Raw genomic sequence first — 57,029 nt, forward strand, 5'->3', positions numbered from 1 at the left:
GACTAGGGACCGGGGACCGCAAGATGGTGTCCGAGCGAAAATCGCTGTCAAGCGGCTTGATGAAAAAAGTGCCGATTTTTTTTGGAGAAAGCGGCCTTTTTCTGCAGTTACAGCCAATCCGCCTTTCTGTAGGAGGGGCTTCAGCCCCGACGCTTTACCGGTAAGGCGTCGGGGCTGAAGCCCCTCCTACAGAAAGCAGCAATGCAGGCACTCGCGACCATCCCCCGGGTCCCCGGTCCCCGGTCCCTAGTCCCGGCTACCGCTCAAACACCGCAATACTCTCCACATGCGCGGTATGCGGGAACATGTCCATCGCCCCGGCCGCCTTGAGTTCGAAGCCCTGCTCGTTGACCAGGTAACCGGCGTCGCGGGCCAGCGAGCCGGGGTGGCAGCTGACGTAGACGATGCGCTGGAACTGCTTCAGCGGCAGCTGCTGCAGCACCTCCAGCGCGCCGGAGCGCGGCGGGTCGAGCAGCAGCTTGTCGAAGCCCTGGCGCATCCACGGCGCCTGGCGCTGGTCCTGGGTCAGGTCGGCGGCGAAGAACTGCGCGTTGCCCAGTGCGTTGCGTTCGGCGTTTTCGCGCGCGCGCGCGACCAGCCCGGCGTCGCCTTCCACGCCCACCGCCTCGCGCACCGTGCGCGCCAGCGGCAGGGTGAAATTGCCCAGGCCGCAGAACAGGTCGAGCACGCGGTCCTGCGGCCCGGCGCCGAGCAGCGCCAGCGCGTGCGCGATCATCTTCTGGTTCAGCGACGCGTTGACCTGGATGAAGTCCAGCGGGCGGAACGCCAGTTCCACGTCCCACTGCGGCAGTCGGAACGACAGCGGCACCTGCTGCGGATACAGCGGATGCACGCTGTCCACGCCGCCGGGCTGCAGGAAGATGGCGAAATCGTGCGCCTGCGCGAAGGCGACCAGCGCGGCCTGGTCGGCCTGGCTCAGCGGCTGCATGTGGCGGATGGTCAGCGCCACCCCGCTGTGCCCGGGGGCCGGATCGCCGGCGATGAACTCGATCTGCGGGATGTCGCGCTTGCCGTCCAGACCTTCGACCAGTTCGGCCAGCGCGGCCACCTTGAAGCCGATCTGCGGGATCACCGTGTGGCACACGCCCAGGTCGGCGACGAACCGCGGGTCGAGCTCGCGGAAACCGACCAGGGTCTTGTCCTTCTTCTCCACCCGGCGCACCGAGAAGCGGCCCTTGCGGCGGTAGCCCCACGGCTCGCCCGACAGCGCCGGCAGCACCGCCTGCGGCGTCACGTGGCCGATCCGCTGCAGGTTGTCCAGCAGCACCCGCTGCTTGGCCACGATCTGCTGGTCCTCGGCCAGGTGCTGCAGCACGCAGCCGGCGCACACGCCGAAGTGCGGGCAGCGCGGCGCCACCCGCTGCGGCGAGGCCTGCAGCACCTCCAGGGTGCGCGCTTCGTCGAAGTGGCGGTTGCGCGCGGTGGGCTCGGCCAGCACCACCTCGCCGGGCAAAGCGCCGGCGACGAAGGTGACCTTGCCGCCCTCGCCCTCGCGGCGGGCGACGCCGCGGCCGTCATGGCTCAGGTCGACGATGGCGGTCTGGAACGGGGTGCGGTCTAGGCGGACTCTGGATCGGGCCACGTGGCGGCAGGCTGCGGGCAAAAAGGGCGCGTATTGTCGCAGATGCGCCCCCGCCGCCGGCATGCTTGCCGTGGGCGCGGCGCCCGGGCAAAGTGGTGCGACGCATCGTCGCAGCCGCTAAGATGCGCCAGGTTGGCAAGGAGGCATACGGATGGCATCGACCCAGGAACCCCTACCGCGACTGTTGCTGGTCGAAGACGACCCGATCAGCCGCTCGTTTTTCCAGGCCACGCTGGAAATCCTGCCCGCGCAGGTGGACTTGGCCGACAGCATGGCGATGGCGCTGGCGAACGCGCAGGCGCGCGAGCACGACCTGTGGCTGATCGACGCCAACCTGCCCGACGGCAGCGGCGCGGAACTGTTGCGGCGGCTGCAGGAGCGGCGTCCGGGCACCCTGGCACTGGCGCATACCGCCGACGGCAGCGCCGCCACCCAGGAACGGCTTCACGCCGCCGGCTTCGTCGAAGTGCTGCTCAAGCCGCTGTCGCCGGAGCGCCTGCTGCAGGCGGTGCGGCGGATCCTGGCGCGCGGCCGCGCCGGCGCGGCGGTGAGCGGCGCCGAGGCGGCGGTGGACTGGGACGAGACCTCGGCGCTGGCCGCGCTCAATGGCGAGCGTTCGCACCTGATCGCGCTGCGCGAGCTGTTCCTGGCCGAACTGCCCGGCACGCGCGACGCGGTCGCCTCGGCGCTGCAGCTGAGCGACGAACAGGCCGTGCGCAGCCACCTGCACCGGCTGCAGGCCAGCTGCGGCTTCGTCGGCGCCGCCCGGCTCGCGCGCGCGGTGCGCCAGCTGCAGGGCGACCCGGCCTCGTCGCAGGCGCGCAACCAGTTCACGGAGGCGGTGGCGGCGTTGTTGCATTGAAGTGTCGGGACCCGGGACCGGGGACCGGGGACCGGGGACCCGGAACAGCCTGGCGCCTCTTTGCCGTGCACCATCCAACTTCCACAACCGCGCGGCACCGTTGCGTTGAATCAGGAGGGCTGGAGACCGGGAACATCCGGGAGTGTCTTTGCCATGTGCCATCCAGCACCAGGAGCCCGCCCGTATCCGCGAGCCGCCATCCTGGATTCCATCCGCTCAGTCCCGCGTGTCGCCGTCCACGGACTCCGCCGTTCCCGGTCCCTGGTCCCCGGTCCCTGGTCCCGGCTGCCGACCCGCCCTGCCCAGGTCCTCCAGCATCTCCCACGACTTCAGCCCGCGGCTGCCCAGGTGGTGCGACAGCACTTCGCGCAGGCTGCGGCGCAGCCCGGGCAGGTCCTCGGCCACCGGCATCGTGTCCTCGGCCAGCGCCAGCAGTGCGCGGCCGGTGGCCATGCCGCGCCGCTCGTCGTGGCCGCGGTCGCTGAGCAGGCGGCGCGGGCCGTGCTCGGCGTCGAGCAGGTAGCGCGCCGCCGGGTCGATCGGCTCGCCGTCGCCGTCGTGGCGCAGGTCGAAGCCCACGCCCAGGGCGTCGAGCAGGTCGCGCTCGAAGCAGCGCAGCGACCACGCCAGCGGCGCGCCGGCGCTCATCCGCGCGCGCACCCGCGCGTAGGCGGTGAACAGGTCCGGCAACGGATCGTCGCGCGGCGCCAGGCGCAGGGTCAGCTCGTTGACGTAGAAGCCGGCCAGCATGGCGTCGCCGCTGAGCCGCGGCGCGGTGTCCATCGCCTCGGCCGCGCGCAGCTGCGCCAGTTCGCCGCGCCGCACCGCGCTGAAGCGGATCGACTGCAGCGGCTGCAGCGCCGCCCGCAGCAGCTGCTTCTTCGGCCCCTGTACGCCACGCGCCAGCAGCCCCAGCCTGCCGTACTGCGCGCTCAGCACCTCCACCAGCAGGCTGGTCTCGCGCCATGGGCGGGCATGCAGGACGAAGGCTGGTTCGTGTTCGATCAGCATGCGTGGAGGAGCCGGGACCGGGGACCGGGGACCGGGGACCGGGGAAAAGCCAGGGCACCGGCCGCGCGGGCCGATTGCTGAAGATTCATGCGACAGCGCTCCAGACATCCACGGGCAGCGATGCGGCACGAGGGTGGATCAAAAAAAGCGCCCGCATCGCAACCTCATGCTTCCTCAGCCGCCAGCGGAACGCTTTTACCGGGTCCCCGGTCCCTGGTCCCCGGTCCCGCCATCACTCTCCGTAACCAAACGCCTTCAACGCCGCCTCGTCGTCCGACCAGCCCTCGCGCACGCGGACCCAGGTCTCCAAGAACACCTTGGCGCCGAACAGGCGCTCCATCTGCTGCCGCGCCTTGGCGCCGATTTCCTTCAGCCGGGTGCCGCCCTTGCCGATCACGATCGCCTTCTGGCCCTCGCGCTCGACCCAGATCACCGCGCCGATGCGCAGCAAGGCGCCGTCCTCGGCGAAGCGCTCGATCTCCACCGTGGTCGCGTACGGCAGTTCCTCGCCGAGCTGGCGCATCAGCTGCTCGCGCACCAGCTCGCCGGCCAGGAAACGCTGGCTGCGGTCGGTGATCTCGTCCTCGCCGTACATCGCCGGCGCCTCCGGCACCAGCCCGAGCAGATCGCGCACCAGCGCTTCCAGGCCCTTGCGCTTGAGCGCGGAGATCGGGTGCACCGCGGCGAACGCGCGGCCGTCGCTGATCTGCTGCAGGAACGGCAGCAGCGCGGTCTTGTCCTTGAGCCGGTCGACCTTGTTGACCACCAGCACCACCGGGATGCCTGAATCGCTGAGCACGTTGAACGCCAGCGTGTCCTCGTCGTCCCAGCGCCCGGCCTCGATCACCAGCAGGCCGGCGTCCACGCCTTCCAGCGAGCCGCGCGCGGCGCGGTTCATCACCCGGTTCATCGCCCGCTTCTGCTCGCGGTGCAGCCCCGGCGTGTCGACCAGCACCAGCTGCCCTTCCGGGAAGCTGGCGATGCCCAGCAGCCGGTGCCGGGTGGTCTGCGGCCGGTTGGAGACGATGCTGACCTTGGCGCCCACCAGGGCGTTGGTCAGGGTGGACTTGCCCACGTTGGGGCGGCCGATCACGGCCACGCTGCCGCTGCGGTAGGGGGTCGCTTCGTCGTTCACTTGCTCGAATCCAGTTGCTCGATGGCGGCGGCGGCGGCCTGTTGTTCGGCCAGCCTCCGCGAGGTGCCCTCGCCCTCGGTGACGAGGGCAGGCTCGGCGAGTACGCAGCGTACCCGGAATAGCTTGGCGTGTTCGTCGCCGGTTTCGCTGATCAGCTCGTACGCCGGCAGGGTCCGCTGCCGGGCCTGCAGCCATTCCTGCAGGCGGGTCTTGGCGTCCTTCTCCGGCTTGCCGACCGGCAGTGCGGCCAACGCCGTCTCGAACCAGGGCAGGATCGCCACACGGCAGGCCTCGAAGCCGGCGTCCAGGTAGATCGCGGCGACCACCGCCTCCACCGCGTCGGCCAGGATCGAATCGCGGCGATGCCCGCCGGACTTCATCTCTCCGGGCCCCAGCGTCAGCCGTTCGCCCAGTTCCAGCTGGCGGCCGATCGCCGCCAGCGACGCCTCGCGCACCAGTTCGGCGCGCGCGCGGGTCAACGCGCCTTCGTCGGCCTTGGGCCAGCGCAGGTACAACGCCTCGGCGATCAGCAGATTGACGATGCCGTCGCCGAGGAATTCCAGCCGTTCGTTGTGCGGCGCACCGGCGCTGCGATGGGTCAGCGCCTGCGCGAGCAGCTGCGGCTCGGCGAAGCGGTGACCGATCCGGTCACCGCGAAGGAACACATTATTCGCCACCGCGCTTCGTCAGTTCCTGGGTGATGTCGAACTTGCCGACCACGTCCAGGTTTCCGACCAGGGGCTTGCGCACCTCGTAGGCCACGTGCATCTTCCAGCCGGTATCCATGCGGTCGAACTTGACGTCGTCGGCCTTCACATTGTCCGAGTTGTTGACGTCCAGACGCCGGAACAGCAAGGTCTTGGCCTGCGACGGGTCCATGTCGGCGCTGCCCGGCTCGGCCGCCAGCCCCTTCATCGCCGAACGCACGGCGTAATACTCCATGTACATCGGAAACAGCTTCATGCCGATGTAGGCGAAGAAGCCCACCACCGCCAACACGATCACGAACGACGTCAACGTCATACCGCTTTGCTTGTGCTTCATTGCGTTTCCCCTTACGCCCCAAGAATCACTGGATGCCGGTGCCGATCCGCGTCGGCTCGAAGCTGCCCTTGCAGAACCATCCCTCGCAGTTGAGCCAGATCAGGAAGGCCTTGCCGCGCAGGTTCTCCTCGGGCAGGAAATGGGTCTGGGTCCAGAACCGGCTGTCCTCGCTATTATCCCGATTGTCGCCCATCACGAAATACTTGCCGGGCGGCACCACCCAGTCGCCCTGCCCTTCCGAGCGGCTGTGCTCCAGCCACTCCAGGACCGTGTGCGGGCGCCCGGGCAGCTGCTCGACCAGCAGGGTCGGCGACGGGAAGCCGGGATCCTTGCCGATATAGTCGCCCTTGACCTGGTACTGCATCGGCGCGCCGTTGATGTACAGCGTGTCGCCATGGAAACCGATGCGGTCGCCGGGCAGGCCGATCACGCGCTTGATCCAGTTCTGGTCCGGCGCGTGCGGCGGCTTGAACACCACCACGTCGCCGCGCTTGGGCTCGCTGGTGGGGATGATCTTCTGGTTGGTGATCGGCAGGCGGAAGCCGTAGGCGAACTTGTTGACCAGGATGAAATCGCCGACCAGCAGGTTCGGCATCATCGAACTGGACGGGATCTTGTACGGCTCGGCGACGAAGCTGCGCAGGATCAGCACCACCGCCAGCACCGGAAAGAACGCGCGCGAGTAGTCGACGATCGCCGGCTCGCTGTCCAGCAGGCCGGCGCGCGCGGCGCGGCGCTTGGCGAAGAACAGCTTGTCCAGCAGCCAGATGATGCCGGTGGCGAAGGTCAGGACCACCAGCACGATTTCAAACCATTTCATTCTTGTTCCTTCGGAACGGGATTTGGGATTGGGGATGGGGAGATTCGGCGAAGCGGGAAATAGGACAGGCTTGCGCTCTTGCCAATTCCCAATCGCGAATCCCCAATCCCGGCTACTTATCCATCTGCAACACGGCCAGGAAGGCCTCCTGCGGAATCTCCACGCGGCCGACCTGCTTCATGCGCTTCTTGCCCTCTTTCTGCTTCTCGAGGAGCTTCTTCTTGCGACTGACGTCGCCACCATAGCACTTGGCCAGCACGTTCTTGCGCATCGCCTTGACCGTGCTGCGCGAGATGATCTGCGAGCCGACCGCGGCCTGGATCGCCACGTCGAACATCTGCCGCGGGATCAGGTCCTTCATCTTCTCGCACAGTTCGCGGCCGCGCCGGTCGGCATGGCTGCGGTGCACGATGATCGACAGCGCATCGACCTTGTCGCCGTTGATCAGCGTGTCCACCCGCACGAACGGGCCGGCCTCGAAGCGCAGGAAGTGGTAGTCCAGCGAGGCGTAGCCGCGCGACACCGACTTGAGCTTGTCGAAGAAGTCCAGCACCACCTCGGCCATCGGCAGCTCGTAGCTGATCTGCACCTGGCTGCCCAGGTAGTTGATGCCGATCTGGCTGCCGCGCTTTTCCTCGCACAGGGTGATGATGTTGCCGACGTAGTCCGGCGGGGTGAGGATGTTGGCGCGGATGATCGGCTCGCGGATCTCTTCGACGTTGTTGAGCGGCGGCAGCTTGGACGGATTGTCCATCGGGATCACGCTGCCGTCGGTCTTGAGCACCTCGTAGACCACGGTCGGCGCGGTCGAGATCAGGTTGAGGTTGTACTCGCGCTCCAGCCGCTCCTGCACGATCTCCATGTGCAGCATGCCCAAGAAGCCGCAGCGGAAGCCGAAGCCCATCGCCTCGGAACTTTCCGGCTCGAAGCGCAGCGCCGCGTCGTTGAGGCGCAGCTTGTCCAGCGCCTCGCGCAGGTCCGGGTAGTCCTCGGCATCGACCGGGAACAGGCCGGCGAACACGCGCGGCTGCATTTCCTGGAAGCCGGGCAGCGCGTGCGGCGCCGGGTCGGCGGCCAGGGTCAAGGTGTCGCCGACCGGCGCGCCGTGCACGTCCTTGATCGAGGCGTTGATCCAGCCCACTTCGCCGGCGCCCAACGCGGGCAGCTCCTTGCGCTTGGGCGTGAACACGCCGACCTTGTCGACCAGGTGGGTGCGGCCGGTGGACATCACCAGGATCTTGCTGCCCGGCTTGATCTCGCCCTGCATCACCCGCACCAGCGAGACCACGCCCAGGTAGTTGTCGAACCACGAGTCGATGATCAGCGCCTGCAGCTTGTCGGTGTCGCGCGGCTTGGGCGGCGGGATGCGGTGCACGATCGCCTCCAGCACCAGGTCCACGTTGAGCCCGGTCTTGGCGCTGACCGCGACCGCGTCCTCGGCGTCGATGCCGATCACCGCCTCGATCTCGGCCTTGGCGCGGGCGATGTCGGCGGTGGGCAGGTCGATCTTGTTGAGCACCGGCACCACTTCCAGGCCCTGCTCCACCGCGGTGTAGCAGTTGGCCACCGACTGCGCTTCCACGCCCTGCGCGGCATCCACCACCAGCAGCGCGCCCTCGCAGGCGGCCAGCGAGCGGCTGACCTCGTAGCTGAAGTCGACGTGGCCGGGGGTGTCGATGAAGTTCAGCTGGTAGACCTGCCCATCCTTGGCCGTGTACGGCAAGGACACCGACTGCGCCTTGATGGTGATGCCGCGCTCGCGCTCGATCGGGTTGGAGTCGAGCACCTGCGCTTCCATCTCGCGCGCCTGCAGGCCGCCACAGAGCTGGATGATGCGATCGGCCAGGGTCGACTTGCCGTGGTCGACGTGGGCGATGATGGAGAAATTGCGGATGTTCCGCATCGAATCAGAGGACATGAGGTGGGCGGCGGCCAGGACCGTCGTCAGGATAACGGGCCATTATCGCATGGCCGGGGCTACCCGTGACGGTCGGCGGACCCGCCCGCCCGCGGACCGCCGGAGCGGCCGGCCATCCCCTCGCCGGCCTGGGCGAGGAGCAGCCTGGCCGCCGACCGGCGGCCGCGGCGGCCGGGGCTCAGCCGCCCGCGCGGACCGCGACGAAGCTGGTGGCATCGCGGTAGCGGATCAGCAACATCACCACGTCGCCCTTCTTGTAGCCGCTCAACTGCTGATTCAGCGCGGCGACGCTGCCGACCGCGGTGCGGCCGACCTGCAGGATCACCATGCCCGGCGTCAGCTGCGCCTCGCGCGCCGAGCGGCCGGTGACGGCGGTGATGCGCACGCCCTTGCCCGGCTCGATGCCCAGCTGCTGGCGGCTGGCCGCGTCCAGGTCCGCCACCTGGATGCCGAGCAGCGCGTTGGCGCTGGCGGCCGGCGCCGCGTCCTCGCTGCCGCCCGCCGCGGGGCCGGCCGACGCCTGCGCGTCCTCGGTCAGCGCGGTCAGCTGCACGGTGATCTCGCGCGGCTTGCCATCGCGCATCACGCTCAGCCGCACCTTCGTGCCCGGCGGCATCGCGCCGATCATCGGCGGCAGGTCGCTGGAGGCGCCGATCTCGGTGCCGTTGACGGCGCGGATCACGTCGCCCACCTCCAGGCCGGCCTTGGCGGCCGGGCTTCCCGGCACCAGCTGGTTGACCAGCGCGCCGCGCGTATCCGGCAGCCCCAGGCCTTGCGCCTTCAGCGAATCGATGGTGCCGACCAGCACGCCCAGCTGGCCGCGGGTGACCTTGCCGGTCTTCTTGATCTGCTCCACCGCGCTCATCGCCAGGTCGATCGGGATCGCGAAGCTGATGCCCATGTAGCCGCCGGACGCGGAGAAGATCTGCGAGTTGATGCCGACCACCTCGCCGCGGGTGTTGAGCAGCGGCCCGCCGGAATTGCCCTGGTTGATCGCCACGTCGGTTTGGATGAACGGCACGTAGCGCTGGTCGGCGTAGGGGTTGCTGCGGCCGGTGGCGCTGACGATGCCGGCGGTGACCGAGTGGTCCAGCCCGAACGGCGAGCCGATCGCCACCACCCACTGGCCGGGCTTGAGGCCGTTGGAGTCGCCCACGCGCACGCTCGGCAGGTTCTTCGCGTCGACCTTGAGCAGCGCCACGTCGTACTGCGCGTCGCTGCCGACCACCTTGGCGGTGAACTCGCGGCGGTCGGTGAGCTTGATCTTGACCTCGCTGGCGCCGTCGACCACGTGGTGGTTGGTCAGCACGTAGCCGTCCGGGGAGATGATGAAACCCGAACCCATCGAGCGTCCGCCGGGCATGCCGTCGTCGTCGGGCGACGGCTGGCCGGGCATGCCGGGCATGCCGTCGGGGCCGAAGAAGCGGCGGAAGAACTCCGGGATCTGCGCATCGTCGGGCATGCCGCTGGCGCGCGTGGCGGCCTTACGGCTGAGGGTGGTCTCGACGTTGACTACGCCGGGCCCGACCTGCTCGACCAGGTTGGTGAAGTCGGGCAGGCCGGCGACCAGCTGCGGCGCCGGGGCGGCGCGCGCGGCCGGCGCCGGCGCGGCCGCGCCAGTGGCCGTTTCCGGCTGCTGGGCGCAGGCGGCCAGCGGCAGCGTCAGGGCCAGCAAGCCCAGCAGTGGGTGGCGAATACGGTGAGTCATCGGACGCAAGCCTCCGGTTCGGGAAGAAAGGTGGAAAAGGCCGGACGACGCGGCGAACGCCGCGTCGTGGCGGCGCGGTGCTGCCGCCGCGCCGCGCGCAGGATCAAGGCTGCGGCAGCGGCGGCAGATCCGACGCCGCCTCGGCCGGCAGCTGCGGCTCGAACGGATAGAACGGCGTCGGCGAACGCTGTGTCGGGAAGCTGGCGGTGAACTCGCCGCCGGATCCGGCGGCCGGCGCCAGCGTCGAGCGCGGCCAGGGCCGGGTCGGCAACGGCGCGGCCTGGTGCGCGAACGGATCGCCGCCCTGCTGCGCCACCGCCACCGGCGCGATCGGCGTCAACGGCGCCGCGCGCGGCGCCGAGGCCAGCGCACGCACCGGCTCCTGCGCGCGTGCGCCGCTGCGCGCGGCCTGCTGGGTGCGGGTGGCGCCACGGCGCACGGCCGCGTCCTGGCGCCGGTTGGCGGCGATCGCCACCGCCGGCGCGGCGGCCACGACGGTGGCCAGATCGCCCTGGGGATCGGCGGGCGCAGGGGCCGGCGCGGCGGGCGAGGCCGCTGGCGGCGTGGCCGCGGCCGGGCCCGGGCTGGAGGCGGCGACCAGCGGGGCCGGGTCGGCGCTCGGCGCAGGCCGCTCGGGCAGGCGCTCGCGCGCCATGAACAAGGCCACGGCGGCGACCGACGCGGCCAACGCCGCCCCGCCACCCCAGCGCCACGTGCGCCGTCCTGCGGCGTCGCGCGCGTCCGCGGTTCGTCCCAGCGGGGTCTCGGCGGCCAATGCGCGGCGCACGCGGTCGCTGAAATCGGCCGGCGCCGGCGCGCAAACGCGGCCGCGCAGGATGTCGCCGCACATCTGCCAGCGTTCGTGGCAGCCGGACAGCTCCTCGTCGTGCTGCAGCCGGCGCAGCACGAAACGCGCTTCGTCGGCCGGCAACTCGCCGTCGATCAGCGCCGACAGCTGCTGCCGGTAGTGCAGTTCGAACTTGTCGGGGGCCATGGCGTCGGATTCGGGATGGGGTTTGCTGTCGCTCATACGCGGTGTCGCTCACGGGTGGCGCTGTCGGTATCCAGCAGGGGACGGAGTTCTGCGTCGATGGCTTCGCGCGCCCGGTAGATGCGCGAACGCACCGTGCCGATCGGGCAGTCCATCTTATGCGCGATGTCCTCGTAGCTCAGACCGTCCACCTCGCGCAGGGTGATGGCGGTTCGTAGTTCCTCCGGCAGCGCGTTGACCGCCTTCATCACCGTCTGCTCCAGCTCCTGTCGCATCAGTTCGCGCTCGGGGGTGTCGGTGTCGCGCAGCCGCGTGCCGCTGTCGAACTGCTCGGCATCGAGCACGTCGATGTCGTCGCTGGGCGGCCTGCGGTTGTGCGCAACCAGATAGTTCTTGGCGGTGTTCACGGCGATACGGTGCAACCAGGTATAGAACTGGGCGTCGCCGCGGAAGTTCCCCATCGCGCGGTAGGCGCGGATGAAGGTGTCCTGGGCCACGTCCTGACATTCGCTCCAGTCGGCGATGTAGCGCCCGATCAACGCGACGATCCGGTGCTGGTACTTGCGCACCAGGACATCGAACGCCGCGCTTTCGCCGCGCTGCACGCGCCGGACCAGTTCCAGGTCCAGCTCCTGAGGTGTTTCGACATCGGCCATAACGGGCCGCACTCCTGTCAGCCCAACCTACGTCGGACCCTGTGACCGCCATTTCGAAAAAAAGTTCAGCGGCCTTGCGGACCACCGCCCCACGACGTTAACCGCGGTTCCGTTAGGCTGGCGGCATGCCAGCGGCGGCGGGACCGGGGTCACTTCCCCTGCATTGGGATTTGACGCAACGGAAACAACCTCTGGATGATAACGATCTTCTCCATACACACGCGGATGGTTCTCCCCATGCTTTCAGGCTTCGATGGGCTCCGATTCAGTCACTGGCAGGCGGACATCCGCGACGACGGCGTCGTCGTGCTCAGCCTCGACCGCCAGGGCGCGCCCGTCAATGCGCTGTCGCAGGACGTGCTGCTGGAACTGGGCGACCTGATCGAACGCATCGCCATCGATCCGCCCAAGGGCGTGGTGATCCGTTCGGCCAAGCCGGCCGGCTTCATCGCCGGCGCGGACCTGAAGGAATTCCAGGAGTTCGACCGCCGCGGCACGGTCAACGACGCCATCCGCCGCGGCCAGGCCACGTTCCAGAAACTGGCCGAACTGCCCTGCCCCACGGTGGCGGCGATCCACGGCCATTGCATGGGCGGCGGCACCGAGATCTCGCTGGCCTGCCGCTACCGCGTCGCGTCCAACGACGCCTCCACCCGCATCGGCCTGCCGGAAACCAAGCTCGGCATCTTCCCCGGCTGGGGCGGCAGCGCGCGCCTGCCGCGACTGATCGGCGCGCCGGCGGCGATGGACCTGATGCTGACCGGGCGCACCGTGTCGGCCTCCGCCGCGCGCGCGATGGGCCTGGTCGACAAGGTCGTGGCGCCGGCGGTGCTGGTCGACGCGGCGGTCGCGCTGGCGCTGGCCGGAACCACGCGCCCGTTCAAGCAGCGCCTGCTCGGCTGGGCGACCAACACCTGGCCGGCGCGGCAGATCCTGGCGCCGCAGATGAGCAAGCAGGTCGCGCGCAAGGCGCGCAAGGAGCACTACCCGGCCCCGTACGCGCTGATCGGCGCCTGGCAGCGCAGCGGCGGCGGCGGCATCCAGGCGCGGCTGGACGCCGAGCGCAAGGCGGTGGTCAAGCTCGCCGGCACGCCCACCGCGCGCAACCTGATCCGCATCTTCTTCCTCACCGAGCGGCTCAAGGCGCTGGGCGGCAAGGAGCATGGCATCGGCCATGTGCACGTGGTCGGCGCCGGGGTGATGGGCGGCGACATCGCCGCATGGTCGGCCTACAAGGGCTTCGAGGTGACGCTGCAGGACCGCGAGCAGCGCTTCGTCGACGCCGCGCTGGCCCGCGCCGGCGAACTGTTCGCCAAGCGGGTCAAGGACGACAGCAAGCGCCCGGCGGTGGCCGCGCGGCTGAAGGGCGACCTGGCCGGCGACGGCGTGGCGGCGGCCGACCTGGTGATCGAGGCGATCATCGAGAACCCGCAGGCCAAGCGCGAGCTGTACCAGGCGCTGGAGCCGCGGATGAAGCCCGACGCGCTGCTCGGTACCAACACTTCGTCGATCCCGCTGGGCGAGTTGCGCGAACACATCCAGCGCCCGGCGCAGTTCGCCGGCCTGCACTACTTCAATCCGGTGGCGCAGATGCCGCTGGTGGAGATCGTCTGCCACGACGGGCTGGCGCCGGAGAACCAGAAGCGGCTGGCCGCGTTCTGCAAGGCGATCGACAAGCTGCCGGTGCCGGTCGCCGGCACCCCGGGCTTCCTGGTCAACCGGGTGCTGTTCCCGTACCTGCTGGAAGCGGCGACCGCCTATGCCGAGGGCATTCCGGGCCCGGCGATCGACAAGGCCGCGGTGAAGTTCGGCATGCCGATGGGCCCGATCGAGCTAATCGACACCGTGGGCCTGGACGTGGCGGCGGGCGTGGGCGAAGAGTTGGCGCCGTTCCTGGGGCTGCCGATTCCCGCCGCGCTGACGACGGTCGAGCCGGGCAAGCGCGGCAAGAAGGACGGCCAGGGCCTGTACAAGTGGGAGAGCGGGCGCGCGGTGAAGGCGGAGGTGGCCAAGGACTACCAGGCCCCGGCCGACCTGGAAGACCGGCTGGTGCTGCCGCTGCTCAACGAGGCGGTGGCGTGCCTGCACGACGGCGTGGTCGCCGATGCGGACCTGCTCGATGCGGGCGTGATCTTCGGCACCGGCTTCGCCCCGTTCCGCGGCGGCCCGATCCAGTACATCCGCGCCACCGGCGCCGATGCGCTGCTGGAACGGCTGCGGTCGCTGCACGCGCGCTACGGCGAGCGCTTCGCGCCGCGGCCGGGCTGGGACGCGCCGGCGCTGCGCGAACCGGCGGCCTGACCCCGGTTCACGTCCGGACATTTCGCTCTCTGCGCCACCTGTAGGAGCGGCTTCAGCCGCGACAGGCGTTGTCGATAGAGCCCGTCGCGGCTGAAGCCGCTCCTACAGGAGGCGGGAGACGCCAGACACGGTGTCAGGAATGCGAATGCCCATGCGCGCCATGCGCATGGCCATGCCGATGTCCATGGGGCTCGTGCCCATCGTGATCGTGATCCGCAGGACCGTCGTGCGCATCCGGCGCGGCAGCTGCCGGCGTGCCGCACGGGGCCGCGCCGCAGTGCCCGGTTTCCATCTGCAAGGTGACGTGGTCGATGTCGAACCGCGCGTGCAGGCCCTCGCGCAGCGACACCCGCAGCGCGTCGCCGTCGGCCGCGTCGGCCAGCACCACATGCGCGGTCAATGCCGGGGTGCTCGAGGCCAGCGCCCACACGTGCAGGTCGTGCACCCCCTGCACGCCTGGCGCGGCCAGCAGGTAGGCGCGCACCGCGGCGAGGTCCACGCCCTTGGGCACGCCTTCCAGCAGCACGTTGACCGCCTCGCGCAGCAGCAGCCAGGTGCGCGGCAGCACCCACAGGCCGATCAGCACCGCTAGGATCGGGTCGATCACCTTCCAGCCGGTGAGGCGGATCGCCAGCGCGCCGAGGATCACCGCCACCGAGCCGAGCATGTCGCTCCACACTTCCAGGTACGCGCCCTTCATGTTGAGGCTCTCGCCGCTGCCGGCCTTGAGCAGGCGCATCGAGATCAGGTTGACGACCAGGCCGAACGCGGCGATCCCCAGCATGCCGGCCGTGGCCACGTCCTGCGGCTGGCGGAAGCGCTGCACCGCTTCCCACAGGATGTAGCCGGCGACGGCGAACAGCAGGCCGCCGTTGACCAGCGCGCCCAGCGCTTCCAGTCGCGCGTAGCCGTAGGTGCGCTTGGCATCGGGCGGGCGCCGGCTCAGGCGCACCGCCACCAGCGCGATCATCAGCGCCAGGGTGTCGGTGGCCATGTGCGCCGCGTCGGACAACAGCGCCAGGCTGTTGGTGACGAACGCGCCGACGATCTCCGCCAGCAGGAATGCGGCGGTCAGGCCCAGCGCCCACCACAGCGGCTTTTCGTGGCGGATCTCGGTGGGGGCGTGGCTGTGGTCGTGTCCCATGGCGTTCGGCTCGGTTGCGAGCGTCGAGCCTACGCCGGCGCCGGGGACGGAGACTATTACAGGCCGGCGGCGTCGGGCGCGGCGGCCCGCCGCCCTGCCGCGCCCAACGCAGCCCCCCGCCGCGCGCACCCGCACCGGCGCTGCGCTCAGCCGGCCATCCCGGGCACGAACGCGGCGCGCACGCAACCGTCGGTCTTGTGCTTGAACATGTCGTAGCCGCGCACGGCCTGCTCCAGCGGCATCTTGTGGGTCATCAGGAAGCTGGACTTCAACGCGCCGCTGCGCGCGAGCTGCAGCAGCTTGGGCAGGTAGCGCTGGCCATGCTGCTGCGCGGTGCGCACCGTCAGCCCCTTGTTCATGATCGGCCCCAGCGGGAACTTGTCCATCACCCCGTACACGCCGAGGATCGACAGCACGCCGCCCTTGCGGCACGCCAGGATCGCTTCGCGCAGCGCCTGGCCGCGGTCGGTGTGCAGATGCAGTGCCTGCTTGACCCGGTCGTAGGCATAGCCCAGGCCGGTGCCGTGCGCTTCCATCCCGACCGCGTCGATGCACGCGTCCGGGCCGCGGCCGCCGGTCATCTCGCGCAGCATCTCCACCACGCTGTCCGCTGCCGAATAATCGATCACCTCCGCGCCGACGATGTCGCGGGCCATCGCCAGGCGTTCGGGAATGCGGTCGATGCCGATCACCCGCGCCGCGCCCAGCAGCCTGGCGCTCTGCAACGCCATCAGGCCGACCCCGCCGCAGCCCCACACCGCGATCGTGTCGCCGGGCTGGATAGTGCAGAAATCCGCGCCCATGAACCCGGTGGGGCCGGCGTCGGACAGGAACAGGGCGTCCTCGTCGGCGACTTCCTCGGGAATGGCGAAGCACCCCACGTCGGCGTGCGGCACGCGGATGTAGTCCGCGTGCGAGCCGGCGTAGCCGCCGAAGGCGTGCGTATAGCCGTAGATGCCGGCGGTGGGATAGCCGAGCAGGGGTTCCTGCATCTCCCAGTGCGGATTGGTGTTGTCGCACAGCGAATACTCTTCGCGGCCGCAATGCCAGCAGTTGCCGCAGGAAATGAACGACGGCACCACCACCCGCTGGCCGACCCGCACATGCTTCACCTGCGGACCCGCTTCCACCACCTCGCCCATGAACTCGTGGCCGATCACGTCGCCTTCGCGCATGCTCGGCAGGTAGCCGTCGATGAAGTGCAGGTCCGAACCGCAGGTGGTACTCAGTCCGACCTTGAGGATCACGTCGCGCGGATTGACGATCGTCGGATCGGGCACGGTCTCCACGCGCAGGTCGTTGACGCCGTTCCAGCATAGTGCGCGCATGGCGCCTCCTTAAGCGTTCTGGTCGCGGGTCTGGCGACCCGACGGGTTGCGGTGCAGGGAGGGCACCTCGCCTGCTTCGAGCCACGCCTTCAGCCGCCGCAACGCCTTGCCGGCCAGCATGTCCGGCGCCGGGCCGGCGAGCTTGGCGATGGCCTGCGCCAGCACGCCGCCATCGATGCGATGATCGATCACCAGCGTCGCTTCGCAGCCGTAGGTACCCGGCGCCGGCGCCACCTGCAGCAGGCTCTCCACCTGCAGTCCATGTTCGCCGCGCCCGGCGTAGCGCACCGACTGGCCCAGCCGCGCCTCCACCCGCGAGTGGGTGAACTCGGCGCGCTGGTCCAGCGGCAGGTGCAGCCGCCATACCGCGTGGCAACCGTCGCCGGTCAATAGTTCCGCGGCGCCATCGAGGATCTGCCGCTGCACGTTGACATCGCACCACGCGTCCAGGATCTGTTCCGGCTCGGCAGCGATGGTCAGCGTGCGCACGATCCGGGTGCCGTTTTCCGACGGGGAACTCTCGTTCATAAGCGCCTCGACTGGGCTGGGAAACGCGCCGCCGCACAGACGGCGGCGCACCGACTACCGGCGCTCACCGCGCTGCGGCGCCGCTGTTGGCCGAGGTCGAGGTCTGCAGCTTCTTGGCTTGGGCGAGGTGGTCCGCCACGTGCTGCCGCGTCGTCTTCAGGTGCTGGACGACCTGCGGCGTCTTCGCTTCGGGGATCAGCTGCTTGTCCAGCGCTTCCAGGGCCTGGGTGTGGTCGTTGACCATCGCGGTCACGTACGCCGCTTCCAGTTCCTTGCCGCTGAGCGGCTGCAGCTTCTTCAGTTCGGCTTCGCCCTTCTTGGTCTGCAAGGTGGCCCGCGCCGCGGACCGGTCCGGGGCGAACGGCGCGATCTTGGCGTTGTTGTCGCTGTGCTCCTTGATCATGCGCTGCGCGTATTCGCGCACCGGCCCTTGCACGCCTTTCTGCAGCACCAGGTTGGCGGCATTGATCTCGGAGGTGTTGATCGCGCCGAGCAGGCCGAGCGCCTCCTTTTCCTGTTCAGTGGCGGCCGCGGCCGGCGCACCGGCCGCGGCGGCGTCGCCATGCGCATGGGTCTGCTGCGCCTGCGCCTGCATCGCGGTTGCGCCCAGCGCGAACGCGGTAGCCAGTGCCAGCATCGAAAAAGTACGCATTGCCCGTTCTCCTGTCTGTGGAACCGCGATGCTGTGCGGAAGCCCGTGAATCGGCAGTGGCGCCCACGTGTACGAGGCGCGAAGCGCGTGGCTCAATGCGGTGGGCGATACTCGCGCAGCTTGGTGGTGGCGGTACCGACCTCGGTCACCGCCGCGCGCAGGTTGTCCTCGGACATGCCCAGCTCGCGCGCCCACCAGCGCAGTTCCCATTCCTCGTTGATGTTCACGTTGGCCAGGTCGCTGGGGACGCGGTCGTCGGTGTTTTCGGGCTTGCTCATGGCGGTGGTTCTCCAGTTGCGGCGTGCGGTCGGTGGCACGCGTCCAGCATGACCAGGCCACGTGTGTTTGGAGCGAACGTTGCGTCAAGGCGACGTCAGCGCGATGGACAGCCGCTGCCCTCGGCTTGCGCAGCCGGCCGCACCTGCTCGATGACGAAGCCGCTGCGCGGCAGGCTGGGAAACCGGTCGAGCGGGTAGCGCAGGTCCTGCGCGGGCACCCGGTAGTCCCAGCGAACGGCCAGTTCGTCGATCGCCGCCAGCAACAACGCGATGCTCGGGTCCTCGCCGGGGCAGCGGTGGTCCCGGTCCACGTCGCCACCGCCCTGGGGCACGAAGTTGCAAGCGCCGCCATCCCAGTCGCGGAAGCGGTCCGGGTCGAAACGCTCGGGATGCCGCCAGACCCGCGGATCGTGGTTGGTGCCGTACAGATCCACCATCATCCACTCGCCGCGGCGGAACTGCCGCCCCCGCCATTGGAACGGCACGCGCACCCGCCCGCCGACCATCGGGAAGAACGGGTAGTAGCGGCGCACCTCCTGCACCAGGTTCAACGGCAGGCCGGGCTCGCCGGCGCGCAGGCGTCGCCGCAGTTCCGGGTGCTCGTGCAGGGCCAGCGCCGAGAACGTGATCCAGCGCGCCACGGCGACCGTCGGGCGCAGCAGGTTGATCAGCTCCACCGCCGCCACGCGCTCGCCGAGTGGCTTGCCGTCGGGACCGCGGTAATGGGCGATGGCCTGCGCCGGCGTCGCGGTCGACGGCGGCGCCCGACGCAGATCGCCGATCACCGAGCGGATCCAGCGCTCGTTGCGGCGGCGCAGCCGCCAGCCGCGCAACCAGCGCATCGCCGCGCTGCCGGCACCGTCGATCATGGCGGCGAACTCGCGCGCGCGCTGCGCACTGTGCGCGTCCGCCAGCGGCACGCCAGCCCATCGGCATACCGCCCGGCACAGCACCAGTTCGGCTTCGCGCTGCAGCACCAGCGGCGTTGCCGACCGCGTCCATCGCTGCGCCTGCACCTGCCACTCCTGGCGGAAGATCGCGACCAGCCTGGCCGTCGCCTCTGGCGTGAGCACGCCGCGGAACAGCTGCTTGCGGTGCAGATGCGCGTCGCCATCGAGCCGCTGCACGCTGCCGAAGCCCTGCAGCAGCGCCACCGTGGTCGGCGGCAACGCGCCGCGGCGGGTGAAGCGGCCCGGATGGTAGAACGCGGCGACCGCATCGGCGCCGCGCGCGAAGATGGCCTTGCGCAGCAGCACGCGCGCCTGGAACACGTCGCTACCGAGCCGTTCGCACTGCCGCGAGACGAAGGCGTAGCCATCGCGCAGCATCGCCGCGCTCACATCGAACTGCTCGGCGCGCGGCAAGGCGTCGCGCTGGGGAGACGAGGATAGAAGCATGTCGGGCCTCCTGGCTGTGTGGATGGGCCGCCGCGCGCAGCGACATCGCAGCGACACGCGCGGCATCGTCCCGTACCCACGGAGACTGCCGGCGGCGCCGCCATGCGCATGTGAACCGGCACGCTCATGCGCCCGTCGCCGCAGCTTCACCCGCTCTTTCGAGACCCGGTGCCAGCCTCGTCGTGACGCGGCAGGCGTTGCCGGACACGCGCGGCGAGATGCCGATGCAGGCGCGGTACGCACAGGCCGGCGGCGAAGGCCGCGTAGGCCAGCGGCAGATGGCGCAGGCGCATGCGGCTGTCGAATCCCGGCGACAACCGGCGCGGCACCACGTGGTAGTCCACCACGTACGCCACCACGGCGGTGGTCAATGCCAACGCTGCGCTGCGCGAGGGCCGGTGCAGCGCCGCGCGTTCGAAGAATCCGGCCCAGAACAGGGAGCTCGCATGGTGGATGAGGTACCCGACAGCGGTATGCCTGAGGTTCGGGAGCCGCTTGCGTCGCGCCGGCGCGCCCCACAGCCACTGGCTGGTGGCGTTGGTGCCGCTGCTGGCCGAGCCGGTGTGATGGTGGCTGAGCCAGGAGACGACGGCGCTGGACAGCAGACTGGCGCACGCCCCGGAGACGGCGGCGCGGCGCCATACGGCAGCTTGGCGCGCCGGCGGCACGTGCTGGTGGTCGGCGCGAACGGGCTGATCGGGGCGGCGCTGGTGGACAGGTTGCGCGATGCGGGCCATGAGGTCGTCCTCGGCGTGCGGCGGGCGGAAGCGGCGACGCGGCGCTGGCCGGGGTTGCCGGCGGTATCCATGGACCTGGCGCAACCGCGTCCCGACGACTGGCGCCGAAGCCTGCAGGGCGTCGACGCCGTGATCAATGCCGTCGGCATCTTTCAGGAGCAAGGTAAGCAGAATTTCGATGCGATCCACGTGAAAGGCGCGATCGCGCTGTTCGATGCCGCCGTGGACGCCGGCGTGGCCCAGATCGTGCAGATCTCCGCGCTGGGCGCCGATGCGCGCGCCGATACCGGCTACCAGGCGTCCAAGGGCCTGGCCGACGCGCGGCTGGCGGCGCTGCCGTTGCGCGCCACCTCGGTGCGGCCGTCGCTGGTGTTCGCCGCGCAGGGGCGCAGCACGCAGTGGTTCCTGCAGCTGGCGGCGGCGCCGCTGACGCCGTTGCCCGCTGGCGGCGTGCAGCCGGTGCAACCGGTGCATCTGCGCGACCTGTGCGATGCGGTGGCGGCGCTGCTGGACGACGCGGCGCCGCCGCCGGTACTGGAAGTGGTCGGTCCGGCGCCGATGCCGCTGGCCGACTACCTGCGCACGCTGGGCAGCAGCATGGGCAACCGGGTAAGGGTGGCGCCGGTGCCGGTGGGCGCGGCGATGCTGTTCGCGCGCATCGCCGCGCGCTGGCCGGGCAGCCTGGTGACGCCGGACGCGCTGCGCCTGCTGCAGCGTGGCAACGTCGGCGATGCCGGCGCGCTGGCGTCGCTGCTCGATCGTGCGCCGCGACCGGCCACTAGCTTCATCGATCCATCGCAGGCGCAGGCGCTGCGCCAGCAGGCGCAACTGCGATCGCTGCTGCCGCTGCTGCGCATCTCCCTGGCGGCGATGTGGCTGGTGACCGCTTGGGTATCGGCGTTCGTGTATCCGCTCCAGGCCAGCCTGGACCTGCTGCAGCGCGCGCACGTGCCCGCCGCATGGGCACCGCCGATGCTGTACGCGGCCGCATTGGCCAATGCGCTGCTCGGCCTGGCGATGCTGCCGGCGCGGTGGCGGCGCCAGGTCTATGCGCTGCAATTTGCGCTGATCGTGTTCTACACCGCGGTGATCAGCCTGTTCCTGCCCGAGTTCTGGGCCCACCCGTACGGCCCGGTGCTGAAGAACCTGCCCTTGCTGGCGCTGATCGGCGCGCTGTACCAACTGGATACGCCCCATGGACCTGATCGTCGTTAAGTACCTGCACATCCTGTCGTCCACGTTCCTGTTCGGCACCGGCGTGGGCACGGCGTTCTACCTGTTCTTCATCAGCCGCAGCCGCGACGCGCGCGTGGTCGCGGCCGTCGCCCGCTACGTGGTGATCGCCGACTGGATCTTCACCGCGACCACGATCGTGTTCCAGCCGGCATCGGGGCTTTATCTGGCGCATCGCATGGGCGTGCCGCTGGGAACGCCGTGGCTGTACTGGTCGATCGTGCTGTTCCTGATCGCGGCGCTGTGCTGGCTGCCGGTGGTGTGGCTGCAGATGCGCCTGCGCGACGTGGCCGCCGAGGCCGCGCGCCTGGGCCAGCCGTTGCCGCCGCGCTACGACGGCTACCTGGGCTGCTGGGCGGCGCTGGGCGTGCCGGCGCTGTTTTCGTTCCTGATCATCTTCTACCTGATGACCGCAAAGCCGGCGTTCGCAGGGTAACCGGCCGTTCACCGCACCTGGATACCGGCTTCACCGCGGTCACACGCGCGCGGCCCTAGCGTCGGGCGACCGAACCTCCGAGGAGTGCGCCATGGCTCAGCAACATCGCCCTCTCGATCAGCAGGTCATCGTCGTCACCGGCGCGTCCAGCGGCATCGGCCTGTGCACCGCGTTGCTCGCCGCCGAGCGCGGCGCCAAGCTGGTGCTGGTCGCGCGCAGCGAGCAGACGCTCGCCGAAGCGGTGCAGACGATCCGCGAGTCCGGCGGCGACGCCATCGCGGTGGCCGCCGACGTGGCCGACCGCGCGCAGCTGGAGGCCGCCGCGGCCGAGGCGACCGACCGCTACGGCCGCATCGACACCTGGATCAACAACGCCGGCGTGGCGATCTACGGCAAGCTGGCGCAGGTCGACGAAGGCGACAGCCGGCGCCTGTTCGACGTCAACTTCTGGGGCGTGGTGAACGGATCGCTGATCGCGCTGCCGCACTTGATCGCCTCCGAAGGCGTGCTGATCAACCTGGGCAGCGAGGCCTCCGACGCGGTGGTGCCGCTGCAGGGCATGTACTCGGCGTCCAAGCACGCAGTCAAGGGCTTCACCGACGCGCTGCGCGTGGAACTGGAACACGTGGACAAGCGCCCGGTCTCGGTGGTGCTGATCCAGCCCACCGCGGTGGATACCCCGTATCCGGAACATGCGCGCAACTACATGCCGCAGGAGCCCAAGCTACCCGGCCCGATGATCGCACCGATGCGCGTGGCCGAAGCGATCCTGGATGCCGCCGAACGCGGTGGGCGCGACATCAAGGTCGGGCTGATGGCCAAGGCCAACACGGCGGTGACGCACATGCTGCCGCGGCTGGCCGATCGCATGTCGGCCATGCGCGGCGGCCAGCAACAGAGGCCGGAACCGGCACGGCACCCGGAGGGCACGCTGTACCGCGCCGGCGAAAGCGGACGCATCCACGGCCGCTAGGCGCCGGGGCCGAGCCCGCGGGTGCGGGACCGCGGCGCCATCGCCAACGCCGCAGGCGCCATGGGTTCACCGGCCCGGTCGCAGCCGCTGCGCGAGCAGGTCACGGCAGACACACGATCGCCACCCCGGCAAGGCCGCCCAGCGCCAGCAACGACAGCGCGCCGGCGGCCAGCACCCTGCCCCCGGCCGCCAGCACCGTGCGCAGGTTGACCGACAGCCCCAGCGCCGCCATCGAGACCAGGGTCAGTCCCGTAGCGGTGGATCCGGCTGCCGCCAGCGCCGCCTGCGGCAGCAGGCCGGCCGAACGCAGCGCGACCATGGCGGCGAAGCCGACGATGAACCACGGCAGCAGCCGGCGCAGCGGCACCCGGCCGACGCCGGACCGCCCGCTCCGCAGCCCGAGCAGCAGGATCACCGGCCCGAGCATCAGCACCCGCATCAGCTTCACCAGTGCGCCGATCTGCGCGCTGGCCGCGCCCACCGGCAGGGTCGCGGCCAGCACCTGCGGCACCGCGTAGACGGTCATGCCGGCGAGGATGCCGTAGCGGCGCGGGGTCAGTCCGAACAACGGCACCGCCAGCGGCAGCGCAAGCACCACCACGATGCCCACCGCGGCGGTGAACGCGATCGAGGCGGCGACTTCGTCCGACCCGGCCTCGATCACCGGCGCGGCGGCGACGATCGCCGAGTTGCCGCAGATCGCGTTGCCGCAGGCCACCAGCGTGGCCAGCCGCTCGCTCAGGCCGAGCATGCGGCCGATGCCGTAGCCGGCCACGAGGGCCGCCGCCACCACGGCGGCGACGGCGAGCGCGAGCAGCAGCCCGGCCTGGCCGATCGCAGCGAAGCTGATCGATGCCCCGAGCAGCACGATGGCCGCTTCCAGCAGCGTGCGCGCGGCGAAATCGATGCCGGCATGCAGGCGCGCATGCACGCCGCAGAACGTGCGCGCCAGCGTACCCAGCACGATCGCCAGCACCAGCGCCTCGACCCAGGGCCGGCCGAACAGCGACAGCGCGGCGCGCTCCGCCAGCCACGCCAGTGCGGCGACCACGGCCGACAATGCCAGGCCCGGCACCACCTCCCACCAACGCTTCGCCCCGCCCATGCCCGCCACCGTCCACCGAAGTGCGCACAGCATGCGCCGGCGCATCCTTCCATTCCATCGCATAGTTATGGATAGTTCGTTCGCCAAAACCGAACGATCGCGCCATGACCCTGGAACAGCTCGCACTCTTCGTCGCCGTCGCCGAACGCCAGCACCTGACCCTGGGCGCGCAGGCGGCGCACCGCACGCCCTCGGCAGCCAGCGCCGCGATTCGGGCCTTGGAGACCCGGTACGGCGTGGCCCTGTTCCACCGCGTGGGCCGCGGCATCGAGCTGACCGCCGCCGGCGCCGCGTTCGCCGACGAGGCGCGGGCGATCCTGGCGCGCACGCACGCCGCCGAACTGGCATTGAGCGAATGGCGCGGGGTGCTGCGCGGCACGCTGGAACTGCATGCCAGCCAGACCGTGGCCAGCTACTGGCTGCCGGCGCGGCTGATGGCCTTCCATGCGCGCTATGCGCAGATCGAGATCCGCCTCAGCGTCGGCAACACCGAAAGCGTGGCGCGCGCGGTCGCCGAGGGCCGTGCGGAACTGGGCTTCGTCGAAGGCGGCGTGCGCGACCCGGCGCTGGCGTTGACCGCGCTCGCCCAGGACCAGCTGGTCGTGGTCGCCGCGCCGGCGCACCGCCTGGCCGGACGCCGCCGGATCGCGCTGCCGGCGCTGGCGTCGGCGTGCTCGTGGATCATGCGCGAGCCCGGCTCAGGCACCCGCTCGGCGTTCGAAGCGGCGTTGCGCGCGGCGCGTGTCGAGCCGGACCGGCTGAGCGTCGCGCTGACCCTGCCGTCGAACGAAGCGGTGCTGTCGGCGGTGCTGTCCGGACACAGCGTGGCCGCGGTCTCGCAGCTGGCGGCCGCGCCCTGGCTGGAGAGCGGACGCCTGCAACGCGTGGGCGCGGCGCTGGGCACGCGCACCTTCCATGCCGTGCGCCATCGCGAACGCGCGCCCAGCGCCGCCGCCGCGGCATTGCTGGCCATCGACGGCGACGGGATCGCGGCGATCGTCTGACGCAAGGCACGATACGACGTTCAGTGCATGCAGAATGCCCAGCGCGGCTTCATGGCAAGCTAGGCACATGCTGGTGCCGTCGATGGAGCGTTGGTACGCAATGACAAAGAGACAAGGGTGGACCCTAGCCGCAATGCTGCTTTTGACATCCTGCACTTCCTTGCCAGGAGACGACAGGTCGGCCGCCGTGCGCTCGATCGAAGGCCTACATCACGAATCGGCGGATGCCTGCTTTGCGCGCTGCAACGACGCGTTCGCAAGTTGCCAGGCTGTTCCCCATGACCTTGGGACTTGCACGAGCGAGGCGACGCGCGGCAAGCAGGCTAGCTGCGAGCAGATTTCCGATCCAGCTGGGCGAAGCAGGTGCATGGCAGAGGCATTCGATTGCCAGGTACGTGGACGCGGGGACGACTGCAGTGTTCAGCGCAGCCAATGCGTCGCCAGATGCGGCAATTGATTGCTTGAGGTCGGTTCGCCCGGAGACCCGTCCTCTTCCGATTGGTCGGTGCTCTTGGTCAGATTGCGGACGTTCCCGGAGGTACCGCGCAGGTGCCTGCCAGCTACGGATGCGCTGCGGCCGACGGCGTAGCCGTGGCTCGACCCGACCGAAACGACGTGGCCCGACGCCGTTTCCGGATTCCCCCGGCCCAGTGCAGGGCTGACTGAAGTGCACGCATGCATACTTCCAGGCAGGTGATTGCGGCATAGACCCTGCTGCCTCCTCTTGGTCGACGGGCGCGCAGGCACCCGCCTCAGGCCTCCTGCAACCCCGGCCTGCCGTGCTCGATGGCATAGCGCTTCCAGCTCTGCAGCGTGCCGTTGGGCTGCATCACCCGGTCCAGCGTCTTCATGTCGCCGATCCAGGCGTCACGGGTCACGTCGCACAGCACATAGCCGCGCTTGTCGGTGGTGGCCTTCAGGTGCGGGCTGTGCCGCAAGGTGCTTTCGGCCATCGCATCCACGCCCAGGCCATCGGCGCCGGAGGTGATCGACGTGGCGAGGAACTCGCTGGAGATGATCCCGGAATCGGCGTTGTCCTGGACCAGGTCGCCGGCGTAGTGGCGGTGTGCGTCGCCGCAGGCGGTGACCACGTTGCCGAAGCCGACCCGCTGGATGTGGTCGAGCAGGCGGCGGCGGCTGTCCAGGTAGCCCGACCACTGGTCGTCGGACCGTACCACCTCGCCGTCCTTGTCCCGCGCGTAGTTGCCCAGCGACACCTGGTGGGCGATGGTGTGCCAGCGCGGCGCGGCGTCGGCCAGGCCGTCGAACAGCCACCGTTCCTGCCTGGCCCCCACGATGCTGCGTGCCGGCGATTCCACCTGCTCGCGCAGCGCCATGTCGACCTGCTTGCTGCGGTACTGGCGGGTGTCGAGCAGGTGCAGGTCCATCAGGTTGCCGTAGCGCGCGCGCCGGTACAGCTGCATGTGGCCATCGCGCGGGAACGACGCCCGCCGCAGCGGCATGTTCTCGTAGTAGGCCTGGAACGCCTGCGCCCGGCGCAGCACGAACACTTCGCTGGGGGTGTCGTCCTGGTCCTGCGCGCCGGCCCAGTCGTTGTCCACTTCGTGGTCGTCGAAGGTCACGAACCACGGCGCCGCCGCGTGCGCGGCCTGCAGGTCCGGGTCGGACTTGTATTGCGCGTAGCGGCGCCGGTAGTCGTCCAGCGTGTAGATCTCCGGACCGACGTGGTTGCGCAGGTTGGTGAACGGCCGGCCGTTCATCGTGCGCACGCCTGGCCGGGTTTCGCCTTCGTAGATGTAGTCGCCGTAGTGGAAGACGAAATCCAGCGGCTCCTCGGCGATGCGCCGCCATGCGGTGTAGTGGCCTTCCTCGTACTGCTGGCAGCCGGCCACCGCGAAGCGCACGCGGTCCACTCTGGCGCTCGCCGCCGGCAGGGTGCAGGTGCGGCCGATCGCGCTGGCGTAGCCGCCGACGCTGAAGCGGTACCAGTACGGCCGCCCGGGATCCAGCCCGTCCAGTTCCACATGCACCGCGTGGCCCAGTTCCGGATGGGCCAGCGACGAGCCCCGCCGCACCAGCCTGCCGAACCCCTCGTCGGCGGCCACCTGCCACTCGATCACCATCGGCCGCGCCGGCATCCCGCCGCCGTACACCAGCGGCTCGGTCGCCAGCCGCGTCCACAGCACGACGCCGTCCGGCGACGAGTCGCCGGACGCCACGCCGAGGGCGAACGGCGTGCTCGCGAACCGCGGCGAGGCGAGCAGGTTGCGCGGGCTCAAGGCCTTGGCATCGGTCTGCGCCGCCAGCGCCGATGCGGTGCCCATCCACGCGCCGAACGCGGAAAGGCCGGACAGGGCGAGGAATCGCCTGCGATTGAACGTGCTCATGGCGATCGCCTCAGTTGTAGATGATGTGGAAGTAGAAGAACCGGCCGTAGTCGTCGATCTCGGTGCGGAAGCGGCCGTCGGGGCCGGTGCTGTAGGTCGGCTGCGTGTTGAACAGGTTCTTGGCCTCGTACTTCAGCGTCACGTGCTCGCTGATCTTGTGGCTGAGGGCCAGGTTGAAGGTCGTGTACGGGTCGTAGTACGAATCCAGCCATTGCGTATCGCCGAAGTCGACCAGCATGCGGCTGCGGTAGGTGCCGGACACGCGCAGCTGTGCGTCGTGCCACGGCATGCGCCAGATCAGCGAGCCGTTCAACGACCAGTCCGGCTGGTACAGCAGGCGGTCGAGACGGCGTTGGCTGCCGTCGCTGATCCGGTAGTCGGTGCGCCCTTCCAGCCGGGTGGCATTGAAGTACATGTCCAGGCGCTGCGCGCCCCAGCGCAGGTTGCGGTTGGCGACGGCGAACTCGACCCCGCGCAGCGTGGACTCGTCGGTGTTCATCGGCTGGGTCACCCGGTAGCGGACGTCGCCGATGTCCTCGAAGGTGGTCAGGGTGTAGATGTCGTCCTTGATGACCTTGTCGAACAGCGCCACCGAGACCAGGCCGTTGTTGCCGTTGAAGTACAGGTCCCAGGCCAGGTCGAGGTTGGTGGCGCGGCGCGGTTCCAGGCCGGCGTTGCCCTGCTGGATCGTGCAGAAGCCGCCGCCCTGCCCGTCGTCGCCGCAGCTGGTGCTGGTGGCCTGGGCGATGTGGCTGGGCGTGGGCCGGCCAAGCGTCTGGCTGGCCGAGAAGCGCAGGCGCTGGTCCTCGGTGAGCTTGAAGGTGGCGTTCAACGACGGCAGCAGGTTGTCGTAGCCGCCGCCGGCCTTGCGCAGGTCGGCGGTGTAGGTCGTGCCGCCGTCGGCGCTGAAGGGGCTGAACGCGTCGAAGCGGGTGTGGTCGTAGCGCAGCCCGCCGATCAGCAGCAGCCGGTCCCAGGCGTAGTGCGCCGAGACATAGGCGTTGGCGATGTCCTCGACGTACTTGTAGTCGCTGCTGAAGTCGGCGTTCGGGTAGGCGGCGTCGTTGTCGCCCAGCGTCGGATACAGCTGCTGGCTCCACTTGCGGTTGTCGATCAGCGGAAAGCCCGGCACGGTGCCCAGCAGGGTCGAGCCCGGGTACAGGTAGTCGTTGAGCGTGGCGCTGGTCTTGTAGTAGTCGAAATCGATGTCCTGCCAGATCTTCAGGTGGCGGTATTCGGCGCCGGCGGCGACGCCGAAGCCGCGCGCATCGGCGCCGATGTTGTGGGCGAAGTCCACGCGCAGGTTATCGATGGTTTCCTGCGCATCGCGCGGGGAGATGTAGGCCTGCGCCGGATTGAGCTTGAACGCCGAGGTGGTCAGCAGGCTCGGATCGGACACGCCGACCGCATTCGGGAAGCCGTGGCTGTCGTTGGCGTAGTCGACGAACAGGTTGCTCGGGTAGGCGCGCACGCCCCAGTAGACCTGGGTGTTGTCGAACGTTTCCTCGGTGTGGCCGGCACGCAGGGTGAGCCTGGACGCCTCGCCCACGTCCCAGTCGAAGCGGGCGATGGCGCCGCGGTTGTTGCGGTCCCAGCGGTCGTGCCGGTTCTTGATGTAGATGCTGTTGATCTGCGTGGTGCCGCTGTCCTCGGTCTGGTTGCGGATCGGGAACTTGGCGTTGGAGTACAGGTCGGTCTTGTTCATGGTCGAGTTCTCGTAGAACCGGTACGAGTACAGCAGCAGCGAGGCGTAGAACGGCTCGTCCGACGGCTTCCACTCCAGCTTGGCCGAGCCGCCGAAGTTGGTGATGTAGTTGGTGTAGGTGCCGGTGCTGAAGTTGCCCGGCGCGCGCAGGCCGTTCCAGCCGGCCGCCTCGCTGGGCTCGGTGCTGCCGTCGGTCAGGTACTTGCCGGCATCGTCGAAGTAGTAGTTCGATTCCACCCAGCGCTTGACGCTGTTGCGCGAGCGCTGCTCGTAGCGCGCCACCGCCACGATGCCGAACTGCTGGTCGGCGCCGAACTGGTTGGAGAACACCGCCTTGGCGCTCTTGCCGAAGTGGCCCAGCGTCTTGTGGTCGCCGCCGGCGCTGCGGCCGACGTCGGTTTCGGCGGTGGAGTAGATGCCGGCGACGTCGGCGAACACGTACCTGCCCGAACGGTCGAAGGCGCTGCGGCTGATGATGTCGATCACCCCGCCGATGGCATCGGGCGCCTGCTCGGCGCTGAAGCTCTTGTAGATGTCGGTGCGGGTGCCGATGTCGCTGGGAATCAGCTGCAGGTTGTTCATGCGCTCGCCGGAGCCGCTGCCGCCCACGCTGGCGATCGCGATGCCGTCGATGGTCGTGTAGTTGAGGTTGGCCTGCACGCCGCGCACGGTCACGTAGCGCGGCTCGCCGGCATCCTCCACCGCGCTGAGCCCGGGCGCGGCCATCAGGCTCTCGGCCAGCGTCTCGTCGCCGTAGCTGTCCATCTCGTCGTAGATCACCGAGTCCTTGATGACCGGCGAGGTCCTCTTCTGGTCGATCACCTCGTGCGCGGCGATCACCTTCACCGTGCCCAGCGTGGGCGCGACCTTCGCCTCCTCCTCGCGCGGCTTCGGCGCGGCCGGCTTGGGCGCGCTGCCTGCCGGGGCGGGATCGATGGCGATGACGTTGCCGTCCACCACCGAATAGTTCAGGCCGGTGCCGGCCAGCAGCGCGTCCAGCGCCTGCTCGACGGTGATGCCGCCCGGCACCGCGGCGCTCATGCGCGGATTGCCGGTCGGCGAGTACAGGAACTGTACGCCGGAGCTTCGCGAGAGCTGCTCCAGCGCGCGGCTCAACGGTTGCGCGGCGATCGGCGCGGTGACACGGGCTTGCAGGCTGGCGGGCGTCGCCGCGTGCGCGTGGGCGAGCAGACAGGGGGACAGTGCAAGGACGATCGACAGGTAGAGCGGCTTGCGCATCACGGTTCCTTGGAGGAGAGAGGACGGCTGGCGCCGCGTAGCAGTCGACGGCGGCTTCTCCTAAGAAAGAGCGGGAAAACGCGGAAGTGGAGAACGCAGATTCGATGAAATTTTTCTGACAGCGTCCGAAGCGTCGCGCTCAACGGCTGGAGACCCTCACCGTGTCGCCGTCGCGGCGGACGGAAAAACGCGGGTCGCGCTGCAGAAAAGCCTGCAGCGCCACGATCCGGTCCGCGTCCAGGCTGCCGGACAGGCGCGCCGAGGCGGCCGCCTCGTCCTCGACCACCACCTGCACCTTGTTGTGGCGATTGAACGCCACCGCGACTTCGTCCAGGCGTTCGTCGAGAAAGGACACCTTGCGCCGCTGCCAGTCCAGCAGCATCGACGCCGGCATGTCGAGCGGCCGCACCGCGCCGCTGCCGTGATCGACCAGCACCACCCGGCCGGCGTCCAGCCGCGCCAGGCGCTGCTCGTGCGCGCCGCTGCTCCAGACTTCCACCTCGCCGGACATCACGCCGATCCGGGTGCCCTGCAACCGCCGCGATACGTCGAACGGTGCCGATGTCGCGGATGCGCAGGCCATCGACCTGCACCTGGAACGGGCGCCGATCGGCGGCGATGTCGAAGCTGGCCTCGCCCTGCAGCAGCTCCACGCGCCGCGCCAGCCAGCCCATGCGCACGCGCACCACGCTGTCGGCGTTGAGGCGCAGTTGGGTGCCGTCGGCCAGCGTGAGCACGCGCAGCTGCCCGTGCCCGGCGGCCAGCAACAGCGGCTGCGGCTGCAGTTGCGGCAGCAAGGCGGCCAAGCCCAGCGCCACGCACGCCGCGGCGGCGGCCGCCTTCCAGCCACGGCGCGAGCGGCGCACGGCCGGTGCGGCCGGTCGCGGCGCGGCGGAGAACAACGGCACCACCTTGGTGGCCGGTTCGCGTGGGCCATGCGCTGCCTGGCCAGCAGCGTCTCCGTCCTGCTGCGCCTTGCCCATGGCCTGGCCCACCTGGCGATGCAGGTGCAACGCGCGCAGGTACTCGCGCACATGCTCGGGCGAACGCTGCATCCAGCCCAGGAACGCCAGGCGCTGCGACTCGCTCAGCGTCGTCTCGCGATTGAGCAGGAACCAGCGCGCCGCCTGCTCGGCCAATGTGCCTTCCATGGAGGTCGGCTCCTGCCGGTTCACCTGTCCTCCCGGGCGCCCAGCGCCTTCCTGCAGGCTTCCAGGCCCTTGCCGATGTGCTTGCGCACCATGTGCACGGACACATCCAGCTGCGCACTGATCTGCGGACACTCCAGTCCATCGCGATAATGCAGTTCCATCATCCTGCGGGTGGCCGGCGGCAGTTGCGCGATGGCGCTGCGGATCTCGCCCCAGCGCTGCCGGCTTTCGAACGCGCCTTCGACGTCCTCTTCGCTCTTCAGCACTTCGGCCAGCAGTTCGACATCCTCCAGCGGCGGCAGCGAAGAGCGCGAGCGCGCGTGCTCGCGGGCCAGGTTGGCCGCCACGGTGTACAGATAGGCCTCGGGATTGGCGACGGCCTCGGCGTTGTCGCCGGTGCTGCGCAGCAGGCGCAGGTAGACCTCCTGCGCCAGGTCCTCGGCATCCTCGGTGTGCGAGCCACGTCGAAGAAAGAAGCCACGCAGCAGGCGGTGCCGCAGTTCGTAGCTCTTCTCCCAGATCCTCACGCTGCTCACGACAGATCGACCGCACCACCCATGGAAACGGCCGATGTTCCCGCTGCAAGATGACAACGCGGTTGCATCGCGGCGTTGTCGCAATGCGATGGCAATGCGAACCCGCATCGTGCGGCGTCCTCTGCCCAGCGCCGGACCCGCTGGGCGCGCGCTGACTTGCAGCGAACATCGGGCGAAACAACTACGCCAAGACACTGAAGCAAGCCGCGTGATCCGCCGCTTCTTGGCGTCCGTTCTTAGGGGGCAGGTTCAGCCTGTCCTTGCGGTCGGGACAGCGAAGCTAAGGTCCCTTTAAGAGGCCCAGCGCTGGTGGAGGCGCAAACCGTTGAACACCCGTCCGTCCCAGATCACCCCCTGGGGACAGCGGCCATGGAAAACGCCGTTGACCAGCTGTAATCGTGAAGATTCGTCTTTGCAATCACGTGGTAGCCCGCTTTTTCGAGTTCCGCTGCCCAGGCGTCTGCGGGTTGCTCATAATTTGACGGAACAATGGACCGGAGTTGCCCCAGCAGCATTGGCGCAAGAAAGCCCCCGGCTACAAGCGCAGCGTTCTGGCCATACTCCGCTGCAGCGCGTTCATAGCGCTGAGCGAGCGACTTGTAATAGACCACGCTTCCAGATGTAAGGACCGGAACATCGAACTCAACGATGACAAGCCTCGCCACATGCCCGGCCAAGGTTGCTAATGCCTGCTCACGCGCCTTCGTCTCGATTGATTGGAGCGCGAATGTGGATTGAGCCAAATCCCAGCGATCTTCCGCACCGATATCTCCGGCAAACTCCTCCAATGTCATACGATGCCCGCGGGCAAAAGGCAGAGATGCAGTGAGATTGCCCAAAAGCACGTCATTGGGCTCAACAACGTCAAGCCGTCCAGGCACGTGCGCGCTGGAAGTAATCGCAGGGATCAGCGCCATGCCATCACCCGCGCCGATATCTAGCAACGTGCTTGGCCGAACAGCGTCGTAAAGCCTGGCCAGATCGGCGCTGACCGCGGCGTATAGCGCAAGGTTGCCCCCACCGCGAATAAACACCTCAAAGGCGCGCGGTTCGTCGTAGGCGTTGCGAGAGCAGCCCTGATTGAGGACACCGCTTAACGCACGCCCCATGATGGATCCTTGCTGCGCAGCCCGTTCGAGCAGGCGCCTACTCTCTGCGACGTCTTCAGAACCCAGGGCAGTCAACGCATCGGCAAGAACGTCACCAGAGGCAACTTTACTCATACTTCTCCACCTCATTTTGGTCTGGAGGAAGACGCCGCTTGGGGTAAAAAAAGTAAGCTGGGGCATGGATTGGATCGGTGTATGCACCGTGCTCCCAGGAGCGATAGCGCCAGGGCATCACGTCTTCTAAAACGTGATGCGTGAGCTGGGCAAGTTGCCGAATCCTACCATGCTGGCGCGTAGCCGCTCGACCCGCGGATGCGCGTGGAGACGTGGCAAACCTTCCATTCGCTGGGCGAGCAACGCCTGCAGTTTGAGACCGCAATGCTGGCGCTCGCGAGAGCACCATGGTGAAGTGATGGTGCATCACATTGAGGCAATCCATACATGAGCACAGTTTGCCGAGCCATCGGCTTCTATCTCCACAACACGCGAGCATGACCACCGCCATGGAACGTATCCATCCCGTCCGAACTCTGGTGCTTGCCTCGCTTGTGGCCATCTCGCTTGCAGGATGCGCGGCAGGTGATCCCGTCGCGAGCCGGCCTATCGAAGGTCCTGTGCGTCTGGGAGAAATAGCGGCGGTCGATGGGCCCAAGGTGCGTCCTGACCGCGTCATCGAAGACAGCCGTTGCCCGGCCGACGTTCAATGCATTCATGCTGGGCGGCTGATCGTCAGGGCGACCGTGCTCGGTGGCGCCTGGTCCAAGCAGATCGATCTCACGCTGGGCGTTCCTGTCCCTGTTGCCGATGGCATGTTGACGCTGATGGATGCCACCCCCGTGCCCATCAATGGGAACGCCGCGGCATCCGCCGCTCGCTTCACCTTCAAGTTTCAGGGCGGCCGCTAGTCGAAGTAATCGACTGTTCTGAACACGACTTTTAGTCAACGCTGGTGAACCGCTATCGCAATCAGTCCTCGTTCACAGCGCGCCTGTCTGAGGCAAACTTAGCGGTATGGACGCAATTCGGACCTACAGCCCTCACCATTTCGATGCCTGTCTGGCGTTGTTCGACGGCAACGTTCCGGCGTTCTTCAACGCTGAGGAACGCCCCGACTTCATGCAGTTTCTAACGCACCATGCAGCGGTCTGGCATTACCAAGTCATTGAGCGTGCGCGTGAAGTGGTTGCGTGCGCGGGCTACTCAATCAGCACGGATGGCACGATGGCAAGCCTCTGCTGGGGCATGGTCCATCCGAAGCTGCATCGGCAAGGCTTGGGGACAATGCTGCTCTTGGCTCGGCTGGAAGCCCTGCGCCTGAGGCCGGACGTCGAGCAAGTCGTGCTGGACACCAGCCAACGCACACAGGCCTTCTACGCTCGCTTTGGCTTTGTGGTGAAGCAAGTAGTGCCAGATGGCTATGGTGCGGGCTTGGACCGGTGGGATATGGCGCTCGACCTGAAGGCGCCGGCATAGCGCTGCTCAGAGGGCTGATGACAGCTAGATGTGAAACGCCGGACCTGCCGAGAGCGTCGGCGAGCTCACCCTGACTCGGAACGCAATGAGCAGGCTAGCGAGGAGCATCACGGCGGCGGCGACCACAATCACGGCAAGGATGCCGCCCGCTCCAAACACTAGTCCGCCCAAGGCGGCCCCCGCCGCGATAGAGGACTGCACAGCGGCGACCACCATCCCGCCGGCACTCTCGGCCTGGTCGGGCACCGCACGCGCGACCCAGCTCGACCAGGCAACGGGCACGCCACCGAAGGCCAGGCCCCAGAGCGCGACCAGGATCGATAGCCCGCCAACGCCCACCGGCAACAGGACCATGCCGAGCGCGGCTACGCCGACCAAGGCAGGCATGATCACCAAAGTGACTTTCAAACTGCGCTCCATGAGCCAGCCGGCCAGTAGTGTGCCGACAAAGTTCGCCACGCCGAATCCGAGCAGAATCAGCGCCAGGCCATCAGCGCTCATCTGCCCCAGGCTCTCCAACGTTGGGCGGATATAGGTAAAGAGCGAGTATTGGCCGGTGTGCGCCAGGACGCAGCCCAGCATTCCCACCGCAACGCCTGGCCGGCGCAAGAGCCCCACCACCGACTCTGGGAGTGCCGCCTTGCGCGGGGCCATTCGGGGCAGCGTGAACCACTGGAACGCAAAAGTGAGTCCACCTACCGCCGTAGCAGCCCAAAAGGCGCTGCGCCAGCCCAGCAGCCCTCCCAGGTAGCTCCCCAAAGGAACGGATACCACCGTGCCGACCGCAATCCCGCTGAAGATGATTGAAAGCGCGCGAGGCACGCGCTGCGGGGGCACCAGCCGCATGGCCACGGCCGCTGCCATGCTCCAGAAACCGCCCAGCGCGACGCCCAGAAGGACTCGCATCACCAGGAGGACTCCCATGCTGGAAGACAGCGCCACCAAGGCGTTGGAGAGGATCATCAGACCCGTGAAACTCAACAGCACCCGGCGCCTGTCTATCGAACGGGTCAGCCGAGGCACAAGCAGGCCAGCGAACAGGGCCACCACAGCAGTGACCGTCACTGCTTGACCGGCCAGCGCCTCCGACACACCCAGATCCGCCGCCATCGGCGTCAACAGGCTGGCAGGCAGATATTCGGCCGTGAGCAGCCCAAAGACACCCATGGCCAGCGAAAACACGGCCACCCATGCCGATGAAGACGGCTCCCCGCTACCCCATGCCACAGAATCAGGCGCGTCTGCGGCATCAACTACGTCATTACTCATCAAAGATCCCAGTGCAATCGTGCAGCCGAGAGTCTATGGAGCCAAGTCAGGATGATCTATGATTGTCTGACCTGCATTTTTGATCGAAACCCCGGGCCGCCCCAATGAGCCACGCTCCACCCCAGCCCACCGATCTGATCAGCCAGTTGCTGACCGGCATGCGGTTGCATGGCGTCCAATACCGACGCATTCAGACCGGGCCGACCTTTGGGCTTGGATTTCCCCTGAAGCCAGGGCATGCCTACTTCCACTACTTGGCGGTGGGCAATGCGATTCTTCGTGGCGCGGACGGCAGCCAACACCTTCTATCCGCCGGGGATGTCGTGCTTCTTCCCCGCGGAGAAGGACACGCGTTGTTGTCTGGCGAGGACCATCCAGTCCGGTGCTTGGAAACGATAGACGCAGCCCCACTGGGTGACGCGGTGAGCGGGATAGACACGTGCCCGAGCACACATCCCGTGCCAAGCGCTGTGCTCTTCCACGGATGCATGGTGTTCGATCTAGGTGGCATGCATGGGTTGAGCAAGTTGATGCCGGCTGTGATGCTGGCCGATGGCAACGCGGCTCAGTTTCCTGGGCTGTTGCCGATGGTCGACGCGATGAAGCGCGAGGTGTGCTCCGGACGTATTGGATTTGCAGGAATACTCGCCCGGCTGGCGGATGCAGTCGCCGCCATGATCGTCCGTGACTGGGTCGAGCGCGGTTGCGAAGGGGCATCAGGCCTGGTCATGGCCATGCGCGACCCTCGTCTATCGCTGTCGTTGCTTGCCCTACACAGAGACCCCGGGCGCGATTGGACCGTCGAAGCGCTGGCTGCAGAATCAAACGTCTCAAGATCCGTGTTTGCCGATCGGTTCCAGAGCGTCATTGGAACCGCGCCCCTGCGGTACGTAACTGAATTGCGAATGCAATTGGCAAGTCAGTGGTTGACACATCAAAGCCTATCGATAGAGGTAGTGGCAGAGCGTCTCGGCTACGCGTCGCAGGCAGCTTTCAGTCGCGCCTACAAGCGCGTCATGGGGCACTCTCCTGGCGCGACTCGGCGGGAGCGCCGCTTGGCCTCGCCATAGGAGGCCCGCCAGGGATCCAATTGGACCGCACCATGGACGACCGACGCAGATTCTCGAACGCCTGGTGGATCTGTCGATCCGTCAGCCGGAGGATTGCTTTGTCTGCGAGCCCAACCTCAGCGCGTGCAAACCGCGCCAAGCTGTCCTGGACTGCGCGGACGCTGGCCGGCTTGGCCTTCTTGTTGCGGACCCGCTTTTCGAATCTTCAATTTAGGCAACAAAGCAGTCAGCCAGCGTGACTCCCTTCAGCTCGACCAAGTGTTCGCTTCGTGCCTCCTGCCGAGACGGGAACTCCCCCGTCTCCCGAACGATGGCCAACTTCTGCCGTGCCGCCTCGTAAGCCTGCTCAGGGCCCATGTCGGTCACGCTTCAGCGCGCCGAACGCCGGCCGGGCCCCAGCACACCACTTCATAGGTCGTGCGGGTAGTGCCCACGTAGAAGCCGAAGCCAGTCGGGCCTTGGTTGCCGTCCAACACCCGATAGGACTTTCCAGCCTCTGCGGCCGGGCGCGGAGCGATGACGCCCCTACCCTGCTTCCCCTCGGCCGGACCCTTGGCCACGCTCAGTTCGCAGATTTGCTGGTAGGTCAGCTTAAACTTGGTGCCTCGGCGACGTGGGGCATCAGCCTCCGTCGCAACAACCGTATCCATGGTCGATCCGCACTTTGTCCGTCGCAACATCGATTTGATCCCGTTTGAGTGACCGCCGCAACAGCGGCGCGACAGAAAACACCGTTACTCGCCGTCAGTGACCCGGATTGACCGCTACAGACCGTAGGAAGGCTTCTTGCAAACCCCTGATTCCAAAGCGAAACCCTCGTCATCCAATCCCACTGCTGAGCACACCCCGCTCATGAAGCAGTTCTTCGCCGCCAAGTCCGAGTACCCGGACCTGCTGCTGTTCTTCCGCATGGGCGATTTCTACGAGCTGTTCTACGACGACGCGCGCAAGGCGGCGCGGCTGCTCGACATCACCCTGACCCAGCGCGGCAGTTCCGGCGGCGCGCCGATCCCGATGGCCGGGGTGCCGGTGCATGCGTACGAAGGCTATCTGGCACGGCTGGTGGCGCTGGGCGAATCGGTGGCGATCTGCGAGCAGATCGGCGATCCGGCGCTGGCCAAGGGCCTGGTCGAACGCAAGGTGGTGCGCGTCGTCACCCCGGGCACGGTCACCGACGAGGCGCTGCTCGACGAGCGCCGCGACACCCTGCTGATGGCGATCGCGCGCAACAGGCAGGGCTACGGCCTGGCCTGGGCGGACCTGGCCGGCGGCCGCTTCCTGGTCAACGAGGTCGACAGCGAGGACGCGCTGGAAGCGGAGCTGGCGCGACTGGAACCGGCCGAACTGCTGGTGCCCGACGAGGACCAGTGGCCGGAGTTCCTGCGCGGACGCAGCGGCGTGCGCCGGCGCGCGCCGTGGCTGTTCGACGCCGACAGCGGCCGCCGCCAGCTGCTGAACTTCTTCCAGGTGCACGACCTGTCCGGTTTCGGCCTGGACGACGACGGCTCGGGCAAGGGCCGGCGCGCGGTCGCCGCGGCCGGCGCGCTGCTCGGCTATGTCGAGGAAACCCAGAAGCAGCGCCTGCCGCACCTGAGCTCGATCGCGATGGAGACCGCCGGCGAGGCGATCTCGATGAACGCGGCCACGCGCCGGCACCTGGAACTGGACACGCGGGTGGACGGCGACACCCGCAACACCCTGCTCGGCGTGCTCGACAGCACGGTCACGCCGATGGGCGGGCGCCTGCTGCGGCGCTGGCTGCACCGGCCGCTGCGGCTGCGCGAGGTGCTGGTGCAGCGCCACCACGCGGTCGGCATGCTGATCGACCGCGGCGCCGATGCCGAGCTGCGCGACGCGTTCCGCGCGCTGGGCGACCTCGAACGCATCCTCACCCGGGTGGCGCTGCGCTCGGCACGCCCGCGCGACTTCTCCACGCTGCGCGACGGCCTGGGCCTGCTGCCGACGGTGCGCGCGATCCTGGCGCCGCTGGATTCGCCGCGGCTGGCCGCGCTGGCGGCCGAGCTGGGCCAGCACGACGAAGTCGCGCACCTGCTGGCCTCGGCGATCGCCGAGCAGCCGCCGCTCAAGCTCAGCGACGGCGGCGTCATCGCCGCCGACTACGACGCCGAACTGGACGAGCTGCGCCGGCTCAGCACCCACGCCGACCAATTCCTGATCGACCTGGAAGCGCGCGAACGCGCCAGCAGCGGCATCGCCACGCTGAAGGTCGGCTACAACCGCGTGCACGGCTACTACATCGAGATCAGCAAGGGCCAGGCCGACAAGGCGCCGGTGCACTACACGCGGCGGCAGACGCTGACCAACGCCGAGCGCTACATCACCGAGGAACTGAAGAACTTCGAGGACAAGGTGCTGTCGGCGCGCGAGCGCGCGCTGTCGCGCGAGAAGCTGCTGTACGAAGCGCTGCTCGATACCTTGGGCGAACGCCTGGAACCGCTCAAGCGCGCCGCCGCCGCGCTCAGCGAACTGGACGTGCTGGCCGGCTTCGCCGAACGCGCGCAGGCGCTGGACTGGGCCAGGCCGGAGCTGGAAACCGCGCCGTGCCTGCGCATCGAGCGCGGCCGCCACCCGGTGGTGGAGGCGGTGCGCGAACAGGCGTTCGAGCCCAACGACCTGGACCTGCACCCGGACCGGCGCATGCTGGTGATCACCGGCCCGAACATGGGCGGCAAGTCGACCTACATGCGCCAGAACGCGCTGATCGTGCTGCTGGCCCACATCGGCAGCTACGTGCCGGCCGCGCGCGCGGTGATCGGCCCGATCGACCGCATCCTCACCCGCATCGGCGCCGGCGACGACCTGGCGCGCGGCCAGTCCACCTTCATGGTGGAGATGTCCGAGACCAGCTACATCCTGCACCACGCCAGCGCGCAGTCGCTGGTGCTGATGGACGAGATCGGCCGCGGCACCTCCACCTACGACGGCCTGGCCCTGGCCGACGCGGTGGCGCGCCACCTGGCGCACCACAACCGCTGCTACACGCTGTTCGCCACCCACTACTTCGAGCTGACCGCGCTGGCCGACGAATCGGTCGAAGGCGGCGCCAGCGGCATCGCCAACGTGCACCTGGACGCGGTCGAGCACGGCGACAAGCTGGTGTTCATGCACGCGGTCAAGGACGGCCCGGCCAACCGCAGTTTCGGCCTGCAGGTGGCGGCGCTGGCCGGCCTGCCCAAGGCCACCGTCGCCCAGGCGCGGCGGCGGCTGGCCGAGCTGGAGCAGCGCGGCGGCGAGAGCCACGCCTCGCAGATGGCGCCGCAGGCGCTGGACGCGCCGCAGCAGTTCGGGCTGTTCGCGCCCACGGCGTCGGCCGCCCAGGAAGCGCTGGCGGCGCTGGACCCGGACGAGCTGACCCCCAAGCAGGCGCTGGAGGCGCTGTACCGGCTGAAGGCGCTGCTGTAGCGCGGCGTGCCGGCTGCCGCCGCGACCGGGCGATATCCCCGGCTTTAGCCCCTCTCCCACCGGGAGAGGGGTTGGGGTGAGGGTCCGCCCGCACAGCACGCACCGCCGCGGGCAGTCCGCATCCCGCTAGGCCGCCGCCGGCGCCACGCTCGCCGGCATGTCCGGATTGGGATGCGCCGCGGCCAGCGCATCGTCGAGCGCCTTGGCCCGCAATGCCGCCGGCCGCGCGATATGGCGCTGCGCGAAGGCGGCGAATGCCGGACGCGGTTCGAGCACGCCGATGCGCAGGTAGAACCCGAGCACCGACGCCGCATACAGGTCGGCCGCGCTGAAGCGGTCGCCGGCCAGATGCTCGCGTCCCTCGAGCGCCTGCTCCAGCGTGCGCAGCAGGTCGGCCTCGCTGCCGTAGCCGGCGCTGCGTGCCGGCGCCAGCGCCCCGGCTTCCTTGGCGGTGAGCAAGGCCTCGACCGGGCCGGCCAGGAACGCCAGCCAGCGATAGTAGTCGGCCCGCGCCGGCGAGCCCGGCGGCGGCGCCAGTTGCCGCTCCGGCACCAGGTCGGCCAGGTAGGCGCAGATCGCCACGTTCTCGGTGACCACGGCGCTGCCGTGGGTCAGCGCCGGGACCTTGCCCATCGGGTTGATCGCCAGGTACGCCGGGGCCTTCATGCTGGTGCCGTAATCGAGGATGACGTCGCGGTACGCCAGGCCGGTTTCCTCCAGCATCCAGCGCGCCAGGCGGCCGCGCGACAGCGGGTGGGTATAGAGCACGATCTCGGGGGACATGGGCAGACTTCCGTGGTGGACAGCCTGCAGTCTGGGCGTGCCCTGCTGACATCCGCTGTCAGTAGTCGGCGCGGTAACCGGTGGCCGCGCGCCAGCGCTTGATCAACAGATGCCGGCGCGAGGGATAGCGCTCGCCGTCGTCGGCCAACCCCTGCACCCGGTCGGCGCGGAAATGGCGGAAGTCCCCGCGCAGCTCGCACCACGCCGCGATCATGCCGTAGCCGCCGAGGAAGGCCATCGCGAACGGCCAGATCCGTCGCTGCGATGCCGTTCCATCGGCGTCGGCGTAGTCCATCCGCAGCACGTGTTCGAGGCGGACGCCGCGGCGCAGCACCGGCAGCCACGGCGCAGGCGGTTGCGCGGAGCCGGCGGCGGGCACCAGCAGCCCGCTGGTCTCGATCGACGCGCGCAGGTTGCCCGGCAGCGTGGCCGCGATCCGCGCCATCGCACGCTGCGCCGCCTGCGCCAGTTCCGGGTCGGCCTGTTGCGCCACCCAGCGCGCGCCCAGGGTCAGCGCCTCCAGTTCGTCCTCGCTGAAGTTCAGCGCCGGCAGCAGGAAGCCGGGACGCAGCACATAGCCCACGCCGGGATCGCCGAGGATGTCCGCGCCCTGCGCGCGCAGGGTCGCGATGTCGCGGTACAACGTGCGCAGGCTGACGCCCAGCGCGGTGGCGAGCTGGGCGCCGGCCACCGGGCGGCGGCGTCCACGCAGGGCATCGAGCAGGTGCAGCAGGCGAGTCGCGCGGATGGCCATCGCGACAGGATAGTGGGTTTGCTTCCCTGGCCCACCGTCATCGCGCTCGCGCAGCGCGCGGTCGACGCGGGGCGCACACGTCGGGCAGCATCCAGGCCAGGCCAGGCGCAGTCGAAGGGCGAGGCAGGCACGGGGCTGAAAACACGACCCTCGCCGCCTCACGATGCGCCTCCTCGCTGGCGCCTTCCCCACGCATCTAGCGCGGCTTGGTCGATTGCGCATCCACGTCATATCCGCAGCGGCGGGCCGGGTCTACGATGGCGCGCGAATGAGTCTGGCGATCGGGTGAGCCTATCCCCTCGGTAGCTTTATTCAATTTCTATCGATAATCCGAAATCGATAGTCTTCACATACCGAATGCACGAGAGCCCGCCATGCGCCCGCCATCGAACATCGCCCGCGACCGGCGGAAAGCCCGCTGCTTCCGATACCGCCCGCAACCCCACTGCGCCACCGAGGCGCGGCGCAATGCCGCCGCGCCCGCCGGTGATCGCTGAAACCTCCTCGCCCCATCACGCCCCCGCTTACCCGCCATCGGCACCGCCGACCGGCGCCCAGATGCGCATCCTCAAAGGCAGACACCCATGAACACCGAAGCCAAGTGCCCGTTCCCCCATGCCACCGCCGGCGGCGGCACCAGCAATCGCCAGTGGTGGCCGACGCAGTTGCGGCTGGACCTGCTCAACCAGCATTCCGAACGCTCCAACCCGCTCGGCAAACGGTTCGACTACGCCGAGGCATTCAACACGCTGGACTACCACGCGCTCAAGGCCGACCTGCGCAGGCTGATGACCGATTCGCAGCCGTGGTGGCCGGCGGACTTCGGCCACTACGGCGGCCTGTTCATCCGCATGGCCTGGCACAGCGCCGGCACCTACCGCATCGGCGACGGCCGCGGCGGCGGCGGCCGCGGGCAGCAGCGCTTCGCCCCGCTCAACAGCTGGCCGGACAACGTCAGCCTGGACAAGGCGCGCCGCCTGCTGTGGCCGATCAAGCAGAAGTACGGGCAGAAGATCTCCTGGGCCGACCTGCTGCAGCTGACCGGCAACGTCGCGCTGGAGACGATGGGCTTTCGCACCTTCGGCTTCGGCGCCGGCCGCGAAGACACCTGGGAACCGGACCAGGACGTGTACTGGGGCCGCGAGACCACCTGGCTCGGCGGCGACCTGCGTTACGCACGCGGCTCGGAAGGCGTGGACAAGCCGGCCGACGAGGGCGTGCTGGTGTCCGACGACGATGCCGATGGCCAGGTGCATACGCGCAACCTGGAAAACCCGCTGGCCGCCGTGCAGATGGGCCTGATCTACGTGAACCCCGAAGGCCCGGACGGCAACCCGGACCCGTTGCTGGCCGCCAAGGACATCCGCGACACCTTCGGCCGCATGGCCATGAACGACGAGGAGACCGTCGCGCTGATCGCCGGCGGCCACACCTTCGGCAAGACCCATGGCGCTGGCCCGTCGGACAACGTCGGCGCCGAACCGGAAGCGGCCGACCTGGAACTGCAGGGCCTGGGCTGGCAGAACAGCTATGGCACCGGCAAGGGCGCCGACACCATCACCTCGGGCCTGGAAGTCACCTGGACGCAGACCCCGGTGCAATGGAGCAACCACTTCTTCGAGAACCTGTTCAACTTCGAATGGGAGCTAGAGAAGTCGCCGGCCGGCGCGCAACAGTGGGTGGCCAGGAACGCCGGCGCGGAGATCCCCGACGCCCACGATCCGTCGAAGAAGCACCGCCCGCGCATGCTCACCACCGACCTGGCGCTGCGCTTCGACCCGATCTACGGGCCGATCTCCAAGCGCTTCCTGGAGAACCCGCAGGCCTTCGCCGACGCCTTCGCCCGCGCCTGGTTCAAGCTCACCCACCGCGACATGGGACCGCGCGCGCGCTACCTCGGCCCCGAAGTGCCCAAGGAAGAGCTGATCTGGCAGGACCCGGTGCCCGCCGTCAATCACCCGCTGGTGGAGGCGGCCGACGTGGACGCGCTGAAGCAGAAGATCGCCGATGCCGGCCTGTCGGTGGGCGAACTGGTCGCCACCGCGTGGGCATCGGCCTCGACCTTCCGCGGCGGCGACAAGCGCGGCGGCGCCAACGGCGCGCGCATCCGCCTGGCCCCGCAGAAGGACTGGGAGGCCAACCAGCCCGAGCAGCTGGGCAAGGTGCTCAAGGCGCTGGAGCGCATCCAGATGGAGTTCAACCTCGCGGCCGCCGGCGGCAGGAAGATCTCGCTGGCCGACCTGATCGTGCTGGCCGGCGGCGTCGGCGTGGAACAGGCGGCCAAGGCCGCCGGCTTCGAGGTCAACGTGCCGTTCAACCCGGGCCGCACCGACGCGCGCCAGGAACAGACCGACGTGGAGTCGTTCGCTGCGCTGGAACCGTTCGCCGACGGTTTCCGCAACTACCTGAAGGCGCCGTCCGCGGTCCCGGCCGAACACCTGCTGGTGGATCGCGCGCAGCTGCTGACCCTGACCGCGCCGGAGTTGACCGTGCTGGTCGGCGGGCTGCGCGTGCTCGGCGCCAACCATGGCGGGTCGTCCGATGGCGCGTTCACCGACCGTCCCGGCGCGTTGAGCAACGACTTCTTCCGCAACCTGCTGGACATGGGGATCGAATGGAAGGCGACATCGAAAGCCGCCGACCGCTTCGAAGGCCGCCTGCGCGGCGATGGCTCGAAGAAGTGGACCGCGACCCGGGTCGACCTAGTGTTCGGTTCCAACGCGGTGTTGCGCGCCCTGGCCGAGGTCTACGCCAGCGACGACGGCCAGGCCAAGCTGCTCGAGGACTTCGTGGCGGCCTGGGCCAAGGTGATGGAACTGGACCGCTACGACCTGCGCTGACCGGCGCTGGCTGCGAAACCAAGACCGGGCCACGAGGCCCGGTTTTTTTATGCCACAGCGGCCGTCACAACGCGTCGAGATCGCCCAGTGCGCGGATCAGGCGCCGCGCGCGCTTGTCCGGCTTGCCGTCGGGCGCTTGGTAGCCGTTGCGTTCGGCGCTGCGCTGCGCGCGCTGTTGCGCGCGCCGCTCGCGCGAGGCCTCGCTCTCCTGGTACAGCGTCTGCGCCACGCTGGCCGGGCCGCGGTTGTCGCTGAGCGCCAGCACCTGGATCTCGAACACCTCTTCGCCGCGCTCCACCCGCAACTGCTCGCCCACGCGCACCGCGCGCGAGGATTTCGGCCGCTGCCCGGCCACGTCCACCTTGCCGGTCTCCACCGCCTGCTTGGCCAGGCTGCGCGTCTTGAAGAAGCGCGCGGCCCACAGCCATACGTCCAGGCGGATCGCCGCCGCGCCCTGCCCTTGCTCGATCGTGTGCGTATTCAACCTGCGCCTCGTCTCCTGCTCGATGCCATTACCCGCTACATCGTGGCCGCCGGCCCGCAACGCAAGCCCGGTGCGGCGGAACATAGCAACGGCGACGTCGACCTGCCGTCGACGCCGACGCCGGCCGTCGCAGGGCCCCGGCCGGCGGCATGCGCGGCGTCGCGCGCCACGCGGTCACCCGCGCCGCGGGATCGCGCCACGCCGCCGGGCAAAATGCTAGCGTCGCCGTTTCCGCCCCCCGACCGACCGCATGCCCGCCCGACCCGCCACGCTCACCGAAGGCCCGATCGGCCGCCAGTTGCTGCTGTTCTCGCTGCCGATCCTGGCCGGCAACATCGCCCAGTCGCTCAACGGCTCGGTCAACGCGATCTGGATCGGGCGCTACCTGGGCGAAGCGGCGCTGACCGCGGCGGCCAACGCCAACAGCATCATGTTCTTCCTGATCGGCTCGGTGTTCGGCATCGGCATGGCCGCCACGATCCTGATCGGCCAGGCGATGGGCCGCGCCGACGTCGCCCAGGCGCGGCGGGTGATGGGCACCAGCGCCACCTTCTTCATCGGCCTGTCGGTGCTGATCGCGGCCGGCGGCTGGTGGCTGGCGCGGCACCTGCTGGCGGCGATGGGCACGCCGGCCGCGTCGCTGCCGCTGGCCGAGGCCTACCTGCGGGTGATCTTCCTGGCGATGCCGCTGCTGTACGCGTTCGCGTTCCTGTCGGCGGCGCTGCGCGGCGCCGGCGACTCGCGCACGCCGTTCCGCTTCCTGCTGCTGTCGGTGGCGCTGGACATCGTGTTCAACCCGCTGCTGCTGTTCGGCCTGGGACCGTTCCCGGCACTGGGCATCGCCGGCGCCGCGTGGGCCACGCTGATCGCCCAGGCCATCGCGCTGGGCGGGCTGCTGCTGTATCTGCGCCACAAGCGCCATGTGCTGTGGCTGGGGCGGCAGGACGCGCGCCTGTTTCGCATCGACCTGCAGATCCTGCGCGCGCTGGTGGTCAAGGGCGTGCCGATGGGATTGCAGATGGTGCTGATCTCGCTGGCGATGATCGCGATGATGAGCATGGTCAACGGCTTCGGCACCGACACCTCGGCCGCCTACGGCGCCGCGCTGCAGCTGTGGACCTATCTGCAGATGCCGGCGATGGCCATCGGCGCGGCCTGCTCGTCGATGGCCGCGCAGAACGTCGGCGCGCAGCGCTGGGACCGGGTCTCGGCCGTCGCCCGCAGCGGCGTGCTGTTCAACTTCCTGCTGACCGGCGCGCTGATCGCGCCGCTGATCCTGCTCGACCGCTGGACCCTGGCGCTGTTCCTGCCGCCGGCCAGCGCCGCGCTGGAGGTGGCCCGGCACCTCAACCACATCGCGGTGTGGTCGTTCCTGTTCTTCGGCGTGACCTTCGTGATCTCCGGCGTGGTCCGCGCCACCGGCGCGGTGATCCCGCCGCTGCTGATCCTGGGGCTGTCGCTGTGGGGCATCCGCGTGCCGTTCGCGCAGCTGCTGCAGCCGCACCTGGGCGCCGACGCGGTGTGGTGGAGCTTCCCGACCAGCGCGCTGTGCGCGATGGCGATGTCGCTGGCGTACTACCGCTGGGGCAACTGGCGCAAGGCGCGCATGCTGGCCCAGCCGCGGCCGGAGGAGATGGCGCACCCGGCGGAAGTGCCGGCGCAACCGCCGGCCGCGGTCGCCGACGTGCCGATCGCGCAGGGGCCGGCGCGCTGACGCCAGCCCCTGCTGCGGAGGGTGGAGGGAACCGACCGCCTGGCATGGCGTGCCGGCGCCTGCTGCCAGCCGGCGAGATCGATGCCCAAAAGCCGATCGTGCGGCGGATTCGGGGCGAGGGATCGCTAGAGCATCCACGCCGGCGCCAGCGGAAAGATCCCGATGCGGAGCGCGCCTGGGTCAGAGACGGGGCACGTCATCGATGCAGCGGTCCAAGCGCTGTGCGACACGGACCGCGCGCCGGTCGGGTCTGCAACGTCACGGATCGGCGGGCACGAAGTCCGGTCCACCCAGCTTGTCCCTGACAACCAGCGCGGTGCGCAGCAACGGACCCCACAGGCCGTCTTGGCTGTTGTGGCCGTTGCCCGCCCAACGGGTATCGGCGGCCAGCGCGGCCTTGCGGGTCTCCAGCTGCCTGCGCAGCGCCAGTGCGACCGCGCCGAGGTCGATCTCGAACAGCTCGGCGTAGGGGCCTTCGGGCTGTGCGCGCTTCTTGCTCAGGCAGAAACGGTAATACCAGACCCATGCCGCCGCGCAATAGACCGCCCTGTTTCGGTCGGGGTAGCCCGCCAGGATGCCGAGCAACGCCGCCACGAAGCGCGCGGGGAAGCGGCCGTCGCGCGTCTGCCGCCAGTAGCGCAACACCTGCAAGTCGAACGCCGCGACGACGTTCTGCGGTTCCTCGTTGTCGCTCCTGGCTTCGTGGAAATAGCGGGGCTCGCCCACGAGGAACTTGTCCAGTTCGTCATTGGCCAGCGCGACCAGCAATACGTTGTCCGGATCGGCACTCATTGGATTTCACTCCATCAGGGCCTGCGAACCGCGTCGAGGCGGCGTGCTGAAGCCCGCACAGGTGTCTGCATGAGGCGCGTTTGGCAACACACAGCCGGAGCCGATACCGGCACGAGGGGTCGAGCGGCGGCCCGAGACCCTAAAGCCCTTCGCGACGGCCACCTACGCAGCAATGCAAGCGCGATCCCGCGCATACAGCCCGCCCCCCGCAAACGCAAACGGCCGCCCGAAGGCGGCCGTCGCGGCAGCGACGCAAGGTCGCTGGGGTCTTACTCGGCCTTGGCGGCCGCGGCGGCAGCCTGGCGCGCGACCTTGGCCTGCGCAGCGGCGGCCAGATCTTCCTTGATGCGGGCAGCCTTGCCTTCCAGACCACGCAGGTAGTACAGCTTGCCGGCGCGGACCTTGCCGCGGCGCTTCACTTCGACCGAGTCGATGGTGGCGCTGTGGGTCTGGAACACGCGCTCGACGCCGTAGCCGTGCGAGATCTTGCGCACGGTGAACGAGGAGTTCAGGCCGGCGTTCTTGGTGCCGATCACCACGCCTTCGTAGGCCTGCACGCGCTCGCGGTTGCCTTCCTTCACCTTGACGTTGACGACGATGGTGTCGCCCTGGTTGAACTCCGGCAGCTTGCGCTGGATCTGGGCGGCTTCGAAGTCGGCCAGGATGGTCTTGTTGAGCTTGCTCATGGTGGGCACCGCTTGTGTCTGGTGAGGTGGTCCGGCAGTCGCCGCACGGCGATTGCGCGATATACGGATGGGCCAAGCACGGGAGGCTGGCCGGAAAGCCGGGCATTTTAACCCAACTTGCGCCGGCGTGGCTAGGGCCTGGAAGGATTTTCCTCTGCGGGCGCCGGATCGGCGTCCAGGGCGCGGCGGAATTCGTCCAGCAGGCCGCGGTCGGCGGCGCTCAGCGCGGCCTCGTCCAGCAGTTCCGGGCGCCGCAGCCAGGTCCGGCCAAGCGCCTGCATGCGCCGCCAGCGCGCGATCGCGGCGTGATTGCCGGAGCGCAGGATGGCCGGCACCTCGCCCAGCGCATGCTCGCGCGGGTGGGTGTAATGCGGGCAGTCGAGCAGCCCGTCCGGGCCTTCGAAGCTGTCCTGGGCGGCGGACTCGGCATCGTTCAGCGCGCCGTCCTGCAGCCGGGTCACCGCGTCGACCAGCACCGCCGCGGCCAGTTCGCCGCCGGACAGCACGTAGTCGCCGATCGAGATCTCCTCGTCCACCTGCGCGGCGACGAAGCGCTCGTCCACCCCTTCGTAGCGGCCGCACAGCAGCACCAGCCGCGGCAGCGCCGCCAGCGCGCGCGCCTTGGCCTGGGTCAGCGGCGCGCCCTGCGGGCTCAGGTAGATCACCGGCGCCGGCTGCGGGTCGGCCTCGCGCACCGCCTGCAGGCAGGCCTGCAGCGGCTCGATCATCATCACCATGCCCGGCCCGCCGCCGAACGGGCGGTCGTCCACCTTGCGATAGCCGCCCGTGGCGTAATCGCGCGGATTCCAGCCGTGCAACGCCAGCAGCGCCCGTTCCTGCGCGCGGCCGACCACCCCGAACGCGGCGCACTGGGCGACGAACTCGGGGAACAGGCTGATGACGTCGATGCGCATGGGGGGGCGGGACTCGGGACTCGGGACTCGGGACTCGGGACTCGTAGAGCCTAGGCGGCTGCCGGGTCGGCGCAAGCCCCCGGCATCCTCAGAATTCCGGATCCCAGTCGACCACGACCAGGTTGGCGTCGAAATCCACCGACTTGACGTAGTCCGGCTGCACGAACGGCAGCAGCCGCTCGCGGTCGCCGCGCACCACCATCACGTCGTTGGCGCCGGTGGAGAACAGGTGCGACACCTGCCCCAGCGCCACGCCGTCGACGGTGCGCACGTCCAGGCCTTCCAGGTCCACCCAGTAGTACTCGTCGGGCCTGGGCGGCGGCAGCGTGTCGCGCGCCACGTAGATCTCGGTGCCGCGCAGCGCCTCGACCGCGTCGCGGTCGCTGACGTCGGGCAGGGTGACCACCAGGTGCTTGCTGGATTCGCGCCCGCGCACGCCGCTGAGGCTGCTCTCGCTGCCGTCGGGCTTGCGCACGATCCAGGGCTGGTAGCGAAAAATGGCGAGGCGCGGCTCGGTCCACGACTCGAGCTTGGCCTCGCCACGTACGCCGAACGCGCCCAGTATCCTGCCCAGCAGGATGCGGCGCTGGCTGTCCTTCATGACTGCGGAACCGAAGGGCCGCGCGCTCGGCGCGGCCCGCAGGATCAGGCCGCGGTGGCCTGGGCCTTGCTCGCTTCCTTGTACAGGTTGCGAACCTTGTCGGTCAGCTGCGCGCCGTTGGACACCCAATGGTCCACGCGCGGCAGGTCGAGCACGATGCGCGGCTCGGCGCCCTGCGCGACCGGGTTGTAGTAGCCCAGGCGCTCGATGTTGCGGCCGTCGCGCGCGCTGCGCACGTCGGTGACGATGATGTGGTAGAAGGGGCGCTTCTTGGCGCCGCCACGGGTAAGGCGGATCTTGACCATGGTGAGTTTCCGGTGTTGCCCAGTCGCCAGGATGGCGCGGTAAGCCGGCGATTATAGCGGGCCGCCGAATCGCTGCCAAGTCGGGGCGGAAACGCTCAGATCCGTTGCCAGGGCTGGGTCTGCAGGGCGCGGTCCAGCAGCTGCAGCAGCGCGCCGTCGGCGTCCAGGCCCTGCCCGTCCAGCGCCGCGATGGCCTGCTGGCCGCGCGAGTTGCAGGCGAAGGCGGCGCGCAGGCCGTCCAGCGCGTCCAGCCGCAGCGGGCGCACCTGCTGGGCCACGCCCAGGGCCTCCAGCCCGGCCTGCAGCAGCCGCTCCTGGGTGCCGCGCAGCGCCGGCGCCTGCGGCCACACCACGCCCTGCCCGTCCCAGAACCCGATGTTCCAGACCGAGCCCTCGCTGATCAGGCCCTGCGCGTCGACGAACAGCGCGTCGTCGAAGCCGGCCTGCAGCGCCAGCCGCCGCTGGTGGAACAGGGCGAAGGTGCCGGCATGCTTGATCTGCGGCAGTTCGCGCTGGAACACCACGCTGCGCACCCGCAGCGGCGCGGGGTCCGGCTGCGCCGGCGCGGCCAGCGACACCAGCAGCTGCGGCGCGCAGGCCGCATCCGCATGGCGGAAGTCGAAGTCGGGCGCGAACACGCTCGCGCGCAGCGACGCATCGCCGCTGCCGAACGCCTCCAGCGCCGCGCGCAGCTCGGCGCGGATGCGCGCGGCCGACAGTTCGCTGCCGAACAGGGTGCGGGTGGCCTGGTCGAGCCGCTGCAGGTGCAGGTCGAATCCGCGCACCGCGCCGCCGCGCACCTGCATCGTGCTGAAGTGGCCGTAGTTGACCAGCGCCGGCGCGGCCAGCAGGTCCGCGGACGCCGGGCGTCCGGCGCAGAACAGCTGCGCGCTCACAGCAACGCCTGCGCCTGATCCCACCAGCGCTCGACCAGCGCGGCGGCCGGCTGCGCCGGCGCCATCCACGCCGACTGCCCGGCCCAGGCCTGCATCGCCGCCAGCCGGTTGTCGCGCGCGGCGGCCTGGCGCATCGGCGCGGTCAGTCCGCGCTGCACCGGATACGGCCGCGGCGGCGGCGCGGTCGGCGCGGACGCGGCGCGCACGTAGTCGGTCGCCAGGGCGCGGCCCAGGCGGCCGGAGAACGCGCGAGTGGCGCAGGTGTGTTCGGGTTCGGCCTGCGCCAGCGCATCGGCCCACGCGCCGGCCAGCGCCGCTTCGGGCGTGCGCAGGAACGCGGTGCCGATCTGCACCGCGCTGGCGCCCAGGGTCAGCGCCGCGGCGATGCCGCGGCCATCGGCGATGCCGCCGGCAGCGATCACCGGCACCTGCAGGCGATCGGCCAGCCGCGGCAGCAGCGCGAACAATCCGGTCATCTGCTGCTCGGCGCGGGAGGCGTCGAACGCGCCGCGATGGCCGCCGGCCTCGGCGCCTTGCGCGACCACCGCATCGGCGCCGGCCGCCTGCGCCGCCAGCGCCTCGTCCAGCGTGGTCGCGCAGGCGAACCAGGCGATGCCGGCCTGCTTCAGGCGCGCGACGAACTGCGGCGGGAACAGCCCCATGATCGACGAGACCACCGCCGGACGCGCGTCCAGCACCGCGGCGCATTGCGCAGCGAAATCGGCCGGCGTGGCGTCGCCGGCGGACGCATCCACCGGCGGTCCCCACTGCGCGAGGAACTGGCGCGTGGCCGTTTCGGCGGTGGCATCGCGCAGCGGCGGCGGATCGGGCACCCACAGGTTGACCTGCGCCGGGCCGGATGCGCCGTGCCGGAATGCGTCCATCCAGGTGCCGATCTCCTGCGCCGGCGACAGCACCGCGCCCATCGCGCCCATGCCGCCGGCCTGCGCGACCGCCACCGACAGCGGCACCGGGCAGGCGCCGGCCATCGGCGCCAGCAGGATCGGCGTGCGCAGGCCGAAGCGCTGGCAAAAGTCCGATGCCCGCGCGCGTGTCGCCGAGGACGCCGCCGAGCGCCTCACCTCAGGCCGCCTGTTGCAGCAGCTGCACGATCCGCGGCCACTGCATCTGCTGCGCCAGCTCCAGCGCGGTGCGCCCCAGCGGATTGCGCAGCGCCGGGTCCGCGCCGTGCTGCAACAGCAATGACACCGGCAGGTAGTTGCCGGCCAGCGCGTCGCGCTGCAGCAGCGTCCAGCCCTCCTCGTCGAGCACGTGCACCGCGTCGGGGCGGTTGCGCAGGTCTTCGTCGATGCGCGGGCCCATGTTCTCGCTCATCGGGTGCTCGCGCAGCGAGAGTTCGTCGGCGCTGGCGTCCTCGACGGGGTCTTGGCGGCCGAGCACGCCTGCGAGCAGGCCCCGCTTCGGCGCCGGCGCCGGCACCAGCCGCACCTGTCCGGGCACGCCGAACTCCAGGCCCCAGGCCGCGTCGTGCTCGGCACGATCGGCCGCGGACATGCCGCGGCGCAGCGCATCGATGGTGTAGCCGCCATAGACCTTGCCCTCGATGACGTACATCCAGTCCTCCAGCTCCGCCACCGGGGCGGAAACCGCGGTGCCGGCCTGCAGCGAGGGGATGAAATCCGGATCGTTGAGCAGCGTGCCGGAAACGGTGTGTCCGTCGAACTGCACGTCGCCGACCCACATGTGCTCGACCGGCGGCGCGTCTTCGTCGACGGCCTCGGTCGCGAACGCCAGCTTCACCGCCGCCAGGTCCAGCCCGGGCACGATGCGCCGGTATTCCCAGGACATCTCGCGCCAGAAGAACTTGAAGGTGCCGCGCGCGGCGACGTAGGCCGCCTGCATGGCGGCGTCCTCGCCGTCCACGGGATAGGTGGAGTTGTCGCTCATCGTGTTGGTTTCCTCTTGCAAAAGTGGATCGCTGGCGCAGGCGCGGTGCGCAGCCGGCGGCCGCGGCATGCGCCGCCACGATGGCGCCGGCGTCAGCGGAACGGCAGGCCGCCGCGCCCGCCCATCCCGCCCATCATTCCCTTCATGCCGCGCATCAGGCCCTTCATGCCGCCGCCGGCCATCTTCGACATCATTTTTTCCATCTGCTGGTACTGCTTCATCAGCTTGTTGACGTCCGACGGCTGGGTGCCGGAACCGCGGGCGATGCGCGCGCGGCGCGAGCCGTTGAGCAGCGCCGGGTTGCGCCGTTCCTTCTTGGTCATCGAGCCGATGATCGCGATCATCCGCGGCACTTCCTTGTTGCCGGCGACCTGCTGCTTGAGGTGCTCGGGGATCTGGCCCATGCCCGGCAGCTTGTCCATCAGCCCGGAAATGCCGCCCATGTTCTGCATCTGCTCGAGCTGGTCGCGCATGTCGTTGAGGTCGAACTTCTTGCCCTTGGCGACCTTCTCGGCGAGCTTCTGCGCCTTGTCCTTGTCGACCTGCTGCTCGACCTGCTCGACCAGCGACAGCACGTCGCCCATGTCCAGGATGCGGCTGGCCAGGCGGTCGGGATGGAACACGTCCAGGCCGTCGGGCTTCTCGCCGACGCCGATGAACTTGATCGGCTTGCCGGTGATGTAGCGCACGCTCAGCGCCGCGCCGCCGCGCGCGTCGCCGTCGGTCTTGGTCAGCACCACGCCGGTCAGCGGCAGCGCCTCGCTGAACGCCTTGGCGGTGTTGGCCGCGTCCTGGCCGGTCATCGCATCGACCACGAACAGGGTCTCGGCCGGGTTGATCGCCGCGTGCAGCGCCTTGATCTCGGCCATCATCGCCTCGTCGATGGCCAGGCGCCCGGCGGTGTCGACCAGCAGCACGTCGACGAACGACTTGCGCGCATCGGCGATCGCGGCGCGGACGATGTCGACCGGCTTCTGCTCGTTGCTGGACGGGAAGAACAGCACCCCGACCTGCTCGGCCAGGGTCTTGAGCTGCTCGATGGCCGCCGGACGGTAGACGTCGGCGCTGACCACCATCACCTTCTTCTTGCGCTTTTCCTTCAGGTGCTTGGCCAGCTTGCCGACCGTGGTGGTCTTGCCCGCGCCCTGCAGGCCGGCCATCAGCACGATCGCCGGCGCCGGCACGTTGAGGTTCAGGTCGCTGGCCGCCGAGCCCATCACCGTGGTCAGCTCGTCGCGCACCACCTTGATCAGCGCCTGGCCCGGGGTCAGGCTCTTGAGCACTTCCTGGCCGACCGCGCGCACCTTGATGCGCTCGATCAGCGCCTGCACCACCGGCAGGGCGACGTCGGCCTCGAGCAGGGCGATGCGGACTTCGCGGGTGGCTTCGCGGATGTTCTCCTCGGTCAGGCGGCCGCGGCCGCGCAGGCGCTGCATGGTGCCGGAGAGACGTTGGGTGAGGGATTCGAACATGCGGGCGGGTCGCAACGGGAAACGGTCGCCGATTATAGGGCACCGGCCCGGGCCCGGGCCCGGTTCCGCGGCCGGCGCGGGCGCGTCGCCGGTCGTAGCCGCCACCGGCGCGCGGCGCTATATGCGAAACTGGCGCGATGCTCATCGTGCTCATTGCCGTCGTCCTCTATCTGACCGCGACCGGACTGCTGGTCGGCTCGGTGGTGCGCGACCGGGTGGACGCCAGCCGCGGCTGGCTGGCGGCGGCGCTGCCGGCGGCGGCGCTGCACGCGGCCTATCACGTGCAGGTGGCCACGCGCACCACCGGCGGCCCGGACATGCACTTCTTCGCCGCGCTGTCGCTGGTCAGCCTGGGCATGGCGGCGGTGACCGCGCTGGTGGGCGCGCGCGGGCGCATGGCGGCGCTGGGCGTGGTGGTGTTCCCGCTGTCGGCGGCGCTGCTGCTGGCCTACCACTACCATGGCCACGAGCCGGCGCCGAGCCTGGACTGGCGCCTGCAGCTGCATGCGTGGATGGCGCTGCTGGCCTACGCCACGCTGGGCATCGCCGCGCTGCTGGCGGTGATGCTGTGGCTGCAGGAGCGCGCGCTGCGGCGCCGCGACTTCCATCCGTGGCTGCGCGCGCTGCCGCCGCTGACCGCACTGGAGACGCTGCTGTTCCGCACCATCTCGGTCGGCTTCGTGCTGCTGACCCTGACCCTGCTGACCGGCGTGCTGTTCGTGCAGGACTTCCTGGCGCAGCGGCTGGTGCAAAAGACCGTGCTCAGCGTGCTGTCGTGGATCGTGTTCGGCGCGCTGCTGGTGGGCCGCTGGCGCTACGGCTGGCGCGGCATCAAGGCGGTGCACTGGACGCTGGCGGCGATGCTGCTGCTGTTGCTCGCCTTCTTCGGCAGCAAGTTCGTGATCGAACTGGTGCTGGGGCAACCGCAGTAGCGGCTGCGGGTAACAGCGGGATTTCGATGCATCCCGGTAGGAGCGGCTTCAGCCGCGACAGATCGCTTCCGCAGCCGACATTGCCTCGGCGCCGGTGTCGCGGCTGAAGCCGCTCCTACAGGAATCGCGACATCTGGCAGCCCTGTAGCGCACCTCAATCGGCCAACGCCGCCTCGACCGCTTCCCACGCGGCGTCCGCGCCGACATCGGCGAAACGGTATTCAATGCGGTGGCGATAGGTCTGGCCCGGGCGCAGGACCGTGTCCGGGAAGGCCGGGCGGTTCGGCGCGTCGGGATAGCGCTGCGGCTCCAGGCACACGCCGCGGCCCAGGGCCGGATGCTGCGTGTCCAGGCCCTGCCCTTCGTACAGCTGCAGCGCCGGCATCGGGCTGGCGATGCGCATCGCCACGCCGCTGTGCGGCGAATACAGCATCGCGCTGCAATCGCGTCGGTCGGCCAGCACCAGGCAATGGTCGTAGCCGCGGCCGATGCGCAGCTGCGGGTCGGCGTCGATGCGCTTGTCGGCCACCTCGCGCGGGCTGCGGAAGTCGAACGCGGTGCCGGCGACCGCGGCGACCTCGCCGGTGGGAATCAGGCCGGCATCGGCCACCGGCAGGTAGCGGTCGGCCGGCACGCGCAGGACCTGCGCGGCGGCGGCCACGGCGGCGTCGCCGGCCAGGTTGAAGTACGGGTGGTGGGTGAGGTTCAGCGGCGTCGGCGCGTCGGCGACCGCTTCGAATTCCAGCACCAGCTCGCGCCCGCGCAGGCGCAGGTCGGCGTCCACGCGCAGGTTGCCGGGGTAGCCCTCTTCGCCGTCCGGCGACGCGTAGCGCAGGCGCGCGTGATCGTCGGCCTGCCCGACCACGCTCCACACGCGGCGCCCGAACCCGATCGTGCCGCCATGCAGGTGGTTGGCGCCTTCGTTGGCGGCCACCTGGTAGCGCCGCCCGTCCAGTTCGAACGCCGAGCCGGCGATGCGGTTGCCGTAGCGTCCCACGAGCACGCCCAGATACGCCGGATCGCGCAGGTAGGCCTCCAGCGTCGGCAGTCCGAGCACCAGCTCGGTGCGCCCGCGCGCGGTGTCCAGGCTGAGGCTGCGCAACAGGCCGCCGTAGGTCAGCAGTTCCGCGCGCAGCCCGTCGCCGCCGTCCAGCACGAGGCGGTGGACGGCGGTGCCGTCGGCAAGCTGGCCGAAGATCGAGATCGATGACATGCAAGGCTCCTGTTCGGGCGCGCCGGTCCGCGCAAGTCGCGCAGCATAGCGAGCCGGCGCCGGGCGGGACATGGCAAAGCCGATATGGTTTCGCGCGGGCATCGGCATCGCGGCGTGCGGCCGGCGCCCGGCGTGGCGCGGCACCTGCGGCGGCGCGCGCCGGGACATGTGCCGCCGGCGCTGCCAACGAATTCGCGGCACTGCAGCATTGCAATCCCTGTATCGATAAGCGGATTTAAATCATTAGTCGGTTATCCACCCCTCCTCTATTCTCCGCTCGCTGAAGCTGGGATGGCCGCCACAGGACTCCCGGACAAGACGCGATGTCGCCGTTGCCACGCCGCAGCCGCACGACGCTCCCGCCTCCGCAGCACGTTCGGGCCATCGCGACCGGTCCGACCGGATCGCCCGCGTGCCGGACCGCCGCGCGCGCCGCCGCCAGGTCGCATCACGCGGCCGCCGCGCGCAAGCGCGCACGGCCGGCAGTACCGAGGGCGCGACCGCGGCAACGTCGCGGACGCGCCGCCATCCACCGATGACTCTGGGAG

The 57,029-nt window shown here is 69.5% G+C and carries 49 protein-coding genes and 1 pseudogene; 13 read left to right on the forward strand and 37 right to left on the reverse strand.

Annotated elements, in window-relative coordinates; all coding sequences use genetic code 11:
* Positions 1-256: 256 nt before the first annotated feature.
* On the reverse strand, positions 257-1,603 hold the full coding sequence (gene rlmD, locus JR065_RS10775) for a 23S rRNA (uracil(1939)-C(5))-methyltransferase RlmD (protein ID WP_206234150.1): 1,347 nt from the start codon (positions 1,601-1,603) through the stop codon (positions 257-259).
* A gap of 145 nt (positions 1,604-1,748) precedes the next feature.
* Here rlmD and JR065_RS10780 point away from each other — a divergent pair, with 145 nt between their 5' ends.
* Entirely contained in the window at positions 1,749-2,465 is a 717-nt protein-coding gene (locus JR065_RS10780; protein ID WP_206234273.1) for a response regulator, read from the forward strand.
* A gap of 216 nt (positions 2,466-2,681) precedes the next feature.
* On the opposite strand, the gene recO is transcribed toward JR065_RS10780, so the two are convergent.
* The 9 genes from recO to rpoE form a co-directional block, all read right to left on the reverse strand.
* Complete coding sequence (gene recO, locus JR065_RS10785) at positions 2,682-3,476, reverse strand: DNA repair protein RecO (protein ID WP_241093546.1); 795 nt, start codon at positions 3,474-3,476, stop codon at positions 2,682-2,684.
* A 232-nt stretch (positions 3,477-3,708) separates the two neighbouring features.
* Complete coding sequence (era, locus tag JR065_RS10790; protein ID WP_206234151.1) at positions 3,709-4,611, reverse strand: GTPase Era; 903 nt, start codon at positions 4,609-4,611, stop codon at positions 3,709-3,711.
* The gene (gene rnc / locus JR065_RS10795; RefSeq protein ID WP_206234153.1) at positions 4,608-5,288 is read right to left on the reverse strand and encodes a ribonuclease III; all 681 of its coding nucleotides are present in this window, start codon (positions 5,286-5,288) and stop codon (positions 4,608-4,610) included. The genes era and rnc overlap by 4 nt, the downstream gene beginning before the upstream one ends.
* On the reverse strand, positions 5,278-5,655 hold the full coding sequence (locus JR065_RS10800; protein WP_206234154.1) for a DUF4845 domain-containing protein: 378 nt from the start codon (positions 5,653-5,655) through the stop codon (positions 5,278-5,280). Before JR065_RS10800 ends, rnc begins: the two co-directional genes overlap by 11 nt.
* A 25-nt stretch (positions 5,656-5,680) precedes the next feature.
* Positions 5,681-6,475, reverse strand: a complete 795-nt coding sequence (gene lepB, locus JR065_RS10805) for a signal peptidase I (protein WP_206234155.1) — start codon at positions 6,473-6,475, stop codon at positions 5,681-5,683.
* A 112-nt stretch (positions 6,476-6,587) separates the two neighbouring features.
* Complete coding sequence (lepA, locus tag JR065_RS10810; protein WP_206234275.1) at positions 6,588-8,378, reverse strand: translation elongation factor 4; 1,791 nt, start codon at positions 8,376-8,378, stop codon at positions 6,588-6,590.
* Between the two features lie 193 nt (positions 8,379-8,571).
* Positions 8,572-10,101, reverse strand: a complete 1,530-nt coding sequence (locus JR065_RS10815) for a DegQ family serine endoprotease (RefSeq protein WP_206234156.1) — start codon at positions 10,099-10,101, stop codon at positions 8,572-8,574.
* 103 nt (positions 10,102-10,204) lie between these two features.
* The gene (locus JR065_RS10820; protein ID WP_206234157.1) at positions 10,205-11,095 is read right to left on the reverse strand and encodes an RseA family anti-sigma factor; all 891 of its coding nucleotides are present in this window, start codon (positions 11,093-11,095) and stop codon (positions 10,205-10,207) included.
* 32 nt (positions 11,096-11,127) lie between these two features.
* Positions 11,128-11,748 (reverse strand): RNA polymerase sigma factor RpoE, encoded by a 621-nt coding sequence (gene rpoE / locus JR065_RS10825; RefSeq protein WP_206234158.1) that lies wholly within the window; start codon positions 11,746-11,748, stop codon positions 11,128-11,130.
* A 237-nt stretch (positions 11,749-11,985) separates the two neighbouring features.
* On the opposite strand from rpoE, the gene JR065_RS10830 reads away from it, so the two are divergent.
* Entirely contained in the window at positions 11,986-14,049 is a 2,064-nt protein-coding gene (locus JR065_RS10830; RefSeq protein ID WP_206234159.1) for a 3-hydroxyacyl-CoA dehydrogenase NAD-binding domain-containing protein, read from the forward strand.
* 133 nt (positions 14,050-14,182) lie between these two features.
* Here the strand turns inward: JR065_RS10830 and JR065_RS10835 are convergent, their stop codons facing one another.
* The 7 genes from JR065_RS10835 to JR065_RS10865 form a co-directional block, all read right to left on the reverse strand.
* Entirely contained in the window at positions 14,183-15,193 is a 1,011-nt protein-coding gene (locus JR065_RS10835; RefSeq protein WP_206234161.1) for a cation diffusion facilitator family transporter, read from the reverse strand.
* A gap of 146 nt (positions 15,194-15,339) precedes the next feature.
* Positions 15,340-16,521, reverse strand: coding sequence for a zinc-dependent alcohol dehydrogenase (locus JR065_RS10840; protein ID WP_206234162.1), 1,182 nt, complete (start codon positions 16,519-16,521; stop codon positions 15,340-15,342).
* Between the two features lie 9 nt (positions 16,522-16,530).
* Positions 16,531-17,049 carry a hypothetical protein gene (locus JR065_RS10845; RefSeq protein ID WP_206234163.1) on the reverse strand — a complete coding sequence of 173 codons (519 nt, stop codon included), beginning with the start codon at positions 17,047-17,049 and terminating at the stop codon, positions 16,531-16,533.
* A gap of 64 nt (positions 17,050-17,113) precedes the next feature.
* Entirely contained in the window at positions 17,114-17,701 is a 588-nt protein-coding gene (locus JR065_RS10850; protein ID WP_206234164.1) for a DUF4142 domain-containing protein, read from the reverse strand.
* Positions 17,702-17,793: 92 nt separating this feature from the next.
* A complete protein-coding gene (locus JR065_RS10855) occupies positions 17,794-17,979 on the reverse strand; it encodes a DUF3606 domain-containing protein (RefSeq protein ID WP_206234165.1) in 186 nt (61 codons plus the stop codon).
* 95 nt (positions 17,980-18,074) lie between these two features.
* Positions 18,075-19,376: a cytochrome P450 gene (locus tag JR065_RS10860; protein ID WP_206234166.1), complete on the reverse strand. Its 1,302-nt coding sequence runs from the start codon at positions 19,374-19,376 to the stop codon at positions 18,075-18,077.
* 146 nt (positions 19,377-19,522) lie between these two features.
* Positions 19,523-19,753 (reverse strand): hypothetical protein, encoded by a 231-nt coding sequence (locus tag JR065_RS10865; RefSeq protein ID WP_206234167.1) that lies wholly within the window; start codon positions 19,751-19,753, stop codon positions 19,523-19,525.
* A 189-nt stretch (positions 19,754-19,942) separates the two neighbouring features.
* Here JR065_RS10865 and JR065_RS10870 point away from each other — a divergent pair, with 189 nt between their 5' ends.
* The 3 genes from JR065_RS10870 to JR065_RS10880 all read left to right on the forward strand — a co-directional run bounded on the left by JR065_RS10870 (position 19,943) and on the right by JR065_RS10880 (position 22,755).
* Positions 19,943-21,328: an SDR family oxidoreductase gene (locus tag JR065_RS10870; protein WP_206234169.1), complete on the forward strand. Its 1,386-nt coding sequence runs from the start codon at positions 19,943-19,945 to the stop codon at positions 21,326-21,328.
* The gene (locus tag JR065_RS10875; RefSeq protein ID WP_206234170.1) at positions 21,309-21,782 is read left to right on the forward strand and encodes a DUF2269 family protein; all 474 of its coding nucleotides are present in this window, start codon (positions 21,309-21,311) and stop codon (positions 21,780-21,782) included. Before JR065_RS10870 ends, JR065_RS10875 begins: the two co-directional genes overlap by 20 nt.
* A gap of 91 nt (positions 21,783-21,873) precedes the next feature.
* Entirely contained in the window at positions 21,874-22,755 is an 882-nt protein-coding gene (locus JR065_RS10880) for an SDR family oxidoreductase (protein ID WP_206234171.1), read from the forward strand.
* 100 nt (positions 22,756-22,855) lie between these two features.
* Here the strand turns inward: JR065_RS10880 and JR065_RS10885 are convergent, their stop codons facing one another.
* Positions 22,856-23,893, reverse strand: a complete 1,038-nt coding sequence (locus tag JR065_RS10885) for a YeiH family protein (RefSeq protein ID WP_241093547.1) — start codon at positions 23,891-23,893, stop codon at positions 22,856-22,858.
* Between the two features lie 71 nt (positions 23,894-23,964).
* Here JR065_RS10885 and JR065_RS10890 point away from each other — a divergent pair, with 71 nt between their 5' ends.
* Positions 23,965-24,864, forward strand: a complete 900-nt coding sequence (locus JR065_RS10890; RefSeq protein ID WP_206234172.1) for a LysR family transcriptional regulator — start codon at positions 23,965-23,967, stop codon at positions 24,862-24,864.
* 752 nt (positions 24,865-25,616) lie between these two features.
* Here JR065_RS10890 and JR065_RS10895 read toward each other — a convergent pair.
* From JR065_RS10895 to JR065_RS10915, 5 genes and pseudogenes are all read right to left on the reverse strand, one after another.
* The gene (locus JR065_RS10895) at positions 25,617-27,212 is read right to left on the reverse strand and encodes an alkaline phosphatase D family protein (protein ID WP_206234174.1); all 1,596 of its coding nucleotides are present in this window, start codon (positions 27,210-27,212) and stop codon (positions 25,617-25,619) included.
* A 10-nt stretch (positions 27,213-27,222) separates the two neighbouring features.
* Positions 27,223-30,156, reverse strand: coding sequence for a TonB-dependent receptor (locus JR065_RS10900; RefSeq protein ID WP_206234175.1), 2,934 nt, complete (start codon positions 30,154-30,156; stop codon positions 27,223-27,225).
* 139 nt (positions 30,157-30,295) lie between these two features.
* A pseudogene (locus JR065_RS21880) lies at positions 30,296-31,331 on the reverse strand (FecR family protein).
* Positions 31,328-31,843 carry a sigma-70 family RNA polymerase sigma factor gene (locus tag JR065_RS10910; protein WP_206234176.1) on the reverse strand — a complete coding sequence of 172 codons (516 nt, stop codon included), beginning with the start codon at positions 31,841-31,843 and terminating at the stop codon, positions 31,328-31,330. The pseudogene JR065_RS21880 and the gene JR065_RS10910 overlap by 4 nt, the downstream one beginning before the upstream one ends.
* Before the next feature lie 347 nt (positions 31,844-32,190).
* The gene (locus JR065_RS10915; protein WP_206234177.1) at positions 32,191-33,066 is read right to left on the reverse strand and encodes a hypothetical protein; all 876 of its coding nucleotides are present in this window, start codon (positions 33,064-33,066) and stop codon (positions 32,191-32,193) included.
* Positions 33,067-33,443: 377 nt separating this feature from the next.
* Here JR065_RS10915 and JR065_RS10920 point away from each other — a divergent pair, with 377 nt between their 5' ends.
* Together JR065_RS10920 and JR065_RS10925 are read left to right on the forward strand one after the other, a co-directional pair.
* Positions 33,444-33,857 carry a hypothetical protein gene (locus tag JR065_RS10920; RefSeq protein ID WP_206234178.1) on the forward strand — a complete coding sequence of 138 codons (414 nt, stop codon included), beginning with the start codon at positions 33,444-33,446 and terminating at the stop codon, positions 33,855-33,857.
* A 106-nt stretch (positions 33,858-33,963) separates the two neighbouring features.
* Entirely contained in the window at positions 33,964-34,425 is a 462-nt protein-coding gene (locus JR065_RS10925) for a GNAT family N-acetyltransferase (protein WP_206234179.1), read from the forward strand.
* A 24-nt stretch (positions 34,426-34,449) separates the two neighbouring features.
* Here the strand turns inward: JR065_RS10925 and JR065_RS10930 are convergent, their stop codons facing one another.
* Positions 34,450-35,694 (reverse strand): MFS transporter, encoded by a 1,245-nt coding sequence (locus JR065_RS10930; RefSeq protein ID WP_206234181.1) that lies wholly within the window; start codon positions 35,692-35,694, stop codon positions 34,450-34,452.
* Positions 35,695-35,798: 104 nt separating this feature from the next.
* On the opposite strand from JR065_RS10930, the gene JR065_RS10935 reads away from it, so the two are divergent.
* Positions 35,799-36,764 (forward strand): cupin domain-containing protein, encoded by a 966-nt coding sequence (locus JR065_RS10935; protein WP_206234182.1) that lies wholly within the window; start codon positions 35,799-35,801, stop codon positions 36,762-36,764.
* An 852-nt stretch (positions 36,765-37,616) separates the two neighbouring features.
* Entirely contained in the window at positions 37,617-40,187 is a 2,571-nt protein-coding gene (gene mutS, locus JR065_RS10940) for a DNA mismatch repair protein MutS (RefSeq protein WP_241093548.1), read from the forward strand.
* A gap of 126 nt (positions 40,188-40,313) precedes the next feature.
* Here the strand turns inward: mutS and JR065_RS10945 are convergent, their stop codons facing one another.
* Both JR065_RS10945 and JR065_RS10950 read right to left on the reverse strand, forming a co-directional pair.
* Positions 40,314-40,970, reverse strand: coding sequence for a glutathione S-transferase family protein (locus JR065_RS10945; RefSeq protein ID WP_206234184.1), 657 nt, complete (start codon positions 40,968-40,970; stop codon positions 40,314-40,316).
* A 58-nt stretch (positions 40,971-41,028) separates the two neighbouring features.
* Complete coding sequence (locus JR065_RS10950; protein WP_206234185.1) at positions 41,029-41,724, reverse strand: helix-turn-helix transcriptional regulator; 696 nt, start codon at positions 41,722-41,724, stop codon at positions 41,029-41,031.
* Positions 41,725-42,308: 584 nt separating this feature from the next.
* Between JR065_RS10950 and katG the strand changes: the two genes are divergently transcribed.
* Positions 42,309-44,564, forward strand: coding sequence for a catalase/peroxidase HPI (gene katG, locus JR065_RS10955; RefSeq protein ID WP_206234187.1), 2,256 nt, complete (start codon positions 42,309-42,311; stop codon positions 44,562-44,564).
* A 64-nt stretch (positions 44,565-44,628) separates the two neighbouring features.
* Here the strand turns inward: katG and JR065_RS10960 are convergent, their stop codons facing one another.
* Positions 44,629-45,048, reverse strand: a complete 420-nt coding sequence (locus JR065_RS10960; RefSeq protein ID WP_241093549.1) for an RNA-binding S4 domain-containing protein — start codon at positions 45,046-45,048, stop codon at positions 44,629-44,631.
* A 250-nt stretch (positions 45,049-45,298) separates the two neighbouring features.
* Here JR065_RS10960 and JR065_RS10965 point away from each other — a divergent pair, with 250 nt between their 5' ends.
* Positions 45,299-46,762, forward strand: a complete 1,464-nt coding sequence (locus JR065_RS10965) for an MATE family efflux transporter (RefSeq protein WP_206234188.1) — start codon at positions 45,299-45,301, stop codon at positions 46,760-46,762.
* A gap of 258 nt (positions 46,763-47,020) precedes the next feature.
* Here the strand turns inward: JR065_RS10965 and JR065_RS10970 are convergent, their stop codons facing one another.
* The 9 genes from JR065_RS10970 to ffh form a co-directional block, all read right to left on the reverse strand.
* The gene (locus tag JR065_RS10970; RefSeq protein WP_206234189.1) at positions 47,021-47,554 is read right to left on the reverse strand and encodes a hypothetical protein; all 534 of its coding nucleotides are present in this window, start codon (positions 47,552-47,554) and stop codon (positions 47,021-47,023) included.
* 269 nt (positions 47,555-47,823) lie between these two features.
* Positions 47,824-48,240: a 50S ribosomal protein L19 gene (rplS, locus tag JR065_RS10975; protein ID WP_206234190.1), complete on the reverse strand. Its 417-nt coding sequence runs from the start codon at positions 48,238-48,240 to the stop codon at positions 47,824-47,826.
* A 131-nt stretch (positions 48,241-48,371) separates the two neighbouring features.
* Entirely contained in the window at positions 48,372-49,154 is a 783-nt protein-coding gene (trmD, locus tag JR065_RS10980; protein WP_206234192.1) for a tRNA (guanosine(37)-N1)-methyltransferase TrmD, read from the reverse strand.
* Positions 49,155-49,242: 88 nt separating this feature from the next.
* A complete protein-coding gene (rimM, locus tag JR065_RS10985; protein WP_206234193.1) occupies positions 49,243-49,755 on the reverse strand; it encodes a ribosome maturation factor RimM in 513 nt (170 codons plus the stop codon).
* Between the two features lie 44 nt (positions 49,756-49,799).
* Positions 49,800-50,060, reverse strand: a complete 261-nt coding sequence (rpsP, locus tag JR065_RS10990; RefSeq protein WP_206234195.1) for a 30S ribosomal protein S16 — start codon at positions 50,058-50,060, stop codon at positions 49,800-49,802.
* Between the two features lie 95 nt (positions 50,061-50,155).
* A complete protein-coding gene (locus JR065_RS10995) occupies positions 50,156-50,956 on the reverse strand; it encodes an aminotransferase class IV (RefSeq protein WP_206234196.1) in 801 nt (266 codons plus the stop codon).
* Positions 50,953-52,038, reverse strand: a complete 1,086-nt coding sequence (locus tag JR065_RS11000) for a nitronate monooxygenase (protein WP_206234197.1) — start codon at positions 52,036-52,038, stop codon at positions 50,953-50,955. The genes JR065_RS10995 and JR065_RS11000 overlap by 4 nt, the downstream gene beginning before the upstream one ends.
* A gap of 1 nt (position 52,039) precedes the next feature.
* Positions 52,040-52,864, reverse strand: coding sequence for a DUF2314 domain-containing protein (locus JR065_RS11005; RefSeq protein ID WP_206234198.1), 825 nt, complete (start codon positions 52,862-52,864; stop codon positions 52,040-52,042).
* A 92-nt stretch (positions 52,865-52,956) separates the two neighbouring features.
* On the reverse strand, positions 52,957-54,336 hold the full coding sequence (gene ffh, locus JR065_RS11010; protein ID WP_206234200.1) for a signal recognition particle protein: 1,380 nt from the start codon (positions 54,334-54,336) through the stop codon (positions 52,957-52,959).
* Positions 54,337-54,473: 137 nt separating this feature from the next.
* Between ffh and JR065_RS11015 the strand changes: the two genes are divergently transcribed.
* Positions 54,474-55,268, forward strand: a complete 795-nt coding sequence (locus JR065_RS11015; RefSeq protein ID WP_206234201.1) for a cytochrome C assembly family protein — start codon at positions 54,474-54,476, stop codon at positions 55,266-55,268.
* Between the two features lie 154 nt (positions 55,269-55,422).
* On the opposite strand, the gene JR065_RS11020 is transcribed toward JR065_RS11015, so the two are convergent.
* Positions 55,423-56,481, reverse strand: coding sequence for an aldose epimerase family protein (locus JR065_RS11020; protein ID WP_206234202.1), 1,059 nt, complete (start codon positions 56,479-56,481; stop codon positions 55,423-55,425).
* Positions 56,482-57,029: the final 548 nt, after the last annotated feature.

This window comes from Xanthomonas sp., assembly GCF_017163755.1.
Classification (GTDB): domain Bacteria; phylum Pseudomonadota; class Gammaproteobacteria; order Xanthomonadales; family Xanthomonadaceae; genus Xanthomonas_A.

What these genes read in the sequence shown, in the direction of transcription:
- recO (WP_241093546.1), bottom strand. Translation starts at nt 3,476, where the DNA reads ATGCTGATCGAACACGAACCAGCCTTCGTCCTGCATGCCCGCCCATGG.
- JR065_RS10800 (WP_206234154.1), bottom strand. Translation starts at nt 5,655, where the DNA reads ATGAAGCACAAGCAAAGCGGTATGACGTTGACGTCGTTCGTGATCGTG.
- lepB (WP_206234155.1), bottom strand. Translation starts at nt 6,475, where the DNA reads ATGAAATGGTTTGAAATCGTGCTGGTGGTCCTGACCTTCGCCACCGGC.
- lepA (WP_206234275.1), bottom strand. Translation starts at nt 8,378, where the DNA reads ATGCGGAACATCCGCAATTTCTCCATCATCGCCCACGTCGACCACGGC.
- JR065_RS10815 (WP_206234156.1), bottom strand. Translation starts at nt 10,101, where the DNA reads ATGACTCACCGTATTCGCCACCCACTGCTGGGCTTGCTGGCCCTGACG.
- JR065_RS10820 (WP_206234157.1), bottom strand. Translation starts at nt 11,095, where the DNA reads ATGGCCCCCGACAAGTTCGAACTGCACTACCGGCAGCAGCTGTCGGCG.
- rpoE (WP_206234158.1), bottom strand. Translation starts at nt 11,748, where the DNA reads ATGGCCGATGTCGAAACACCTCAGGAGCTGGACCTGGAACTGGTCCGG.
- JR065_RS10830 (WP_206234159.1), top strand. Translation starts at nt 11,986, where the DNA reads ATGCTTTCAGGCTTCGATGGGCTCCGATTCAGTCACTGGCAGGCGGAC.
- JR065_RS10835 (WP_206234161.1), bottom strand. Translation starts at nt 15,193, where the DNA reads ATGGGACACGACCACAGCCACGCCCCCACCGAGATCCGCCACGAAAAG.
- JR065_RS10840 (WP_206234162.1), bottom strand. Translation starts at nt 16,521, where the DNA reads ATGCGCGCACTATGCTGGAACGGCGTCAACGACCTGCGCGTGGAGACC.
- JR065_RS10845 (WP_206234163.1), bottom strand. Translation starts at nt 17,049, where the DNA reads ATGAACGAGAGTTCCCCGTCGGAAAACGGCACCCGGATCGTGCGCACG.
- JR065_RS10850 (WP_206234164.1), bottom strand. Translation starts at nt 17,701, where the DNA reads ATGCGTACTTTTTCGATGCTGGCACTGGCTACCGCGTTCGCGCTGGGC.
- JR065_RS10855 (WP_206234165.1), bottom strand. Translation starts at nt 17,979, where the DNA reads ATGAGCAAGCCCGAAAACACCGACGACCGCGTCCCCAGCGACCTGGCC.
- JR065_RS10860 (WP_206234166.1), bottom strand. Translation starts at nt 19,376, where the DNA reads ATGCTTCTATCCTCGTCTCCCCAGCGCGACGCCTTGCCGCGCGCCGAG.
- JR065_RS10870 (WP_206234169.1), top strand. Translation starts at nt 19,943, where the DNA reads ATGGTGGCTGAGCCAGGAGACGACGGCGCTGGACAGCAGACTGGCGCA.
- JR065_RS10875 (WP_206234170.1), top strand. Translation starts at nt 21,309, where the DNA reads ATGGACCTGATCGTCGTTAAGTACCTGCACATCCTGTCGTCCACGTTC.
- JR065_RS10880 (WP_206234171.1), top strand. Translation starts at nt 21,874, where the DNA reads ATGGCTCAGCAACATCGCCCTCTCGATCAGCAGGTCATCGTCGTCACC.
- JR065_RS10885 (WP_241093547.1), bottom strand. Translation starts at nt 23,893, where the DNA reads ATGCTGTGCGCACTTCGGTGGACGGTGGCGGGCATGGGCGGGGCGAAG.
- JR065_RS10890 (WP_206234172.1), top strand. Translation starts at nt 23,965, where the DNA reads ATGACCCTGGAACAGCTCGCACTCTTCGTCGCCGTCGCCGAACGCCAG.
- JR065_RS10895 (WP_206234174.1), bottom strand. Translation starts at nt 27,212, where the DNA reads ATGAGCACGTTCAATCGCAGGCGATTCCTCGCCCTGTCCGGCCTTTCC.
- JR065_RS10900 (WP_206234175.1), bottom strand. Translation starts at nt 30,156, where the DNA reads ATGCGCAAGCCGCTCTACCTGTCGATCGTCCTTGCACTGTCCCCCTGT.
- JR065_RS10915 (WP_206234177.1), bottom strand. Translation starts at nt 33,066, where the DNA reads ATGAGTAAAGTTGCCTCTGGTGACGTTCTTGCCGATGCGTTGACTGCC.
- JR065_RS10920 (WP_206234178.1), top strand. Translation starts at nt 33,444, where the DNA reads ATGACCACCGCCATGGAACGTATCCATCCCGTCCGAACTCTGGTGCTT.
- JR065_RS10925 (WP_206234179.1), top strand. Translation starts at nt 33,964, where the DNA reads ATGGACGCAATTCGGACCTACAGCCCTCACCATTTCGATGCCTGTCTG.
- JR065_RS10930 (WP_206234181.1), bottom strand. Translation starts at nt 35,694, where the DNA reads ATGAGTAATGACGTAGTTGATGCCGCAGACGCGCCTGATTCTGTGGCA.
- JR065_RS10935 (WP_206234182.1), top strand. Translation starts at nt 35,799, where the DNA reads ATGAGCCACGCTCCACCCCAGCCCACCGATCTGATCAGCCAGTTGCTG.
- mutS (WP_241093548.1), top strand. Translation starts at nt 37,617, where the DNA reads ATGAAGCAGTTCTTCGCCGCCAAGTCCGAGTACCCGGACCTGCTGCTG.
- JR065_RS10945 (WP_206234184.1), bottom strand. Translation starts at nt 40,970, where the DNA reads ATGTCCCCCGAGATCGTGCTCTATACCCACCCGCTGTCGCGCGGCCGC.
- JR065_RS10950 (WP_206234185.1), bottom strand. Translation starts at nt 41,724, where the DNA reads ATGGCCATCCGCGCGACTCGCCTGCTGCACCTGCTCGATGCCCTGCGT.
- katG (WP_206234187.1), top strand. Translation starts at nt 42,309, where the DNA reads ATGAACACCGAAGCCAAGTGCCCGTTCCCCCATGCCACCGCCGGCGGC.
- JR065_RS10965 (WP_206234188.1), top strand. Translation starts at nt 45,299, where the DNA reads ATGCCCGCCCGACCCGCCACGCTCACCGAAGGCCCGATCGGCCGCCAG.
- JR065_RS10970 (WP_206234189.1), bottom strand. Translation starts at nt 47,554, where the DNA reads ATGAGTGCCGATCCGGACAACGTATTGCTGGTCGCGCTGGCCAATGAC.
- rplS (WP_206234190.1), bottom strand. Translation starts at nt 48,240, where the DNA reads ATGAGCAAGCTCAACAAGACCATCCTGGCCGACTTCGAAGCCGCCCAG.
- trmD (WP_206234192.1), bottom strand. Translation starts at nt 49,154, where the DNA reads ATGCGCATCGACGTCATCAGCCTGTTCCCCGAGTTCGTCGCCCAGTGC.
- rimM (WP_206234193.1), bottom strand. Translation starts at nt 49,755, where the DNA reads ATGAAGGACAGCCAGCGCCGCATCCTGCTGGGCAGGATACTGGGCGCG.
- rpsP (WP_206234195.1), bottom strand. Translation starts at nt 50,060, where the DNA reads ATGGTCAAGATCCGCCTTACCCGTGGCGGCGCCAAGAAGCGCCCCTTC.
- JR065_RS11005 (WP_206234198.1), bottom strand. Translation starts at nt 52,864, where the DNA reads ATGAGCGACAACTCCACCTATCCCGTGGACGGCGAGGACGCCGCCATG.
- ffh (WP_206234200.1), bottom strand. Translation starts at nt 54,336, where the DNA reads ATGTTCGAATCCCTCACCCAACGTCTCTCCGGCACCATGCAGCGCCTG.
- JR065_RS11015 (WP_206234201.1), top strand. Translation starts at nt 54,474, where the DNA reads ATGCTCATCGTGCTCATTGCCGTCGTCCTCTATCTGACCGCGACCGGA.
- JR065_RS11020 (WP_206234202.1), bottom strand. Translation starts at nt 56,481, where the DNA reads ATGTCATCGATCTCGATCTTCGGCCAGCTTGCCGACGGCACCGCCGTC.